The sequence below is a fragment of the Paenibacillus sp. 1SOY10 genome (assembly GCF_056836745.1).
Genome location: NZ_JBXENK010000010.1, coordinates 1 through 57671 on the forward strand (window position 1 = coordinate 1; position 57671 = coordinate 57671).

51 protein-coding genes and 1 riboswitch (1 of these 52 running past the window's edge) are annotated in these 57671 nt (G+C 49.5%); of the genes, 26 read left to right on the forward strand and 25 right to left on the reverse strand.

The window, feature by feature from the left end; translation table 11 throughout:
• Positions 1-298 precede the first annotated feature (298 nt).
• The 3 genes from AC1VOR_RS18950 to AC1VOR_RS18960 are packed head-to-tail and all read left to right on the forward strand — an operon-like array spanning position 299 to position 1863.
• Positions 299-784 (forward strand): DUF2975 domain-containing protein, encoded by a 486-nt coding sequence (locus tag AC1VOR_RS18950; protein ID WP_482620125.1) that lies wholly within the window; start codon positions 299-301, stop codon positions 782-784.
• 10 nt (positions 785-794) lie between these two features.
• On the forward strand, positions 795-1016 hold the full coding sequence (locus tag AC1VOR_RS18955) for a helix-turn-helix domain-containing protein (RefSeq protein WP_482620127.1): 222 nt from the start codon (positions 795-797) through the stop codon (positions 1014-1016).
• Positions 1017-1029: 13 nt separating this feature from the next.
• The gene (locus tag AC1VOR_RS18960) at positions 1030-1863 is read left to right on the forward strand and encodes a DUF817 domain-containing protein (RefSeq protein ID WP_482620129.1); all 834 of its coding nucleotides are present in this window, start codon (positions 1030-1032) and stop codon (positions 1861-1863) included.
• Positions 1864-2037: 174 nt separating this feature from the next.
• On the opposite strand, the gene araA is transcribed toward AC1VOR_RS18960, so the two are convergent.
• The 3 genes from araA to AC1VOR_RS18975 form a co-directional block, all read right to left on the reverse strand.
• Positions 2038-3462, reverse strand: coding sequence for an L-arabinose isomerase (gene araA / locus AC1VOR_RS18965; protein ID WP_482620131.1), 1425 nt, complete (start codon positions 3460-3462; stop codon positions 2038-2040).
• A gap of 65 nt (positions 3463-3527) precedes the next feature.
• Entirely contained in the window at positions 3528-4223 is a 696-nt protein-coding gene (locus tag AC1VOR_RS18970; RefSeq protein WP_482620133.1) for an L-ribulose-5-phosphate 4-epimerase, read from the reverse strand.
• Position 4224: 1 nt separating this feature from the next.
• Positions 4225-5838 (reverse strand): xylulokinase, encoded by a 1614-nt coding sequence (locus AC1VOR_RS18975; RefSeq protein WP_482620134.1) that lies wholly within the window; start codon positions 5836-5838, stop codon positions 4225-4227.
• 232 nt (positions 5839-6070) lie between these two features.
• Between AC1VOR_RS18975 and AC1VOR_RS18980 the strand changes: the two genes are divergently transcribed.
• On the forward strand, positions 6071-7156 hold the full coding sequence (locus AC1VOR_RS18980; RefSeq protein WP_482620136.1) for a substrate-binding domain-containing protein: 1086 nt from the start codon (positions 6071-6073) through the stop codon (positions 7154-7156).
• A gap of 120 nt (positions 7157-7276) precedes the next feature.
• Here AC1VOR_RS18980 and AC1VOR_RS18985 read toward each other — a convergent pair whose 3' ends face one another.
• The 3 genes from AC1VOR_RS18985 to AC1VOR_RS18995 form a co-directional block, all read right to left on the reverse strand.
• Positions 7277-8002: a 3-ketoacyl-ACP reductase gene (locus tag AC1VOR_RS18985; RefSeq protein ID WP_482620138.1), complete on the reverse strand. Its 726-nt coding sequence runs from the start codon at positions 8000-8002 to the stop codon at positions 7277-7279.
• 69 nt (positions 8003-8071) lie between these two features.
• Positions 8072-9406, reverse strand: coding sequence for an amino acid permease (locus tag AC1VOR_RS18990; RefSeq protein WP_482620140.1), 1335 nt, complete (start codon positions 9404-9406; stop codon positions 8072-8074).
• A gap of 132 nt (positions 9407-9538) precedes the next feature.
• Positions 9539-9618, reverse strand: a riboswitch (glycine riboswitch).
• A 117-nt stretch (positions 9619-9735) separates the two neighbouring features.
• The gene (locus AC1VOR_RS18995; protein ID WP_482620142.1) at positions 9736-10623 is read right to left on the reverse strand and encodes a LysR family transcriptional regulator; all 888 of its coding nucleotides are present in this window, start codon (positions 10621-10623) and stop codon (positions 9736-9738) included.
• A gap of 175 nt (positions 10624-10798) precedes the next feature.
• Between AC1VOR_RS18995 and AC1VOR_RS19000 the strand changes: the two genes are divergently transcribed.
• Positions 10799-11677 (forward strand): DMT family transporter, encoded by an 879-nt coding sequence (locus tag AC1VOR_RS19000; RefSeq protein ID WP_482620143.1) that lies wholly within the window; start codon positions 10799-10801, stop codon positions 11675-11677.
• A 94-nt stretch (positions 11678-11771) separates the two neighbouring features.
• The gene (locus tag AC1VOR_RS19005) at positions 11772-14426 is read left to right on the forward strand and encodes a family 16 glycosylhydrolase (RefSeq protein WP_482620145.1); all 2655 of its coding nucleotides are present in this window, start codon (positions 11772-11774) and stop codon (positions 14424-14426) included.
• A 71-nt stretch (positions 14427-14497) separates the two neighbouring features.
• Here the strand turns inward: AC1VOR_RS19005 and AC1VOR_RS19010 are convergent, their stop codons facing one another.
• On the reverse strand, positions 14498-15292 hold the full coding sequence (locus AC1VOR_RS19010) for an AAC(3) family N-acetyltransferase (protein WP_482620147.1): 795 nt from the start codon (positions 15290-15292) through the stop codon (positions 14498-14500).
• Between the two features lie 200 nt (positions 15293-15492).
• Between AC1VOR_RS19010 and AC1VOR_RS19015 the strand changes: the two genes are divergently transcribed.
• Positions 15493-16521 carry a CdaR family transcriptional regulator gene (locus AC1VOR_RS19015; protein WP_482620149.1) on the forward strand — a complete coding sequence of 343 codons (1029 nt, stop codon included), beginning with the start codon at positions 15493-15495 and terminating at the stop codon, positions 16519-16521.
• Positions 16522-16598: 77 nt separating this feature from the next.
• Here the strand turns inward: AC1VOR_RS19015 and AC1VOR_RS19020 are convergent, their stop codons facing one another.
• From AC1VOR_RS19020 to AC1VOR_RS19090, 15 genes are all read right to left on the reverse strand, one after another.
• Positions 16599-17735 carry a glycerate kinase family protein gene (locus AC1VOR_RS19020; protein WP_482620151.1) on the reverse strand — a complete coding sequence of 379 codons (1137 nt, stop codon included), beginning with the start codon at positions 17733-17735 and terminating at the stop codon, positions 16599-16601.
• A gap of 67 nt (positions 17736-17802) precedes the next feature.
• Positions 17803-19101: a GntP family permease gene (locus tag AC1VOR_RS19025; protein ID WP_059050333.1), complete on the reverse strand. Its 1299-nt coding sequence runs from the start codon at positions 19099-19101 to the stop codon at positions 17803-17805.
• A 448-nt stretch (positions 19102-19549) separates the two neighbouring features.
• Positions 19550-19696 carry a lmo0937 family membrane protein gene (locus AC1VOR_RS19030; RefSeq protein ID WP_482620153.1) on the reverse strand — a complete coding sequence of 49 codons (147 nt, stop codon included), beginning with the start codon at positions 19694-19696 and terminating at the stop codon, positions 19550-19552.
• Positions 19697-19803: 107 nt separating this feature from the next.
• Entirely contained in the window at positions 19804-21030 is a 1227-nt protein-coding gene (locus tag AC1VOR_RS19035) for a Gfo/Idh/MocA family protein (protein WP_482620155.1), read from the reverse strand.
• Between the two features lie 38 nt (positions 21031-21068).
• Positions 21069-21890: a sugar phosphate isomerase/epimerase family protein gene (locus tag AC1VOR_RS19040; RefSeq protein ID WP_482620157.1), complete on the reverse strand. Its 822-nt coding sequence runs from the start codon at positions 21888-21890 to the stop codon at positions 21069-21071.
• Between the two features lie 39 nt (positions 21891-21929).
• On the reverse strand, positions 21930-23099 hold the full coding sequence (locus tag AC1VOR_RS19045; RefSeq protein WP_482620159.1) for a dihydrodipicolinate synthase family protein: 1170 nt from the start codon (positions 23097-23099) through the stop codon (positions 21930-21932).
• Positions 23100-23113: 14 nt separating this feature from the next.
• A complete protein-coding gene (locus tag AC1VOR_RS19050) occupies positions 23114-24265 on the reverse strand; it encodes a Gfo/Idh/MocA family protein (protein WP_482620161.1) in 1152 nt (383 codons plus the stop codon).
• A gap of 182 nt (positions 24266-24447) precedes the next feature.
• Entirely contained in the window at positions 24448-25800 is a 1353-nt protein-coding gene (locus tag AC1VOR_RS19055; protein WP_482620163.1) for a M24 family metallopeptidase, read from the reverse strand.
• A gap of 46 nt (positions 25801-25846) precedes the next feature.
• The gene (locus AC1VOR_RS19060) at positions 25847-26302 is read right to left on the reverse strand and encodes a D-lyxose/D-mannose family sugar isomerase (RefSeq protein ID WP_482620340.1); all 456 of its coding nucleotides are present in this window, start codon (positions 26300-26302) and stop codon (positions 25847-25849) included.
• Positions 26303-26378: 76 nt separating this feature from the next.
• A complete protein-coding gene (locus tag AC1VOR_RS19065) occupies positions 26379-27698 on the reverse strand; it encodes an ArgE/DapE family deacylase (RefSeq protein WP_482620165.1) in 1320 nt (439 codons plus the stop codon).
• Position 27699: 1 nt separating this feature from the next.
• A complete protein-coding gene (locus AC1VOR_RS19070; protein WP_482620167.1) occupies positions 27700-28530 on the reverse strand; it encodes an ABC transporter permease in 831 nt (276 codons plus the stop codon).
• A 157-nt stretch (positions 28531-28687) separates the two neighbouring features.
• Positions 28688-30172 carry a sugar ABC transporter ATP-binding protein gene (locus tag AC1VOR_RS19075; RefSeq protein ID WP_482620169.1) on the reverse strand — a complete coding sequence of 495 codons (1485 nt, stop codon included), beginning with the start codon at positions 30170-30172 and terminating at the stop codon, positions 28688-28690.
• An 86-nt stretch (positions 30173-30258) separates the two neighbouring features.
• Positions 30259-31236, reverse strand: a complete 978-nt coding sequence (locus AC1VOR_RS19080; RefSeq protein ID WP_482620171.1) for a sugar ABC transporter substrate-binding protein — start codon at positions 31234-31236, stop codon at positions 30259-30261.
• A 103-nt stretch (positions 31237-31339) separates the two neighbouring features.
• Positions 31340-32359, reverse strand: coding sequence for a LacI family DNA-binding transcriptional regulator (locus tag AC1VOR_RS19085; protein ID WP_482620172.1), 1020 nt, complete (start codon positions 32357-32359; stop codon positions 31340-31342).
• A gap of 132 nt (positions 32360-32491) precedes the next feature.
• Positions 32492-33322, reverse strand: coding sequence for a cupin domain-containing protein (locus AC1VOR_RS19090; RefSeq protein ID WP_482620174.1), 831 nt, complete (start codon positions 33320-33322; stop codon positions 32492-32494).
• A gap of 173 nt (positions 33323-33495) precedes the next feature.
• Between AC1VOR_RS19090 and AC1VOR_RS19095 the strand changes: the two genes are divergently transcribed.
• The 3 genes from AC1VOR_RS19095 (at position 33496) to AC1VOR_RS19105 (ending at position 37266) form a co-directional block, all read left to right on the forward strand.
• Entirely contained in the window at positions 33496-34662 is a 1167-nt protein-coding gene (locus AC1VOR_RS19095) for a hypothetical protein (protein WP_482620176.1), read from the forward strand.
• A 148-nt stretch (positions 34663-34810) separates the two neighbouring features.
• A complete protein-coding gene (locus AC1VOR_RS19100; protein WP_482620178.1) occupies positions 34811-36262 on the forward strand; it encodes a hypothetical protein in 1452 nt (483 codons plus the stop codon).
• Between the two features lie 149 nt (positions 36263-36411).
• Complete coding sequence (locus AC1VOR_RS19105; protein ID WP_482620180.1) at positions 36412-37266, forward strand: hypothetical protein; 855 nt, start codon at positions 36412-36414, stop codon at positions 37264-37266.
• A 1-nt stretch (position 37267) separates the two neighbouring features.
• Here AC1VOR_RS19105 and AC1VOR_RS19110 read toward each other — a convergent pair whose 3' ends face one another.
• The 3 genes from AC1VOR_RS19110 to AC1VOR_RS19120 all read right to left on the reverse strand — a co-directional run bounded on the left by AC1VOR_RS19110 (position 37268) and on the right by AC1VOR_RS19120 (position 40020).
• A complete protein-coding gene (locus tag AC1VOR_RS19110; RefSeq protein ID WP_482620182.1) occupies positions 37268-38041 on the reverse strand; it encodes an ABC transporter permease in 774 nt (257 codons plus the stop codon).
• Positions 38019-39002 carry an ABC transporter ATP-binding protein gene (locus AC1VOR_RS19115; protein WP_482620184.1) on the reverse strand — a complete coding sequence of 328 codons (984 nt, stop codon included), beginning with the start codon at positions 39000-39002 and terminating at the stop codon, positions 38019-38021. Before AC1VOR_RS19115 ends, AC1VOR_RS19110 begins: the two co-directional genes overlap by 23 nt.
• A 112-nt stretch (positions 39003-39114) precedes the next feature.
• Complete coding sequence (locus AC1VOR_RS19120; protein ID WP_482620186.1) at positions 39115-40020, reverse strand: class I SAM-dependent methyltransferase; 906 nt, start codon at positions 40018-40020, stop codon at positions 39115-39117.
• Between the two features lie 248 nt (positions 40021-40268).
• On the opposite strand from AC1VOR_RS19120, the gene AC1VOR_RS19125 reads away from it, so the two are divergent.
• From AC1VOR_RS19125 to AC1VOR_RS19200, 16 genes are all read left to right on the forward strand, one after another.
• The gene (locus AC1VOR_RS19125; protein WP_482620188.1) at positions 40269-40469 is read left to right on the forward strand and encodes a helix-turn-helix transcriptional regulator; all 201 of its coding nucleotides are present in this window, start codon (positions 40269-40271) and stop codon (positions 40467-40469) included.
• A gap of 6 nt (positions 40470-40475) precedes the next feature.
• Positions 40476-40880 (forward strand): hypothetical protein, encoded by a 405-nt coding sequence (locus AC1VOR_RS19130; protein WP_482620189.1) that lies wholly within the window; start codon positions 40476-40478, stop codon positions 40878-40880.
• Between the two features lie 264 nt (positions 40881-41144).
• Positions 41145-42302: an iron-containing alcohol dehydrogenase gene (locus AC1VOR_RS19135; RefSeq protein ID WP_482620191.1), complete on the forward strand. Its 1158-nt coding sequence runs from the start codon at positions 41145-41147 to the stop codon at positions 42300-42302.
• A gap of 81 nt (positions 42303-42383) precedes the next feature.
• The gene (locus AC1VOR_RS19140) at positions 42384-44135 is read left to right on the forward strand and encodes a PrpR N-terminal domain-containing protein (RefSeq protein ID WP_482620193.1); all 1752 of its coding nucleotides are present in this window, start codon (positions 42384-42386) and stop codon (positions 44133-44135) included.
• A 75-nt stretch (positions 44136-44210) separates the two neighbouring features.
• Positions 44211-45566, forward strand: a complete 1356-nt coding sequence (locus AC1VOR_RS19145) for a four-carbon acid sugar kinase family protein (RefSeq protein ID WP_482620194.1) — start codon at positions 44211-44213, stop codon at positions 45564-45566.
• Positions 45563-46561: a 4-hydroxythreonine-4-phosphate dehydrogenase PdxA gene (gene pdxA, locus AC1VOR_RS19150; protein ID WP_482620195.1), complete on the forward strand. Its 999-nt coding sequence runs from the start codon at positions 45563-45565 to the stop codon at positions 46559-46561. Before AC1VOR_RS19145 ends, pdxA begins: the two co-directional genes overlap by 4 nt.
• Before the next feature lie 31 nt (positions 46562-46592).
• Positions 46593-47483, forward strand: a complete 891-nt coding sequence (gene dapA / locus AC1VOR_RS19155) for a 4-hydroxy-tetrahydrodipicolinate synthase (RefSeq protein WP_482620196.1) — start codon at positions 46593-46595, stop codon at positions 47481-47483.
• 181 nt (positions 47484-47664) lie between these two features.
• The gene (locus AC1VOR_RS19160; protein ID WP_482620198.1) at positions 47665-49245 is read left to right on the forward strand and encodes a type 2 periplasmic-binding domain-containing protein; all 1581 of its coding nucleotides are present in this window, start codon (positions 47665-47667) and stop codon (positions 49243-49245) included.
• 82 nt (positions 49246-49327) lie between these two features.
• Complete coding sequence (locus AC1VOR_RS19165) at positions 49328-50287, forward strand: ABC transporter permease (protein WP_482620200.1); 960 nt, start codon at positions 49328-49330, stop codon at positions 50285-50287.
• A 15-nt stretch (positions 50288-50302) separates the two neighbouring features.
• Positions 50303-51178, forward strand: a complete 876-nt coding sequence (locus tag AC1VOR_RS19170; protein ID WP_482620202.1) for a carbohydrate ABC transporter permease — start codon at positions 50303-50305, stop codon at positions 51176-51178.
• Positions 51179-51213: 35 nt separating this feature from the next.
• A complete protein-coding gene (locus AC1VOR_RS19175; RefSeq protein WP_482620204.1) occupies positions 51214-52341 on the forward strand; it encodes a sialidase family protein in 1128 nt (375 codons plus the stop codon).
• Between the two features lie 81 nt (positions 52342-52422).
• Positions 52423-53271 carry an AraC family transcriptional regulator gene (locus AC1VOR_RS19180; protein WP_482620206.1) on the forward strand — a complete coding sequence of 283 codons (849 nt, stop codon included), beginning with the start codon at positions 52423-52425 and terminating at the stop codon, positions 53269-53271.
• A 16-nt stretch (positions 53272-53287) separates the two neighbouring features.
• On the forward strand, positions 53288-54244 hold the full coding sequence (locus AC1VOR_RS19185) for a carbohydrate kinase family protein (protein WP_482620207.1): 957 nt from the start codon (positions 53288-53290) through the stop codon (positions 54242-54244).
• A gap of 13 nt (positions 54245-54257) precedes the next feature.
• Complete coding sequence (gene gtfA / locus AC1VOR_RS19190) at positions 54258-55727, forward strand: sucrose phosphorylase (RefSeq protein ID WP_482620208.1); 1470 nt, start codon at positions 54258-54260, stop codon at positions 55725-55727.
• A gap of 373 nt (positions 55728-56100) precedes the next feature.
• Positions 56101-57018 (forward strand): ribokinase, encoded by a 918-nt coding sequence (gene rbsK / locus AC1VOR_RS19195; protein WP_482620209.1) that lies wholly within the window; start codon positions 56101-56103, stop codon positions 57016-57018.
• Between the two features lie 14 nt (positions 57019-57032).
• Positions 57033-57671 carry the start of an aldehyde dehydrogenase gene (locus AC1VOR_RS19200; protein WP_482620211.1) on the forward strand. Its footprint extends 753 nt past the window's final position, so only the first 639 of its 1392 coding nucleotides appear in the window; it begins with the start codon at positions 57033-57035; its stop codon lies off the right edge, out of view.

Sequence of the window (57671 nt, forward strand, 5' to 3'; positions counted from 1 at the left end):
AATTCCATATAAATGTCTATTTTGGACGATAAATCAAGTTTTAGATGGAGGATTTCCTGCTAAATGTGGAATGTGTCGTATACGATTTGCAACGTGCGAGGTGTAGTGTGCAATGTGTTAGGTAGGTTGCTCTCTAAATCCAACGTTCAAGTCAATCGCCCTCTCCAAGTCCAGTAATTTGATGCGGAAAACTGTGCTTAACAATATTTTTATCATTAAAAATGATAAATATTTATTGTAAAACGATAAAAATCATGCTAAATTAATTCCATACTAATTGTCGTGAGGTGCTTGTGTGATGAAATCGAAACAAGGTTCAACGCTTTTTCTGCGAGTCGTAGTCTTCCTGATGGGGTTGGCTGTACTTGCTTTAGCTATATACGCGTTACCCCGCATTGGCGGCGATCTGATGGGATATTACCCGCCATATATAACGCTGCTCGTCATGGTTGGCATGTACGGGGCTGCGCTACCATTTTTTTTCGCGTTGTACCAGACGCTTAAGCTGCTGGGCTTGATTGACCGGAACACGGCCTTCTCCGAAGGCTCGGTGAACGCCCTGAGACAGATTAGAAATTGCGGGGTGGCGATCAGCCTCATTTATGCTGCGCTTATTCCTCTACTGCTGATCATTGCTGACCAGGAATATACCATCCCGGGAATTCCGGCGCTTGGACTGATTATTGCGTTTGCCTCCGCTGTCATTGCTGTGTTTGCGGCGGTGCTAGAGCGGCTCTTGACCAGCGCGATCCAGATAAAAACAGAAAATGATCTGACGATCTGAGGTGAATGCTTTGGCGATTATAGTAAATGTTGATGTCATGTTGGCTAAACGGAAGATGAGTGTCACGGAGCTTTCGGAACGGGTGGGAATTACAATGGCCAATCTATCCATACTGAAGAACGGCAAGGCCAAGGCCATTCGTTTTTCTACACTAGAGGCGATCTGTGAGGCCTTAAATTGCCAGCCCGGAGATATTCTTGAATACAGAAGCGGTGGCGAAACAGAGGGATAAGGGGGGAAAGATCATGAAAAACCGCTTATGGCATGCTATACAACAGTTGGTGCGCTTCGGGTGGCAACAAGCTTTATCCTGCGTGTTTCCAGTTGTGATTTTTGCTTCACTCGCCCTGACCCAGTTCCTTCCCCTGCCCTGGCTTCCCCGCTACGACTGGCTGCTCATCATCTGTCTGGCAATGCAGGTCTGGATGGTGCGCTCGGGACTTGAGACCAGCGATGAGCTTAAGGTCATTAGCGTCTTTCACTTGATTGGCTTAGCCCTGGAAATGTTCAAGGTGCATATGGGCTCGTGGTCTTACCCGGAGGAGGGTTGGGCCAAGGTGAACGGGGTCCCGCTCTACAGCGGATTTATGTATGCCAGTGTAGCCAGCTACCTATGCCAAGCCTGGCGGCGGCTTAGTATCAAGCTTGAACACTTCCCGCCACTCTGGCTTAGCGTACCGCTGGCAGCCATGGTCTACCTGAACTTTTTTACCCATCATTTCTGGATCGATATACGCTGGTGGCTGTTTGCCCTCGTAGTGGTCGTATTCTGGCGAACCCGCGTGTATTATGAAGTGGGCGTTAGGCGCTACCATATGCCGCTCGTCCTGTCCTTCGGGCTAATTGGCTTCTTCATCTGGGTAGCCGAAAATATCGCCACCTTCTTCAGCGCGTGGAAATATCCTAACCAGACAGGAGGCTGGCACCTTGTCCATATCGGCAAAATCAGCTCCTGGCTGCTGCTTGTCATCATCAGCTTCCTGATCGTGGCCGCATTGAAGCAGGTTAAGAGCAAGGGCAAGGATGCGAGACCGGTATTGGGGGGCTCTCAGCAGGCTGTACCTGCCCGTAAGTCCTAACGCTAGAAGAGAGCGCAAGACAGCACAGCCCCTCAAACCAACCGTTAGCTAAAATAACTGACTCTTGGAGCCTGCTAGGAGATTTGAAAGGACGTTCGCAGTGGGGTTGTTATAGAAAAAAGGGAGCCTTTCAAACCACGATAGTGTGGCTTGAAAGGCTCCTTTGCCTTATTATTATTTAATTACGACGTACTCCAGATTTACCAGCTTCGCATACGTAATGATTTGATCTGTGGTCAGGTTCAGGGACACGACCGTATGATGTCCGCCCCCGTTCTCGATCCAGGCCTTCACCCCGTCCTGGAAGTTCGGCTTCACTTGCCACAGTACACGAGCTACCGGCAAATGAGGGGCTGGAACTGTAGGTTCAAAGGCCGTCACTTCGTTGATCAGCAGCTTGTAATGGGTACCGAAGTCCGCCATCGATACCACGACGCCTTCGCCAGCCTTACCGTCAAACACCAGGCGCGCCGGGTCTTCACGATCACCAATACCGAGTGGCGATACCAGAATCTTAGGCTTGTTGCTAGCCAGGCTTGGGTCGACCTCCAGCATATGAGATTGCAGGATCGCCTCTTGGCCTGCGGCCATCTCGTACGTGTAATCCTCCATGAAGCCGGTGTTTTGGTTGTGGCTCATCACCTTCAGCAAGCGATCCAATGCCGCTGTCTTCCAGTCCCCTTCCCCGGCGAAGCCGTAGCCTTGGGCCATCAGACGTTGTACGGCCAGGCCTGGAAGCTGCTTCATTCCATGCAGGTCCTCGAAGTTCGAGGTAAACGCATTGTATTCTCCCTGATCCAGGAATCGCTTCAAGGCAATTTCATAGCTCGCTTGCACCTTGACGCTGGCTTCCCAAGCTTCCTTACTATAGTTACCGTAGTCGAAATCATACAGCTTCTCATACTCCGCAAATAATGCAGCAATATCCTCTTCCGTAACGGCATTCACGTACGCTACCAGATCACCAATGCCGAAATAGTCCACCGTCCAGCCGAACTGAATTTGAGCTTCGACCTTGTCACCCTCGGTAACCCCCACATTACGCATGTTGTCGCCAAAACGCGCAACCTTGATGTTGAAGCTCTCATTATAAGCTACGGCCACATCCATCCAATCGGCAATCTGCTGCTGTACCTCTGGACGCTCCCAATAGCCAACGACCACTTTGTTCTGTTTTTGCAACCTGGCATTAATAAATCCATATTCACGATCACCGTGTGCCGCCTGATTCAGGTTCATAAAGTCCATATCAATCGTCGCCCAAGGAATGCTCTCGTTATATTGCGTGGCTAAATGAAGCAGGGGCTTCTGCAGCAGCTTCGTGCCGCGGATCCACATCTTGGCCGGGGAGAACGTGTGCATCCAGGTAATCACACCCGCTACTTCGTCACGATAGTTAACTTCCTTCATAATGGAGGTAATCTTATCTGCGCTAACAGCTAGATCTTGCAATACCAATGGATAGGGCAAAACACCACTTTTGTTCAATGCATCGGTCATTGTCTGCGCATGGGCTTTCACCTCGGCAAGCGCCTCTTCCCCGTACAAATGCTGAGATCCCACGACGAACCAGAATTGCTTGGCAATGGCTGTTGACATGATATTCATCCTCTTCCCTTTTGGATTTAGTTAGATAAGTTCGGCTTATGATTCAGGCTAAAATGTCACTTCTGTCCGTAATAAGCGTCCTTGCCATGCTTGCGCAAATAGTGCTTATCGAGAATGTACTGCGGCAGATCCTCCGCAGATGAATTCACTTGCCGCGCTAACAGGTTCATCTTCGCGACTTCCTCTAATATCACGGTGTTCACCACGGCGGAGTGTGCATCCTTGCCCCAGGTGAAGGGTGCGTGTCCCTTGAGTAGAACCCCAGGCACCGCCATAACATCCAGGCCTCGCTGCTCGAAGGTTTCAATGATAAGCCGTCCTGTTTCGGCCTCGTAGCCCCCCTCAACCTCCTCCTGGGTTAAAAAGCGGGTGCAAGGCACCGCTCCATAGAAGGTATCAGCATGGGTAGTTCCCATGACGGAGAGATCCACTCCCGCTTGAGCCCAGGCGGTCGCCCAGGTGGAGTGCGTATGCACGATGCCGCCGATTGCCTCATAATGTTTGTAAAGAACGGCATGGGTCGCTGTATCCGAAGAGGGTCTAAGCTCCCCTTCCACCACATTGCCGTCGAAATCAACGACCACCATGTCGCTAGGCTTCATGGTCTCGTAGCTCACACCGCTGGGTTTGATCACAAACAAACGACTCGCGCGGTCAACGGCACTCACATTACCCCAGGTGAATTTCACCAGGCCCTGCTTGGGCAGCTCCAAATTGGCTTCGTATACCTGTTCCTTCAATTGTTCTAACACGTCAAGCCCTCCCGTTCTCCACCAGATGATCTACAGCCGCTTGTTCGATGGCCAGCCCCCGGGTATAGCGCTCCAGAAAGAGTTCAAAGCCTTTCACATCGGCTGCTTCCGGCTGTATTTGCTGTCCCACCACGTCCTTGAATACCTCACTTGCCAGAAAATGATCCAGATTCTCCGCTCGCCCCCGGTTAAGCATATAGGACGCCAGAATCGCCATCCCCCATGCCCCGCCTTCCCCGGCATTGTCCATCACAGAGACCGGCACATTGAGAGCAGCGGCCACCATTCTTTGCCCGACAACCGGCGTCTTGAACAATCCGCCATGGGCCAAAATGCTGTCGATAGCCACATGCTCCTTCTTGGTCAGAATATCCATGCCGATCTTGAGCGCCCCGAAGGCGGTGAACAGGTGCACCCGCATAAAGTTAGCCAAGTTGAACCGGCTCTCTGGGGAACGGACGAACAACGGTCTGCCTTTTGACATGCCCGTAATATTCTCACCCGAGTAATAGCCGTAGCTTAACAACCCACCCCCATCGGAGTCGGCCTCTAGTGCCTTGTTGAACAAGACGCCAAACAGTTCATCCGGATTGGCCTTCTGGCCCATCGCTTCATAGAACTCACGAAACAGGCCCATCCAGGCATTGATGTCACTGGAGCAGTTATTGGCATGCACCATGCCCACCGGACTTCCGTCCGGCGTAGTCACCATGTCGATCTCGGGATAAACGTCCGTCAGATCCTTCTCTAACACGATCATGGCAAATACTGATGTACCTACCGAAATATTACCTGTCCGCTTCCTTACGCTATTCGTAGCTACCATCCCTGTCCCGGCATCGCCCTCCGGAGCACATAGCGGTATGCCTGCCTGCAAATCTCCCGCCGGGTCCAGCAGCTTCGCTCCGGCAGCAGTGAGTTCCCCAGCCCGTTCCCCGGCAAGACGAACCTGGGGTAGAATCTGCTCCAGCTTCCAAGGGTAATTCTGGTCTGCCACAAGCTCATTAAATTGCCGGACCATCCCGGCATGGTAATTCCGCGCACCTTCATCGATAGGGAACATACCGGATGCGTCGCCAATGCCCAGCGACTTTTCTCCAGTCAACAGCCAATGAATGTAACCGGCTAGCGTAGTAATAAAGTCCACTTCCGGTACATGATCCTCTTGGTTCAAAATGGCCTGATAGAGATGGGCAATGCTCCACCGTTCAGGAATGTTGAACTGGAACAGTTCCGTTAACGCCTTGGCTGCATCGCCGGTGTTGGCATTGCGCCACGTCCGGAAAGGCACCAGCAGTTCTCCCTTGCGATCAAAGGCCATATATCCATGCATCATAGCGGAGAAACCAATGGAGCCCACCGTTTGCAGCTTGATGCTGTATTTTCGCTCAATTTCCTGCTTCATTTCCTGATAAGCCGCAGGCAGCCCCTTCAAAATATCCTCCAGGCTGTACGTCCAATATCCGTCTACCAATTGATTCTCCCATTCATAGCTGCCTGATGCGATCGTCTCAAAACGGCGGTTAATCAGCACCGCCTTGATTCGCGTAGACCCCAGTTCTATCCCAAGCGAAGTCTCACCTTGTTCAATCGCTTGCCTGATGGCCTGATCCATATTTATCCGCTCCCCTTTCAAGAAGGCGCTTTCTTCTTTTTCAGCCCTAGTATAGTTTTTTGTTCGTACATTTGTCAATAATATATAGTATTTATACATACAACTATTGCACTGGAAAAATCTTTTTATTTCTATATAATGTTTATACATATGAAATCTACTTGAGGGTTATCCCCGTAATGCCTATAAATTTGTACATACAACTATCCACCCTGGAAAGAAGTGAAGATGGATGAAACCGAAATACCAGGTCATCCTGGAGGAAATTCGTAGCGAAATCCTCTCCGGCACCTACAATGTGGGGGAGCAGATTCCTACCGAATCCGCACTGCAGGACAAATATAATGTAAGCCGACAAACGGTGCGTAAAGCGATATTGGAGCTGGCTAACGAAGGTTTTCTGAGAAGCGAGAAGGGGTCCGGCACCTATGTCAGCAATCAATACCGTACCAAAACTGGGGGAAATACCAACAATCGAACCATCGGTGTAATTACCACGTATATTTCCGACTATATCTTCCCTTCCATTATTCGCGGGATTGAGGGGCGGCTTAATAAAGACAATTATTCCTTGCTGCTAGCCAGCACCAATAATGACGTGGCTCAGGAGAAGAAGGCGTTGGAGATGATGTTGTCTTATGGTGTGGACGGCTTGATTGTAGAGCCCACCAAGAGCAATCTGTACAACCCTAACATTGCTTACTATTTATCCTTTAAGGAACAGAACGTTCCCTTCATTATGATTAATGCTTATTATGAGGAGCTTGAGGTGCCCTTCTTCTGTCTGGATGATGTTCAGTCCAGCTATCTGGCAACCCAGGAACTCATCGCAATGGGCCATACCCAAATTGGCATCATTGCCAAGATGGACGATTTACAAGGGAAATACCGGTTGAAGGGATACATCAAAGCACTTGGAGAGGCCAAGCTGCGCTTTCACCCGGAACAGGTCTTGTCCTTCAACACGGAGACGAAGCAGGAGTTGCCCGCAAATCTGGAGCAATTCCTCACCGTAAATCGCGAGAGCTTGACCGCCATCGTGTGCTACAACGACGAAGTGGGGCTTGAAGTGGTCCAGGCCTGCAAACGGATGAATATTTCCATTCCTAATGAACTGTCTTTAATTGGACAGGACAACTCCTATATTGCCAAGAATGCTGGAATCAAGCTCACGACCCTGACACACCCCCAGGAACAAATGGGCCGGGACGCCGCGGATTGGGTCATTAAGAACCTGCAAGGGAAAAAGGATCTGCGCAACTCCAACTATTATCAGCCGGTGCTAATCGCAGGGGAAACGGTGAAGGAGCTAAACTAGTCCATTAACTGGCGTCAAGCGAACGTACATGACTTGAGGGCATTGGAAGTATTGAGAGCATGACAAAGAAGGGCCACCTTGAAGAGTGGCCCTTCTTCAAGTATATGAGACTAACTCATATTAAAAAGGATTGGTCGCGATAAAAGAGGCCGACTTCACATACACGCGCGGATGGAGCTTAAGCTGATCGACAATAAACTCGGCCAAGTCCTCCGGTTGGATGAATTTGGAGTCGCTGTTCTCTTTGATAAGGTTGAGGTCCAAAGCCAGATCGGTCGCCACCGTACTTGGCGTTAACGCCGACACGCGAATATTGTTGCGACGCACTTCCTGCGCCAAAGATTCAGTAAATCCCATAACGGCAAATTTGGACGCACTATAAGCACTGGCAGTAGCTGCCCCATTCAGTCCGTTGGTGGAAGAGATGTTGATGATATCGCCACCATTCTTGGCGATTAGTTGAGGCAGAACGGCCCGAGTGACATAGTATGTACCCATCAGATTTGTATCGATCATGCCTTTCCATACTTCCGGGTCCATCTCCAGCAGTGTGCCGAAGGTAGCAATCCCTGCGTTGTTAATCAAGATATCCGCAGGTCCCAGCTTCTCCTTCAAGGCTTCAATCGCCGTATCTACCTGTTCCTTGACAGCCACGTCTACCGCAGCATAAGCAACCTTTACGCCCAAGCCCTCGATTTCCACCGCAACTTCCTTCAACGATGCTTCGGTTCTTGAGATCAGGCCGACGTGTACGCCTTCCTTCGCCAATGCGATCGCCGTCGCCTTGCCGATTCCGCGGGCTCCACCGGTTATGATTGCCACTTTGTCTGTTAACGTTTGTGCCATCTCCACTGGCTCCTCTCTATACTATGCATGGTTTACAGTCCCCATTATACTACAGCGGAGTCAGCAGGACTAAATCCGGCGCAGACTTAGCAGATAGAGCAGCACGAACCAGAGCGGCGTGAGCAGAAGAGCGGGGCGAGTAGCCTCGGCAAATAACATAATGATGAGAATGACCGCAAACAACGCGAGAACAGCATAGTTGATGGCTGGCGTGAATGGCGCTTTAAACTGCGATTTGGCATGAAGCTCCGGCTTGGTTTTCTTATACTTGATATGACAAATAAGAATCACACCCCAAACCCAGATGAAGCAGATCGCACTAATCGTCGTAACGATGCCGAAGGCCTGCTCGGGAATCAGCTTGCTAAGCAGAGCGCCCACGGACAAGACCAGTGTAGAGATAAACAGTGCGTTGCTGGGCACATGGTTACGGTTCAGCTTCGCCAGCTTGGCGGGGGCCTGTTGATTCCGGCCCAGGTTATACAGAATGCGGCTGGTCGAGAACATCCCGCTGTTACAGGCCGAGGCCGCCGAGGTCAATACAACAAAGTTGATTACACCAGCGGCCAGCGGAATGCCAACCAGGGTGAAGGTTTTAACGAACGGGCTTTCCGAAGCGCTAAGCTGTGTCCAGGGATTAATCGCCAGCAAGGCGATGAGCGCACCCACGTAGAAGAACAAAATTCTTAAAGGAATTTTATTGATAGCCGACGGAATATTCTTCTCGGGATTAGAGGTTTCAGCAGCAGATACCCCTACGAGCTCCACACCGACATAAGCGAATACCACCATTTGGAAAGACATCAGAAATCCAGTAATCCCGTTAGGAAATACGCCGCCGTGGCCCCATATATTCGTGAGGCTGACCGTGCCTGTGTCCGTCTTGAAGCCGATGATGATCAACACAGCCCCGATGGCAATCAAGGCCAAGATGGTGACCACCTTGATTAAGGCGAACCAAAACTCCAGTTCACCGAAGTTCTTCACCGTTAACAAATTCAGAACGAGTAAAACAAGCAGACAGATGAGGGCCGGAATCCACTGCGGAATATCAAACCAATATTTGACGTAAACTCCTACGGCAATGACATCGGCCATTGCGGTCATGATCCAGCAGAACCAATACGTCCAGCCAGTGATAAACGCGGCGCGCGGCCCAAGATAATCCTGGGCAATGTCCGTGAAGGACTGGTAACCCGCCTTGGACAGCAAGAGCTCTCCTAACGCTCGCATGACGAAGAAGATGGCAATCCCCACGATTAGATAAGCAAAAATAATAGACGGTCCTGCTAATTGTATGGCCTTGCCTGACCCCAGAAACAATCCCGTCCCGATCGTGCCACCGATCGCGATGAGCTGAACATGCCGATTCTCTAGATTTCTCTGCAATTCTTGTTGTGCCACAGTTGACTCCCCCTTGAGATCAATAATAAAATGTCCATAAAAAAAGAGATTGGAGGGACTCCAATCTCAAGTTCATAAGAATAATAAATAAAGGCTGATATGTGAAATAAAACACATAGTACGTCGTTTATTTAGTACCCTTCTGTCCTTTTGCCTGAGATTATGAACCCTTCGGCGCTGCGGTTCCCCGCAGTCTCTCCAGAAGCTGCTCCTGCTATAGTGTGATCCATAGCGATCATAGCTTACGAATTATTCAATTTTTATCTACCAATACCTGTTAAGTATTTCAATACTAGTCCCGGGCGGCAATTCTGTCAATAACATAGATTTCACTGATCTGAATCCAGCTCAGCTACGACCTGTATAAACTGCTGAACGAGGGAAGACGTGTCGTCGGTTCTCCACGCAATGCTCATATCTATACGAGGGGCATCTCCAGCAATGTCCAGATAGGCAACGTCCCGGGCATGCAAATTGGAGGTGGAACTAGGTACAATGCTTACGCCTAGCCCCGCCGCCACAAGGCTGATCGCGGTTTGTATTTCCTTCACGCTCTGACGAATGATCGGGCTGAAGTCGGCCTGATGGCATTTTGCCACAATATCGTCATGCCAGCTTGGCCAAATTCCTCTCTCTAGCAAAATGAATTGTTCGGCTTTTAAGTCTTCCAGCGACACGGAACTATGCTGCGCCAAGGGATGCAATTTGGGTACAACCGCGACACACCACTCTTGATGGACAGACAAGAACGATAGCAGAGGATCATCAACTGGCGTCCTGACAAAGCCGATATCGATATCTTTCCGACGAAAAGCTTCGATTTGCACAGGCGTAGGCATTTCATGAAGAACCAGATCGACATGCGGACACTGCTCCTGGAAAGCCCGCACAACGACAGGAAGAATATCGTACGATGCTGATCCGACAAACCCCAGCACCAGTCTGCCTTCCATTCCCATATGCGCTCTTTGTGCCGCCGCTTTGGCTTGTTCAAGCTGGACAAGCGCGTGACGGGCCTCCTGCAAGAAGACCTTCCCTGCAACCGTTAGCTCCACATGCCGCTTCGAGCGCTCCAATAACAGCACTCCAAGTTCTTTCTCTAGCTGTATAATCTGTTGGCTCAAGGGCGGCTGGGTCATCTGCAGGCGCTTGGCTGCACGGCCAAAATGCAGTTCCTCCGCCACGGCAATGAAATATTCAATCTGGCGCAATTCCACAAGGCGGTCTCCTTCCGGTTCAAAAGATAACATTAAAAAAACTTTAATAAGTCGAAATTCGACCTAATGATACGACACTTATATATTAGACGACAATAACATTCCGTTGTAAAGTATCGATAGCGTACTAAGCAAAACAGAAAAACACGGGGCATCCAAGAAAGGAATATTTAATATGAGAATGGCTATGGCTTTATTATGCCTTGTCTGGGGATTTAATTTTGTCATCATGAAATTAGGGAATGGGGCTTTCCCGCCGGTGATGTTCGCGGCACTGCGATTCTTGACCGGAGCCATCGTGCTATTTGCCGTGAGCTTGATTCGAAAAACCCCGAAGCCTGGGCGTTCAGATATGAAATGGTACATCATCTGCGGACTGCTACAGACGACGTTCTTCAATATTGCGATTCAAATCTCGCTCAACTATGTTAGTGCGGGCTTGACCTCCGTCTTGACCTACAGCATGCCACTGTTTCTGTCGATTATGGCACATCGCTGGATTCCAGGAGAACGCCTGACGATTCAGAAGACGACGGGAATTGCCGTAGGATTGGCCGGGTTATTCATAGCTATGAATATTCAAGCGGGAGGCTCCTTATGGGCGGTATTACTAGCACTCAGTTCAGCCATTTCATGGGCAGCCGCTAATCTACTATTCAAAATAAAATTAAAGCACGCTGACCCTCTTCAATACACCACCTGGCAAATGGCTATTGGAGCCGCAGGGTTATGGGCATTTTCGCTTTCTTTTGAGAGAGGAAGCGTACAATGGGGCTTGATGCCGATCATTTATATTCTGTTCTCTGGTATTATTGCCTCCGCCTTGGCCTTTGTGATGTGGAACCTAATTCTGAGCCGCACCGAAGCCAGCAAGGCATCGGTATCGTTACTGCTTGTTCCGGTCGTAGGCATCCTCTCCGGATATGTATTCCTGAATGAAAGTCTCCATTTTGTCACATTAGTAGGAATTCTACTGGTTCTGGCTGGCATCTGGATTGTAAATATGAAGCAGATTGGTATAAAGAAAGCGTTAAACCAGCAAGATCTTTTGTAAAATATATATTTATCCCTTTCATCCAATTATTTCATTTGATAGAATATAAATGTAAGCGATTACTCAGGTTACATCTATCAAAGGAGGATCAAGGATGAAGCAACTTCGCCAGGTGAACAACAGGTTCAATCGAAGAGTTTGGAGTATGCTGCTGGCTGTAGTCATGATTGCCGGCGTCAGTTTATCGCCCTTCATGGGGACTTCGGCGTCAGCCGCAGAAAGCACCATTACCTCAATGGGTTATTTCTCGGCTAATGACGGTCCGGTGATTTCTAAGTCTGGAGTTGGACAAGCCAGTTACGGCTTTGTAATGCCAATTTTCAACGGAGGCTCCGCCACATGGAGCGATGTCGTAGATGATTTGGGTGTTAAGGTGAAGGTGAATGGCAGTTGGGTGGATATCGACAGCGTCAGCACCTTCGTATATAACCAGAACTGGGGGCACTGGAACGATGGAGGCTTTACCGGATACTGGTTCATTCTCTCGGCAACGACAGAAGTGCAACTGTATTCCAAGGCTAACGGAGTGACTCTGGACTATACGCTGCAATTCCAGAACATTAACAAAACAACGATTACAGCGATGACGCCAACCCAAGGTCCTGATTTGACGGCCAGCTTCACGGGTGGCTCAGGCTTCACTTATCCTACCTTTAACAATGATCCTGCTGTTACGTATGAAGCGGTGGCGGACGATCTCAAGTTGTTCGTTAAGCCGGTAACTAGCAGCACATGGATCGATATCGACAACAATGCAGCAAGCGGATGGATTTACGACCATAACTTCGGACAATTTACCGATGGTGGTGGCGGATACTGGTTCACGGTAACGGAATCCATCAACGTGAAGCTGGAATCGAAGAGCTCGGCGACAAGTCTGATCTATACGATTACCTTCAATCAACCTGTGCGGAATTCATACATTCTAACTCCTTATGAAGGTACCTCCTTCACGGCGGATACCAACGGGGCTATTGGGATTCCTCTGCCAAAAATTGATGGAGGCGCAGCAATCGCGTCAGAGTTAGACAAATTTGTCTATCAGATCAATGTAAATGGTCAATGGGTTAATATGGACAACTCGGCCTTGAGTGGGTTCTCGTATCAAGCCAATGGCTACAATAATATGTCCCCTGCCAACCAATGGGGCTATTGGGCCGATTACATTTACGGACTGTGGTTCCAACCGATTCAAGAAGATATGCAATTCCGTGTTGGCTATCCGCTAAATGGACAAGCTGGCGGGGATGTGGGTAGCAATTATGTTCAATATACTTTTATTGGTAATCCAAACGCACCACGCCCGGATATTGAGGACCAGGTAGATATTCCGGTTGGTACACCAGGCAATCCGAATATTGAAGGCTACAGCCTAATCTTCCAGGATGAATTCAATCAATCCACCCTGGATACGAACAAATGGAACTACGAGCAAGGCTACTATCTGAATGACGACCCAGGCACTTGGGGCTGGGGTAACAACGAGTTGCAGCATTATACAAACAGTTCGCAGAATGTATTCTTGCAGGATGGCAACTTGAATCTGCGGGCCATCAACGATCCTAAATCATTCCCGCAAGATCCAAATCGTTACGCTCAATATTCATCCGGTAAGGTGAATACGAAGGATCACTTCACTCTCACCTATGGCCGAGTGGATATGAGAGCCAAGCTGCCAACAGGCAACGGAATCTGGCCAGCGTTCTGGATGCTTCCGCAGAATTCTCCTTATGGGACCTGGGCGGCATCAGGTGAGATTGACATTATGGAAGCAAGAGGCCGCCTGCCAGGCATGACGAGTGGGGCCATCCACTTTGGTGGACAATGGCCAGCTAACCAGTACATTGGTGGGGAATATCATTTCCCAAGTGGGCAAACCTACGCTAACGATTACCATGTGTATTCGGTCGTTTGGGAAGAAGATAATATCAAGTGGTATGTAGACGGCAAGTTCTTCTATAAAGCCACTCGTGAGCAATGGTTCTCTACAGCGGCTCCTAATAATCCGAACGCACCGTTCGATGAGCCATTCTACCTGATTCTGAACCTGGCCATCGGCGGCAACTTCGATGGTGGCCTGACGCCTGGACCTGGCGATATTCCTGCAACCATGCAGGTAGACTACGTTCGGGTATACAAGGACGGCAACCAAGGGGGAGGAACCAATCCCGGTAACCCGGGAGAGCCTGGCAATGTTGCGGTTAGCGGCGTTACGGTGACTCCCGCATCCACGGGGGTGGAGGTTGGACAAAGTGTTCAACTATCCGCGAATGTGGCTCCGTCTAACGCCACCAACAAGCAAGTGTCCTGGTCTGTAGCTGATTCCGAGATCGCATCGGTTAATGCGAGCGGGACCGTCACCGGCATTGCGCCAGGCACGACAACCGTTACAGCCACGACCGCTGATGGCGGCAAAACAGCAGTAAGCACCATCACAGTAACTCCGCCGCCCTCCACGGTGATCATCATCGGTGACGAGGTTCGCGGCTTGAAGAAGACCGGCAATGACTTGCTCTTCTATGTGAACGGCGCGACCTTCGCCGATCTGCATTATAAGATCAATAACGGGGGTCAGCTTAATGTAGCCATGCATACGGACGGTAATGGAAATTACACTTACCCTGTTCCAGGTCTGCAGCAAGGAGATACGGTGGAGTATTTCTTCACCTACAACCCAGGGCAAGGTGCTCTGGATACGCCTTGGCAAACTTATGTTCATGGTGTAACCCAAGGAACACCCGCTTCGTAACTATTTAAACAGGACAAACCGCAGAAGCCTCTGAATGAGCGCTTTCTGCGGTTTGTTTTTTTGGCGTCCAACTACGACTGGCCTGCTCCTGCCATCCAGCGCTCTTGATCCTTCAATGGCTCATTATCCGAGAATAAATCCGGGTCGTCTTCCAGCATTTCTGTCAGGATAGCCGTTATGGCGGCAGCATCACATACTCTGACGACAGCATCACCCAGTTGCCCCATACGCATGGCCCCTCGGCTGATTAATACCTCATCTACCTTCCAGAAGTGTTCAGACCACGGCAATCCACAATGCCTGCGCGAAGGCACCTCAATTTCCGTTCCGTCCGGGGTAATGGTATAAAGCATCTCCGGCTCATCCGTTAATCGACCGGGAATATCCACCCACTCTTCAATCCCATGAATAAACGTGTTCCGCTTCAAGTCAACGCCGACGAGCAAAATAGTCGCCTGACGATCCAGCAGCTTGCCCCATGCCGATCCCCTTGCGCAAGGCGTATCAAAATGGTGATCGTCCCCTGTGAACTCAACAGCATCGCGGCCCAAGGCTGCCACGGAATGTGTTGGATGCCAGGAACGAACAACGCCAGGTCTCTGGCGGAATAACTCGGGTAGAATGCCTACGCAAACCTTGGATTGCTGCACGTCAAACCTCGGATTTTCCGCATTGATATAAGACCAGGTATGGGTCGGTAATACCAACAGCCCATCCTTCATATATGAAGTAAACGCATCCAAAACCGTGTCGGCACCACCCTCCACCTCGCCAAGGCTCTTCATGGAAGAATGGATCAATACCGTTCCTTCTCTATGAATACCTAATGCTCCTAACTGTTTGATTAAGCTCTCTTTTGTATGCAAGTCTTCTCCTCCATTACTTCTTCCCTCCGACCATTCGACTACCACTTCTGGGCATCGGAGTGTTTATTCAACGTTAATACGAGTACAGAATAAAGTCAAAGATAGTTCCTTTGTTCTTTTGCACAAATTTTGTGCATTGACCAAAATTTTGATTGCGCTTACAATTAGATGATATGCCATGTTAAGGAGAGCGCTCAACTATGTTTGAACTGACACGTCATCAAGCTCAGAACATCGTGGATAAAATGATGAAGGATATTCCTTATAATATTAACATTATGGACCGGACCGGCATCATTATCGGAAGCGGCAATCGAGCCCGGGTCGGAACGTTACATTATGGTGCGGCGGAAGCCATCAAGCAACAGAAAACTGTGGAAATCCATACCGACGAAGAATTTGTGAAGAAGGGAATTAATCTTCCCATTGAGCTGGGCGGCATTATTGTTGGTGTTGTGGGAATCAGCGGCGAAATCGAAGAAACACGCCCCTTCGGCAATCTGGTCAAGACAACCGTTATCTTGCTGATTGAGCAAAGTAGGGCCTTGGAAAAAGAAAAGCTGGAGGAGCACCTGAAGCTGGAGTTCTTCAATACGATCGTGCAGCCGGATACGGTGTATTCCAAAGAAATGACCGATCAGGCAGCGGCCTATGGGATACAATTGGCCAACCCGTCACAATTGATATACGCCGAGTTCCCTCAGGAGATTAGCGAGAGGTTGATCAAGAATATTCCTTCTTTTAATGGGCCAGGTTATTCGCTATATTTTGTCGTGCAGAAATCTAGTGGAACGGAAACAGTGCTTGCCTCCATCCGAAAACAATACCCGACGGCTCATATTGTCGTCAGCAAATGGAATCCCACAATTTCGGAGGGGTATGTGCAGACCAAGGCTGCGTTACGCGTATTAAAAGGCGTTTATTCTACCGAAAAAACGATTTATTATGCGCAATGTGAGTTTATCGCCGATACATCCAAGCTGTTGAAGAATGATCCCAGGGCAGAGCGGCTCGCTCATTTGCTTGAGCAAAATGAAGAGCTGGTCAAAACGCTGCAAGCTTATGTGAACTGCAATCTCAACGCCAATGAAACGGCTAATCTGCTGATGCTCCATCGAAATACGCTGCAATATCGGTTGAATAAAATCCAGGCCATTACAGGCAAAGATCCCAAAAACGTAATGGATCTCGTCGAGCTTATCTTCATGTTAGTCTACCGGATTCCCTAAAAAAGTACCTCTATGAAGAAAGGATGCCCCTCCTGATTTGACCTCAGGCTACGGGACATCCTTTTTTTTCAATAGTGTTAGCTTAACAGGCGAGCCACACTCTCCGAAGTACGGGCCACATTCTCTTTGCCTTGAGCAAGCAAGGTTTCAAGCTGTGCTGCACCAGGTACGATACCAAAGATAGCGTCAAACCCTTCTTCATAAAGAGTCTCGACATCCTGGCCCACATAGCCAGCAAGAGCAACGACTTTCATTTCCTTATTCACTCTCTTTGCCGCTTGAGCCACGCCATAAGGAGCTTTGCCGAACTTCGTTTGGAAGTCAATTCCGCCTTCTCCCGTTATGCAGTAATCGGCTTGTTTAAGCTGCTCTTCAAGTCCCGTGTACTCGATGACAATCTCGATGCCTCTTCTCATGGTCGCATTGGTGAAGGCAAGCAATCCGCCGCCAAGTCCACCTGCGCCACCCGCACCGGGCACATCCACTACTTCGATACCAAGCTGCTTCTTGATAATGCCGCCATAGTGGCGCAAATTGTTATCAAGTGTTGCCACCATCTCAGGCGTAGCGCCTTTCTGCGGGCCAAATACCGCCGACGCACCACGTTCTCCGCACAACGGGTTCGTGACATCCGAAGCAACCAGAATGCTCACGTCTTTTAATTGCGGCAATACGGCGCTCGTATCAATGCGATCCAACTGATTCAGGAATCCCCCGCCGAGTGGCAGTTCCTTTCCGTCCTGATCAAGGAAGCTGTAGCCCAAGGCTCGGGCCATTCCGGCTCCGCCGTCGTTCGTCGCGCTGCCGCCAATACCGAGAATAATGTTAGTAATGCCTCGCTCTATACAATCTCTCATTAATTCGCCTGTTCCCAGCGTCGTTGTAATTAATGGATTCTTAGTGTCCTTCGTCACATGATGGATTCCGCTGGCGGATGCCATCTCAATAACGCCTGTTTTCCCGTCGCCCAAAATACCGTATTTGGCGAGTACCGGCGTGCCAAGTGGACCCGTCACTTCTTTCTCAATCAAGCTGCCGCCAGTAGCGTCAACCAATGATTGGACAGTGCCCTCTCCCCCGTCAGCCATAGGGACATGAATGCATTTGGCATCCGGAATGGCCCGTTTGATACCGAGTTCCATGGCTTCGCATACTTCCTTCGCCGTCATGCTCTCTTTGAATGAATCGGGTGCCAACACAAACACTTTGCTCATATCGAATTCCTCGTTTCTTTTTTTATAACTAGATACGCTTCGTGAAGATGACTTTTTGAACTACCGCTTATAAAATGAAGCCGTAAAGAATGATTGCCACTATCGTCATCGTAAGCCCAACCACGCTCTCAAAGAGAGCCACTCTCATTCTATCCTTCATGGTCATCGCCATCGCATTACGAGTAACGTGGAAGTACGTACCGTGTGGCAAGTGGTCAATCACCGTAGCCCCACTATGAACCATAACCGCTGCTGCGAGTGGAGCAACACCTGTATTGATAATAGCATCCGAGAAGGAGCCCGTCGCCAAAATAACGCCTGTCGATGTCGAAGCTGTAGCTCCGGCCATCAAGATACCCGCGATTGGAGCCAGGAACGTACCGGAAAGACCCGAGGATTCAACCAGGGCAACCACTTCTGCCGGTAGCGTTGAGGCTGTAATCAAGCCGCCAATAGCACCTGCACCGATAATGATCAGAATCGTTGGTGTCATCCGGTTGAGGCCCGCGGCACAATATTCGATCATTTTGTTCTTCCGGCCCAGCGCCAGAGAGCCTACGATCCCGGCAAACGGCAAGATGAACAAGGAGTCAATCTTCAGCGAAGCCAGGAAATCAATACCGAGCATGGCGCCGAGTGGGCTGATCATCAAGAGAACAACAGCGATAACGGGTGTAACCAACGCTTTGGACAGAGGTGGAAGGTTTGTAGAATTGGTCTTCTCCAATTCAGCAGCTTCCGCATCCGTCACTTTAGTTCCCTTGTACTTCATAAATGATGCGATAACTACGGCTACAGCCAGTCCAATCAACGCCGGGACCAGTCCGCCAATCATCACCTGGTTCACATCCAGACCAAATCCGCCTGCGGCTGCAATCGTGTTTGGATTCGGGGAAATGATATTACCCGCTTTACCGCCGCCGGATAAGGCGATCAACAAAGCAACTTTGGAATAACCCATCTTGTTACCAACAGACAAAGCAATTGGAGCCACGATCAGTACGGCAACCGGGATAAACACCCCGACCGCAGTGATAATCATCGTCGCCAGAGCGAGGGACAGCATAGCCTTGGTTCCGCCTAGCTTGTCTACAATGACCTTCGCAATCGTCTCCGCCGCTCCCGACTCCATCATGACTCCGGCAAATACCCCCGCAGCAATAATCCGTATGACGGTTCCTTGAACGCTTTGCGTCCCCGAAATGAGAATCTGAATGACTTCTGTAAAATTGGCCCCGCCAATGAAACCACCCACGATAGCCCCCAAGATCAAGGCATAGGTTGGTGCCAATCTCAATAATATCAACACAATGGCTATTGCCAGACCTGATAAAGCGCCAAACCAGCTTATATCTAGTGCGTTCATTGTTGAAAATCCTCCTCAAGATAGACTCTTTTCTGGCTTACAAATCATGTTCAATTATTCACATAATAGGCTTCTTTGATCCGCCGTTTGGCGTCGCATAGTTGGAACTCCTCCTTACACCTCTTGTATGCCTATTGATGAATACGGTTTCATTATATTTGGATTGCAAGACTTAAACAATTGAAATTCCGATGAATCTTATTGTGCATTTGCACTAATATATCAAGAATAAGGTGCTCCAATCAGCACAATTGATGCAAAAATAGACAACAAAAAAAGAGCACCACCACGTATGCCCTTTCTTTCAATTATCTATTTGTACCATGTATTTCTTAACCTGACTTAAATTAGTAGTACAAAGCCCTGGAGACCGGAAATTCGGAAATCCTCCGAATACCTGGTTTCCAGGGCTTTTTTGGAGTTATGACATACATACGACGAGGTCAGACTATACACGTCCGCGCCCGCGAATGAGGTTAATAACTAGCGTAATTGCCGCTAGCACGAGAACGATATGAATAAAACCACCCATGAAGTCCAGTACGAAGCCTAGCAACCAAAACGTTAACAAGATACCAAATATAGTCCATAACATAATCAATCCCGCCTTTCTGCGTAATCGTGTACATCCTTCCATTACCCCATCGACAGAAGGATTAAACTTGCAGAAGGTGGTAGTTACTGGTCAAGAACCAAATACCTTCAGGTTCGAGCCATATCAGTAGGGAGCTTGAACTGGTTGTAGCCCTTCATCTGAAATGGATCGGACGGCACCGCCCAAGGGAACGGATATTCGCTGTATAGTTGCCGTCTGGCCGCCACATCCTCCATCTTCTCCGACAAGTCTGGCAGCAAACGTACCGTAGATTTACCAGCCGTCTGCTCAGTCACGAACTGGCTGGGGATTGCATGAACAGCACGGGCCGATTCATACGTACCGTTGGAGACTAATACGAAGCTTCGACATGCCTCCAGTGATGAGAAGAGAGGCTCGCCCGGGCTCTCGATGGCTTCTATCAGGTTCACATACATGTTGTGAATCAAATTGGCGGGACCAAACGCCAATTCTTCTTGACCCGCCCGTGTGTATATAGTCAGCTTGTTCTCGTAATCCCACCGGGCCTTCCCTTGTGTTCCAGTTACAGTAATAAAAGGCTCTCCGCCCCCCTCAAAGCAAAGCATCGCGTAAAAATGGACAGCTACGCCATTAGCCATAATAGTCCGAATACAAGAGACGTCGTCTCCTTCGATGTCGTTGACATGGTAAAGCTCGGCTTGCACGGATTGCGGATACAAATCCGGGGTGCCCTCGCATCCCGCCGCGAGCAAGCAATTATGCAGCAAGTGGGCAAATGGATTGTTGAATGTCCCATCCAGCACATATTGGCCGTCGCTTACCAGCTTGCCCGCCCAGCGGGTCCGGTCATAATACGCGCGGGACCGCTTCCACCTGCCGATGCCAACCACATGCTCCACCTGCCCGAGCACGCCGGAGCCAAGCTTCTTCAGCAGCGTCCGGAACGCCTGACCCGACGTATTCTGGAAGTTCACCTGGCACAGGCGCCCTGTCTCCCGCTGCACGGCGATCATCTCGTCAAGGTCTTGAATCGTAATTGCTGGCGGCTTCTCTACCAAAACATGGAAGCCCATCCGCATTACCTGGATACACATCGGCTTATGAGTGGCGATGGGGGTAACCAGAGCCACAAAATCGATATCCGGGTGGAGCGTGAGCATCTCTACATGATTGGTGTAATGGACAGCCCCCAGCGCGGTCAGCTTGTGATAAGACTCCTGATGAGCGTCAACGTTCGGCTCCGTAAAAGCAACCACCTGCACGCGGCCTTCTCCGACCAGCTTCTGCATGATATTTACATGCTCAACGCCAAATCCTCCGATCCCAATCAGCGCAGCGCGACAAATCTTCACATTTCTTCCCTCCACTAGTCAAGGCTATATATGAACTATTAAACGTGCTCCAGGTAACGTTCCTTAATTAACGCAAGCGCCTCATCTCCTTGCATATCCCATACTTGCTGGTTGAAGATCTCCACCTCAATCGCTCCTCTGTAACCTGCGGCCTCAACCGCATGGCGCATCCGCCGCAGTTCAATGACTCCGTCTCCCATCATCGCTCTCCCCATAAGCATATCGGGGATCGGCACCTTCCAATCGGAGACGTGAAATCCGAGTATTCGCCCCCTGGCGCGCTCAATTTGCTCATATAGCTGGGGGTCCCACCAGACGTGGAATGCGTCTACAACCACCCCGACATCCTGTGGGTCGTGTTGCTCCGCAAGCGTATTGGCCTGCGCCAACGTGTTGATAACGGAGCGCTCAGCCGCATACATCGGGTGCAACGGCTCAATGCCAAGCTTGACCCCGTGCGAGCGGGCAAACGGCACCAGCTCCGCAATGGCCTCCTCGACGGTCTGGCGCGCATAATCTATATCCCGGTCAGGCGCCGGTCCACATACCAACACGAGCACGTTGGTACCGAGTTCAGCGGCTTCCTCGATGGCACGACGATTGTCGTCCATCCGCTCTTTGCGCGCTATGGCGGTGGCCGCCGGGAAGTAACCGCCACGGCACAGGCTGGAGATGCGTAAACCTGCGTCCTGCACTAGTCGCTTGCTCTCGACCAGGCCAGTCTCGGCTACCTTATGCCGCCACAGGGCGATCCACGGCACATCCGCGCGAACGCAAGCCTCCACGGCTGCACCCATATCTAATCGGTCGGTGGTAATCTGGTTCAAGCTGAGTCTATCTATGACACGAAGTGGTTCCATGCTAATCCCTCCCGAATGGTGAATATCGCTACGGACAATTTACGCCTGTATACCAGCCAGGGCCAGAACCGGCTTCATCCGCTGGACGGCAAGCTCGGGATCGCTCAATAGCCCGGCCCGGTCGGCAAGTACAAACAACTCAGACAGATGAACGATGGAACGCGAGCCCTCCGCTCCCCCAATCATGCGGAAATGCGGCTGGTGACCATTCAAGTAAGCCATAAAGACAATACCTGTCTTGTAGGCGTAGGTCGGCTGCTGAAAAATATGACGTGACAAGGCGACGGTTGGCTCCATAATCGAATCATAACGGGCCAGATCACCCGCATCAAGGGCATGAAGGGCCTGGGCAGCCGCTGGCGCGATAGCATCGAATATACCGAGCAGCGCATGGCTATACCCTTGTTCATCCCCCTTGATCAACTCGGGATAGTTGAAGTCATCACCGGTGTACATCTTGACACCTTCTGGTAGCCGTCGGCGCAGCTTGATTTCTTGACTGGCATCAAGCAGCGATATCTTAATTCCATCTACCTTGTTTGCGTTAGCTCTGATAACACGCAAACAGACCTCCATAGCCGCGTCCACATCATCCTTGCAGCCCCAATAACCGGCCAACGCCGGATCGAACATATCCCCAAGCCAGTGCAGGATAACAGGCTGCTGCACTTGTCGCAGGATGCGACCGTATACCCGCTCGTAATCCTCCGGCCCGGTGGCGCAAGCGGCAAGCGCACGGCTTGCCATCAGAATCACTTGCCCGCCCTCACCCTCAATAAAGCCCACTTGCTCCTCATAAGCAGCCTCCACATCAGCGATGGTGTTTGACGGCCCCGGAAGCAAATGATCGGTGCCAGCACCACAAGCAATCTTGCCACCGACCGAGCGTGCTTCCTTGATTGAAGCGCGAATAAGCTCCTTGGAGCGGTTCCAGTCCAGACCCATGCCGCGCTGTGCGGTATCCATCGCTTCCGCCACTCCCAGGCCCAACGACCACAGATGGTGCCGATAGGCGAGCGTCGAGCTCCAGTCCATCGGCGCTTGATGCAGCGGATCGGCATCGGCAAAGGGATCGCAGACCACATGGGCAGCGGAGAAGGCGATACGACCCGTAAACGGCTGGGATGGCGAGGTGTACAAGGCCGCCTTGCCCGTAGTGTATTCATATAATGCTCCCCCTCTACGTGGGAGCAGCAGCGATTTAGCCATCTTGATCTCCTCCTCTACAAGCTCAGCTTCGGCACGTCAACCCAGCGACGCTCCTGCCACGACTGCAAGCTAAGATCGGCAAGCTGGGTGCCCTTCGCCCCTTCAAGCAAATCCCAGGGGAACGGCGTATCGATGACAACATGCTTCAGGAACATCTCCCATTGCACTTTGAAGGCATTATCGAACGTTGCATTGTCAGGCACCTCAACCCATTGGTCGCGGAACTGGAACGGATTAGGGATATCCGGATTCCATACCGGCTTCGGCGTATTGACCCGATGCTGCGTCTTGCAGTCCCGCAAGCCAGCCACCGCACTACCTTCAGTGCCGTCAACGGTCACCGTAAGCAAGTCGTCCCGGTCGACGCGCACCGCCCAGGAGGAGTTGGCCTGCACGATAATCCCGCCTTTGATCTCAAACATGGCGTAGGCAGCGTCGTCTGCCGTACAATCATACGGGGTACCTTGTTCATCCAGCCGCTTCGGAATGTGCGTAGCGGCAAGGCAAGACACAGCCTCCACTTCCCCGAACAAGTTCTCCAACACATACCGCCAATGGGCAAACATATCTACGATAATTCCGCCGCCATCTTCCTTACGGTAGTTCCACGAAGGACGTTGACCTGCTTGCCAATCCCCTTCAAACACCCAATAGCCGAACTCCATTCGCACGGACAGGATACGTCCGAAGAAGCCGGAATCGATCAGACGCTTCAGCTTGAGCAAGCCGGGAAGAAATAGCTTATCCTGCACAACCCCGTTCTTCACGCCCGCCTTGGTGGCGATGCTCGCCAGTTCAAGCGCCCCATCCAAATCCACGGCTGTCGGCTTCTCGCAATAAATATGCTTGCCCGCGGCGATGGCCTGCTTAATGCTCTCTGCACGGCGTACCGTCGTCTGGCTATCGAAATAGATCTCATAGTATGGATCGGCAAGGCAGGCGTCCAGATTCGTGCCCCAACGCTGGATGCCATGAGCATCTGCCAGTGCTTGCAGCTTATTCTCTTGCCGACCGACCAGAATAGGGTCGGGCATGACGACGTCACCCCCTGGAAGCGTAACGCCCCCCTGCTCTCGAATGGCCAGAATGGAACGAATCAAATGCTGATTGGTTCCCATTCGTCCGGTCACGCCGTTCATAATAATTCCTATATTGCGAACTGCCATTGTGAATTGCCCCCTTCGCTTCGTATACTTCGTATTGTAGCTGAGTCATATATGCTTTTTCTTACAACTCCGGGAACAGCATTCTCAATTTCGGAAGCGATTTCATTGATTTCATGGAGACAAGAAAAATCCCCCACCAGCAATGAGCCGATAGGGGATGAAGGGAATAAATATAAGACGAATTAGAACGCCTCGCCAACCAGATGTTGCAAATTGACCGGTAGATCGTTTAGAATGCGAACCTCTTTACCGTATTTACCTAATGTTTTCTCAATGACAAGATAGTCAATATCTTTGATTACCGTATCATTCCAGTTGCTTCTATAGCCTTTGATGCCTGTATCCATCATCATGACCATTCGATTAGCCAGCGGCTTGTTGAAGTCAAGTGAGAGGGCACCATAGAATTCCTGACATTCCGTGTATCCGGAGTTATGGGTGGTGACATAGCCCTTAAGCTCAGCAAAATCCTTGAAGACAATGCCTGTCTTCTGGCTCATTTCCTCGGCCTTGCTGTTATAATAGTCAATCATGGCCTGTTCATGAGTATTGCCGAGCAGGTCCTGTTCAGCAATCTTGCGGAACTGCGCAACTCCTGCGTGGAACGCCCCCTCCAGAAAATCAAACCATACCTTCTGTTCAGCAGGAACCAGCGATGGGTCCTTCACACAGACGACCGATGCTCGCTCCGCCGCACACAGACCATCCCGCTTCGGAGACACGCCGATATGAACGATATCTCCTTCCTTAATGATATTGTTCGATGCCCGACCTACCATCGTTTTGTTGGAGTCTCCCGCGGTGACCATCACCTTGAACCCCATCTCTTCGGCACCAAGCTCATAAGCAATAGCGTATCCCCACTGGGCTACCTGGGTCTCATACATCCCCGGGCGCAGGACTCTAAGCATGCCCTCCATCATCACGTCACAAATTCTACTGCCTTCTTCAATCAGACGCATCTCCCGCTCTGACTTTTCATATTTGATTTCGTAATATTTCTCCGAGATATCTTCAATATTCTCTTCACCCACATAGTTACGTAACACGTTATACAGGCTGACGGGGAAGACGTACCGAGTGGTAAGCAGCCCGATTTTCTTTGGCTTCCTGCCACAGGCCGCTTCAATGATCTGCTCAGGCCGGATCAAGCCCTCAGGATATTGAGGATCGTCGATCTTTAGGATATCCACTCGATTCATCTTGGCCCCTGAACGGCGATACAACTGCTCCGCTACCGTTCCACTCTCCAGACCAGCGATAAAATGGAATCCGCTCTCCGTAATCACGCCTGCAATCGGCTCCACAATAATATTGTTATTCCCCCCAAGGTAAGGGACATCTCCACAATAATGCTCGTCCGAGTATACGATACCGCAGTCAAAACCAGCCGCCTTCACAGCTTCCCATACTTTTTGTTGCCGATCCGCAAATTCTTCCAAGGGCAGCCGGTATTCCTTATCAAATTTTGGAGCTTTCTCAAGTACCTGAGCAACAATATCCGCCTGCTTCTTCCACAACGCACTACTAAACATAGATAAATCCTCCTATAAGTCGTACTGTATTTTTAAAGAGTGAATGTTACTCCACCACAGGAATTCTCTTGATTTCAGGGTTCGTAAAAATATCATAATCATCGTAACTCGTTGTACTGAACTCTGTAATGACCGCGCCCTCTTCTCCAGCCTTAAACCAATGAAGCGTGTCAACAGGGATGGTGAATTGATCTCCCGGGTGCAAAATAATTTCATGTTGGACCGTGAAATATTTTTTGCCATTCTCGGGTGGTTGTGCCTGCGGACGAATGGTGGCCGCGCCCTCTACAAACAGATGAACTCGACCGAATCTGCATCTGAACGTTTCCTCTTTGCCCATGTAATTCCCAAAAGGGGGATGACGATGCTCCGGACAAGCTTGACCGGGCAGCATCACGAGTTCCTTCGCGCATACTCGGCTGGTGTTGACGTACTCCAAGAGCTGCAAACCGTTGTTATAAATATCGTTAAGTCCGAAATCGGCCACTTCGATCCGATCCATTTCTTCCTTGGTCACGGCGATATTCGCCTGGGCTAAGTATCCCAGCACTTGTTCTTTGATTTCTTCATACTGCTGTTTACTGATCAATTTCAACGCCTCCTGCAATTCCTACCCAATCGATAATAAAGTTGGCTGTCGCTTTGATATGGTCAATATACTGCTTGATTTCGAGATATTCGTTGATGGTATGGGCTTGATGAATGCGGCCTGGGCCGAAAATAATAACGGGCATGTGGCCGATATTGGCCAGATAAACACCGTCACAGCCTGCTGGAAATCCCGATAAGGTTACTTGGCCGAGTGAACGCTTGATAGAATCCATTGCGGTGGTCACCAAGGGGTGATCCAAATCCGTCTGGAATGCCGAAGTATCCTGATACCAGTGGATGTGGACGGGATGCTCACGCAGCCATTCGTCACCCTCGCATGCTCTTGTCAACCAGTCCTGTACCTCTTGCTTTACCTGGTTCTTATCAACCACTGATTCTTGGCCCTCAACATCATACTCACGCGGGAAGAACTCCACATCGAACCGTACGGTACACTCGCCTGCTACAATTGACGCGCCATCTCCGCCAATAATCTGGCCCACATTAATCGTGGGATTTGATAATAACGGATGTTTCTTGGTCAGTAGCCAGGATTTCTCCAGCTCATACAACGCATTAATCAGCTTGTACGCCTTGTCGATGGCATTAACCCCGAACCCCTTCAGACTGGCGTGAACTGGTCTTCCGACTACCTTGAATTCCGCGAGGAAGGCGCCACGATTCGCGGCATGAACCTCCAGGCCGGTCGGCTCCATAATAATCGCCCCGTCAGCGCGATAGCCCTTCTCCACACAGGCCAATGTGCCATTTCCCCCTGCCTCTTCGTCAACGACGGAGGTGAAGATAACATCTCCCGCAAGCTTGATGCCCAGCTTATGAATCGCTTCAAGTGCCAGGATGGCTGCTCCCAGGCCGCCCTTCATATCGGCTGTGCCTCTTCCGAACAAATATCCGTCTCTCTCCTCGCAGGAGAATGGCTCGCTAGTCCAAAGACTCTCATTGCCCGTATCGACTACGTCGCAATGGCCGTTAATGAGGAGAGATCTCCCGCCTCCACTTCCTTTGAAAGTAGCGACAACATTGGGTCTGTCCGTGTAATCATGGTTCGGGTTGAACCCCGGCAGGTCCTTGATTCGTTCATTTTCCGGTTCAAATATATCGAGCTCATCCGCACCTATTTCGGATAGCTTATTGGCAATAAACTTTTGAATCTCCCCTTCCTTGCCTGTCAGGCCATCATTCACGATACGACTGTCAAAGCTGACTAATTGCTTTAAAAAAGCGACATGCTCCTCTTTGTTGTCCGCTAGGTATTGGTTTATTTGTTGTCTGACACTTACACCCATCTTATCTTCCTCTTTTCTGCTTCTTGCTTTGTGAGGCTACGGCAAGAGCCAAGATGATCCCCGTGAAGATCATTTGATAATAAGAGTTGATATTCATGAGATCCAATCCGTTGTTCAATACACTCATAATCAGCGCACCGATCAGACTTCCGATCACTCCGCCTACGCCCCCAGCTACACTGGCTCCGCCGATGACAACAGCAGCGATGGCGTTAAGCTCCATACCTTGTCCGGCAAGGGGTTGTCCCGAGCCTAGTCTTGAGGCCAGAATCAGACCGCTGACTGCAGCCGTAATCCCGCTGACAACATACACCCAAATCTTGATCTTGTTGACGTTCAACCCGGCAAGTCTTGTTGCTTCCTCATTGCCACCCAGTCCAAAGACATAAGCGCCAAACTTTGTGTGATTAAGAATGATATGGGCAGCAATATACATGAGCAGCAATATGATGACTGGAATCGGTACCACGCCGACAAACCCTCTCCCTAACCAGGCAAAGGAGGCGGGCAAGCCCGAAACGGGATATCCACCGGTGACAGCGAGCGCCAAACCTTGAGATACGCTCATTAATGCCAACGTGGCAATAATCGGAGGGACTTTAAATTTCGAGATAATCAATCCATTGACGAAACCCACGGCTATCCCTACGCCTAATCCGGTTAACACCCCAATGAACACTCCACCGCCGGAGGATATCATAACCTGGGCGGCCAAGGTTCCCGATATGGAAGCGATTGCACCAACGGATAAGTCAATCCCGCCCGCAATGATGACGAAGGTCATCCCAATAGCCAAGAGCGCAATAATCGAGGCCTGTCTCATGATGTTCATCAAATTGTATGTCGTAAAGAAGTCTGGACTCGCCACGCTAAATCCAACAATTAATACAAGCAAGCCGACAAAAGCAGCAAATTCACGTTGTTTGGTCAGTTGAAGCCAAGCTGACTTGCTGCCAGGCTCCAGCTTCCGCTCTTCTTTGCCATCGCGTTTAATGTTGATCTCCTCCCGTTATCAAATGCATCATTGTGTTCATCGTCACGTTCTCGCGGTCAAGCTCACCCGTGATTCGACCTTTATACATTGTATAAATTCGGTCGCTGACTCGCAGGATTTCGTCCAGCTCAGAGGAAATGAATATGATTGACTTGCCACTTTTCACGAGATTATTGATTTCCTGGAATATTTCCTCTTTGGCTGGCACATCGACCCCACGAGTTGGCTCGTCCAGAATCAGAATGTTGCATTCATTACAAAGCCATTTGGCCAGAACTATTTTCTGTTGATTCCCACCACTCAAATTGACCACCATGAACTCCGTATCCGGGGTTTTAATCTTCAGCCTGGAGATATAGTCCCTGACTCGCTCCTTCTCCTGTTGCTTCGAGATAAACGGCCCCCGCGAAAACTTCTTGAGTGTGGCGAACGTGGTGTTCCTGCGGACATTCAAATTCATCAGCAAGCCTTGCTCTTTCCTACTTTCCGGTAGCAATCCGATTCTGTGTTGTATGGCTTGCCGCGGGCTCGATATAGTTACGGACTTGCCATTGATAATAATTTGGCCTTCTCGAATCGGATCTGCTCCAAATAAAGCGCGTACAAGTTCGGTTCTACCGGCTCCTACTAATCCGGCTAATCCTATGACCTCGCCTTTTCGAACATTCAGATGGATATCCTTGACGTTCTCATTGCTTAGTCCTTTAATTTCAAGCGCCGTTTCGTCTTGCACATAATAGCCGGGCTTTTCCGGCTTCTGCATCGCGTTGCCAATCATCATGCTGATGATATTGTCCTTCGTGGCATCCTTAATATCCATGCCGCCCACCATGGTACCGCTTCGCAATACGGTCAGCTTGTCACAGATTTCTAAAATTTCTTCCAGTCTGTGAGAAATATAAATGATGGATACGCCTCTGGATTTCAGATCCTTGATAATTTCAAACAACCTCTCCACCTCGTGGACGGTCAGGGTTGCGGTTGGCTCATCCATGACCAACACCTCGGCATTCAGAGACAGGGCCTTAGCGATTTCTACCATTTGTTGTGCAGCCGTACTCAGCGAAGATACCTTGGCGGTCACATCCAGATTCAGACCGAATTTATCTATCAGCTTCCTGGCATCCTCGTAAACCTTTTTCCAATTTACGAATAAGCCAGCTCCATAAGTAGGTTCCGATGCGTAAAAGATATTTTTGGCAACATCCAGCTCCGGAAGCAGGGTGAACTCTTGATAGATTACACCGATCCCTCTTTTTTTGGCATCCGATGGACTCTCGAACCGCACCTGTTCTCCGTTTAATTCAATGGTGCCTTCTTCGGGGCGATGGGCTCCCGCCAGCACTTTAATCAAGGTCGATTTGCCAGCACCGTTGGCCCCTACCAGAGCGTGAACTTCCCCTTTGCCTAGTTGAAAATTGACGTTTGACAATGCCGTTACTCCAGGGAATTTTTTGGTTACGCCCGTCATTTTGAGCATATGGCCTTTCACCTTGGTCACCTCAGTTCATCTCGGGAATAAGTTATGCGGCAGCCTAGACAGCCGCATAACCTGCAAAGCAATCATTACCATGCAAAGAATTGCGCGTTCTCCTTGGTCAGCAGCTTAACAGGAACATCAATGACGGATGGCGGAGTTTCGCCGTTCAAATAATCAAGTGCGGTATCGATACCAATTTTGCCCATTTCAGCAGGCTGCTGGGCTACTGAACCTCCAACGACCTCACCTTCCATAATCGCTTTGACAGCATCAGGCATGCCATCCACACCAATGGAGAACACTTTGAACTCCTTCTTGGAGGAAGCTAAGATACTGTCGACGGCAATAGCGCCAAAATCATTGACCGCAAATATGGCATCGAGATCCGGAACAGATGTGAGCATATTGTCCGCTGCCTCCATGAACTTATCGGTACTGTTCTCAACCACATTTTTCTCGCGGACGATTTCAATGTCGGGGTGCTTGGCCAGCTCTTCTTTAAATCCGGCAATCCGGTCTGTGAACGAACTGATTGGAGGTCCGCCAAGGATCGCCACTTTACCTTTGCCACCCAGTCTTCCAGCGACATAAGTTCCTGCCGTGGCACCCGCCGTCTTGTTATTTGAGGCGACCAGCGACACAATTTCACCCGAGGAGGGAGCTACATCCAGTGCGATAATCGGGATATTCGCATTGTTGGCCGCTTCTACTGCCGGTGCAACTGCCGCGGAGTCAACCGCATTGAGCAAAATAACGTCAACCTTCTGAGCGATGAGGTTCTCGACGGTGGAGACCTGATCGGCTACTTTAAGCTGTGCATCGGTAACGAGAAGCTTGACATTTTGGGCTGCCGCTTGTTCTTCCAAACCACGCTTCATCGCTTCAAAATAGGGGCTATTGAGTGTCATGAGCGATACACCAATGACAATTTGCTTGGGCGAATCCGACCCGCCCGCCTCGTTGCTGTTTGGATTAGATGCTTTGTTGCCACAGGCGGATAAACTGACAGTAACCAGTGCGATAATGACGACAGCTACAAGCGACATGAACCTTTTTTTCTGCATTTTGAACTCTCCCTTTTGATGTATTTATATAAATGAAATCGATACCATTTTATTGTTTAAAAATGACAGCGGTTTCATTGATATACAAAAAAAGTGCATTGTATTAAACAATGCTATGATTCTGTTTTCTGGACGATTCTCTTTGAATTAAGCTTACTGGGAGTACAATTTCCTTGGGTGCTTCTTCATTTTTGTTCAAAATCCGATCCATAAGTACGGTCATGGCGGTCAAGCCAATCTGATAGGTAGGTTGAGCCACAGCGGTGAAGCTCGGCTGAATATATTGCATCCACTCCACATCATCGAAGACAACCAAGCCTACATCATTCGGAATTTTCATGCCTAACTTGTTCACGGCCTCAAGAACACCCAGCATAATCATGTTGTTGGTTACAAAGATAGAGTCACAATTCGCCTCCAGCAATTCTTTGGTAAGCTGGGCAGCCATATTGCCAAGAAAGTTGCCATACTTGATCAAGCTTTCATCCTCCGGGATGCCTCTATTTTTAAGGGCTTTCTTATATCCCAGAAAACGTTCATAACCGGTCGTCGATTCATTAGAGCCTGCAATGACCCCAATTCTCTTGTAACCAGAGTCAATCAGATGTTCAACTGCTTCAGCACTGCCATTAATGTTGTCGACCAACACGGTGTCGAAGCGATTCTTGTACTTGTCATCCGGTCTACGGTCAACAAATACCGTTGGAAAGCCATTCTCCAGGCGCGTATAGTCATTCATTCCGCCTGTACCTGCGATAATTAGTCCATCTACATTTTTGCTCAATAGCATGTCCAGACATTTTCTTTCTTTCTCCGGTTGTTCATCGGTATTACACAAAACAATATTATAATTGTAATTTTGCGAGACATCTTCAATCCCTCTAACCATACGGGTGAAGAATGGATTAAGAATATTGGATACGATCACTCCAATGGTCTTCGTTTCATTAATTCTCAAGCCTCTAGCCAAGTCGCTACGTTTGTAGTTAAGAGTTTCTATCGCCTCTTGGACCTTAACTCTTGTCTTAGGACTTACTGAAGCGCTTTCATTAAGCACTCTAGAAACCGTTGTTACGGAAACCTTTGCCAATGCGGCAACATCACTAATATTTGCGTTCGCCATCTCTTATTCCCCATTACAATTTGGTATCGATACCATTCAAATCTAGCTCACATTTTGTATCTTGTCAATACTTCTTTGTCGAATTGTGTAGAACAAGTAAAGAATCGGACCCTGCCATACAGAGTTGAACCCCTAATTAAGATGAGCATTCCGTTCCCGGTACGTCTTCGGGGACAGCTTGGCCACAGCTTTGAAGGATCGGTAAAACGTCGATACGGAGTCGTATCCCACCTCGAAGCAGATGGAGATGATGTCCTTATTCGTCTCCTCCAGTAGCTTCTGAGCCACGCGAATCCGTACCTCGGTTAGATATTGCATGGGTGTCATGTCGTACCGTTCTTTGAAAATATTATTGACGTATCGCGTGCTGATGCCAAGCCTGGAGGCAATATCTCCCGCGGTCAGTGGATCAAAATAGTTAGAATCAATATAGCTGCGAATCTTCTCCGCGCGCAGCCTGTTAGAACTGGAGCCTATAGCAGCGGCCTCCGTGTCAACCGAACCCACCAGCAAGAGCAGCAACTGAGACAGTTGTACCTTGAGTGATATGCGAACCAGGGGCGATCCCTCTCTGGATTGCTCAAACAGCATTTTCCTCAGCCATTGACGTAACTCGCTCGCGGCGAACATACCTGGCTTCAATAGACAAGAGGTCGGGAAATAAGCATGCAGCAACTGTTCTCTTAGATCAGCATCGATTACCTTATCATCGAATGCCAATACTAGTAAAGTTAGCCTGGAGTCGGACATGACCGAATGGACCGAATACGGCACAATCAGCACCGTATCATCAACCGTGAGCTTATGTACTTCCCCGTCCAGCCGAATGGCTCCTTCGCCCTCCAGCACAAACAATAGTTGGTGCGCCCCGTGGTAATGCTCGGACACGAGATGCCCATTCATATGCTTCTGCTCGTAGATGTCAATCGCATTTTGGGATAAATCGATCCATTTGATCGTCACGGCACAACCTCCGTCTTTGAAGCGTTTATTTGTTAAGACTATTTTATCGCGCTCGGCAGCTTGGGCACAACATAGGATCCCATTACGCTATTCCAGCCAGATGGTCAGGAAGTATAATAGTCTATACCGAGAAAAGTACGAACACCCATCCCTATCAAAAGGAGTTCCTGCAAATGCCACTACTTCCACTAACTCTCCCGCCGCTTGCTCCTGAGGCGGGACATCTCACCGCGATTCATTCGCTAATAGAGCATTCTTCTAACCCTCATGCTGGTAATACTACGCAATTAAGTGAATCTGCTTCGTCTATCAAGCTACTTGCCGTCAATCATCTTGCCCAACTGCTTACCGTGGAGCTTGTCTCGGGCGAGGTTCATGTTTTGCTAGATTTGGACATTCCTCATTTTGATCCTTCTCTGCCGATCCAGATAGTCGTGAGTCCTAAAGGAGACTGTGCCGCTGTCTCCAATCGCTTTGGTCGTTATGCCGGGGTATACTCCCTTTCCACCTCTGCAGAAATTTTGCAATTGGATCGGGGTCATTATCATGAGGACAAGAGTATGTTTCCTCTCGCCTTTGCTCCCTGTGACGGCAAGCTGCTGCTCGTCCATGGCACAGCCTGGAATCGTCTGGACATGACAGAGATTCCTACGGGGCGGACTTTAGCAAGCAGACCCGTTGAAGCAGCACAAGAGGGCAGAGAAGCACAGAAGCTAGAGGACATTCCTGACTTGAATTATTTTCACGGCAAGCTGTTGGTTTCTCCCGATGGGGCTTGGCTGGCGGATGGAGGCTGGGTATGGGCGCCGGAAGGCTTGGTGCGAACCTATTCCTTGCAGCAGTGGCTGACAAACCCTTGGGAATCAGAGAATGGCGATTCGGTCCGCTATTTCTTCCAGACAGAAGATTGGGATCTTCCGATCGCGTGGCTAAATCATAACAGGCTCGCCGTTTGGGGCCAAGTTGATGTCGATCTGCTGGATGAGGAAGATTGGGCAGACATTGGTGATCGACCTGCCATTGCCGTCTTCGATGTCCGCACGGGGCAATTGACTCAGGCAATTCGCTCCGTACCAGCCTATGCGCTGGCCTCAAAACTCACCGATCCTCCGGCGCCTTTTCCCTATCCCTTGGCAGAGTTGGCTATCTCGGGAGACCGCGCTTTCCTCTGGGGCAACGGCGTTCCGCTGCAAGCCTGGCGCTTCTCTACCTCAGCTCTGGAGGAAATATTGCGAGAAACAGGTCATTACCCTACGATTTATCATCCGGAAGCGGGGGTATTTATTGAGCTTACTCGCGAAGGGAATTGCGCGGTATTTCGCTATGTAGAACAAAGCTAGAAATAGACTGCGGCAGCTATTTTCGGGCCTCTTTCGCCTTCTATACTATGATTCTAGAAAATGTTACAAGTAATCTTAACAAAAACCTATAATTGGTATATTCTAGAATAGAAGTAAAAATATATTGTGTGAAAGAGGTGTTCCGTACATGAGAAAATCGTTATCCGTAGTAATGGTCATGAGTTTATTCTTCAGCCTCTTCTTTACTCTAGGTGCGTCGGCAGCGCCAGACGTAACCCAGTCAGGGATTGCTCCTGAAGCGCTCGTCTCCGAGCCATTGCAACTGCCGGACAGTGAGGTCGTCACTGAGCTTACCCGATCAGAATCTGATCTGGACACAGCCAAGTTAAAGTCTCACCCGGTAAAAGCCGCGCTGAACCTCGATTCAGCCAGAATTGCTTCCACCGTGCAGGAAGGATTGACAGCAGATCTGCAAGCACTCAATAGCGTGACGGCGACAGCATCGACTTATACATACACAGGCTATATTGAGCAAGCAGGCAATTCTTCTTTTCTATATCCTATTTACGTAGACCCGGGTAGCATTCTTCAAGCGCAACTAGATGCCCCAGCCTCAGCCCAATTAGACTACGATCTGTACCTCTATGAATTCGATATGTCCACTGGGGATTTGAACCCGACCCCTATTGATTACTCCATTTACGGAACTTATCTGAATAACAATAAGACTTTATCGGAGAATGTCGGGACGCGAAATGCCGTTTCGTATGCTAAGGCATATTTACTTGAAGTGCACGGTGCAGTCGGAGCGAGCATCAACGAGCCGTTCTATCTGACGGTCTCCACAAGCTCAACCTATGATGCTTACGAGACGGACGAGAATGCTCTGCATGCTTATCCGTTCACAGTAGCCCTGGGAGGCTCTACGCTGGCCAGCCGCTCTATCAATTCCGAGATTGATCAGGATTGGTATGCCATTACGGTTCCTGAGAGCAGAAATTATGATGCCATGCATATCAGTCTGGATCAGGCTTCCGTTGGCTACGGCTACAAGGCCGAATTATATGGTGCCTTAAGTGGCAACCGGATGGCACTTGTTCCTGCTCAGAACGGTAATGTATCACTTGGAACCGGCACTTACTATTTGCGCGTATACACGACTAACACCTACTCTGATGCCAACTATTCTCTGAATCTGCGCCCTGTCTTGCGGGCAGATAAAATCGTGATCACTGGCTACAATTCAGATGGCGGACCTAACGCTTATCCTAGCTATATGTACGGCAAGTATTACCGCATTACGGGCAGAACCTTCACTGTAACCGGTGTGGCTACCACCGCGGACAACTATGCCGTGGCCAATACCGAAGTTGATGTTACTTGGGTCAATGATTATTGGTCTGAGTCAAGCAACAACAGATACCGGAGTGCACGAGCCATTACTAATAGCAATGGTCAGTTCTCGGTTACATTGTCCTTACCGCCTTCCACAGGAAGTATTAGCGAGTATATTCCTGGTGCCATAAGCTTTACGCACTATTACGATCTTTGCGGTGTGGTAGCAGGTGTCACCAGCCGTTCAAATGTGTATACTACCGATGTTGTCTATCACTTTGCGTACAGTATATACGGAGGTTAAGAGAACACCTTCAAAAGAAGCAACCATCAGTTCATGTGAACTGATGGTTGTTTTCTTTTCGTCTATCTGTAAAAAACAAGGAGACAAATGCCGATAATGTGGATAAAAGAGGATATATTTAATAAATAATGGGAGATGATCTTTTTATCATGAAAATTCAAAGCTCAAGCCCACAGGATATCTACCTGTACACTCACGGCAAAAAACAGAGCGGTCAGCCCGCCTTGCAGTCAGGTACCATCTCTGGCTTGTCCCATGATACCGACACGATTGAGATTAGCACCACAGCCAGAACGCTGGCTGCTTCCGATGTTACCCATCACGCACCTGTCTATTTTGGCAACGCACAAATTCATGAATCGTTATCCCGGCTTCTCCAGGATCAACCTGATGAGGTTAAAGACGCCGTTTATGGCCTTATCTCCTCTAATCTGAACACCGACACCCCTAGTGGAGAGGATCACGCAGCCCTACTAGAGCTGGGCTTGGCACAAGGGGAATATATCGCTAACAATTACATGGAAGGCAGCCATGCGACAGAATTGATGAACACCCTCCAGCAAATTGCCGACTTCTCCCAGGCTCGGACTGTAGATCCCGAGACAGGTAAATTCCAAGCTGCCGCTCTTCCCTCGCGACCTGTCGGAGCCCCTGAGGATTACGTGGATCTGACCTATATGATGAAGAAATACGAGCCAGAGACTTTGGCTAAGCTAGAAGAAGCCATTACCAGCGGCAAGGACTGGGCCAGCATCTTGCTTGGCTTTGCGAAGAAGGTACCTACGCAAAAAGAGTGGGTGCAGCCCCAGCAGGCAGCAACCACCCAAAATAAACAATCTATTGAGGACATCATGAGTAATAATAGATTCGGCCAGGCCGGGGCAGACAGCTTGGCTGTGTTTGCCGAGGACATCAGAAGCGTGCTCGCCAAGGGCAGTCTGTCAAATACAGATCTGCTTACAAGTAACTTAGATGCCTTTATCCGTACGCTAGGTAGAGCTTGAGTTAATATTGGCCCAGCAGGCCTTTCTTCATGGCTACTCGCTCACACGAATGGAACACAAGGAGCCCCAGAGTTAAATACACCACGGAATTGACTAACAGCACGCCATAATCGGACAAAGGTAACTCCATCAGTGTCAGGTCCTGGAGCATAACGTTTCTGACCATATCAACCCCCTTCACGAAGGGAGCAAAGGCCAGAAATGGAGCGACGGACAGCGGGACAAACACCAGTGCCATCAAAACGAACTGGAAGATTTGCAGGAAAGCCTGGATTTGCTTCACGATGATGGCCAGACCTGCGATCATAAAGCTGACTCCGAGCATGCTTACCATCGTAACAAGAATGATAGGAATCGTTGTCATTGGGTTAAGACTTAGCCACTGACCAGAGGTCACCATCGCCCCATAGAGCAAGAGGACCATGATGACAGATTGTAAGCCGAATTGGCTGATGATGCGAGTGAGCATGATTTTCCATACGCCCATAGGTGACATGTAAATCTGCTCCAGGGTACCCCGCGTGGCTTCGGTGATGACCGAAAAGCCAATAAAGTTCATGGTCATCATCGTTAAGCTCCAGAAGACGACACTGACAATCGAATACTGGACATTCATTTCAAAGCTGGCCGGATCGCCGATGAACATAATGCCAAAGAAGGCCGCCAGGAAAATAATATAGAAGGTACATACCAAGGCAAGTGTATTCGGTAGGTACCGTTTCATTTCGATGTATTCCTTGCGGAAGTTGGCATTAAATAGATGGAGCCATCTCATGAGCCATACCTCCTTTTACGATCTGGATAAATACCTGTTCAAAGTCAATGGTCGTACGGTCGATGCTCTCCACCATGGTTCCGTCCTCTTTCAGCAAATCAAACAGTTCATAAATCTCCTGGCCTTGCTCCAGATTAACCTCCAGAACAGACTCATGGGCATGGGCTGTATAGGTGCTCATTGGAAACCGGAACCGCAGCTTATTCTCCTGGCCCACACTGAGTGGCCCACCCAGCTTGATTGAATAGGCTCTTGTCTCGAACAGTCTCATGAGGTTATCCACCCTGTCGTCTACTACAACCTCACCCTTGTTGATGATAATGGCGCGCTCGCAAAGCTCCTGAACAACGGGCATGTCATGGGAGCTAATAATAATGGTACGCTGTTCTTCCCTCACAATCGTTCGTAAGATTTTACGCAATTCATAGCTTACCTCGACATCCAGGCCCAATGTTGGCTCATCCAGTAAAATAACATCCGTGTTCGCCAGTAAGGCAATGGCGATGGCCAGCTTCTGTTGCATCCCCCGGGATAAACCGCTAACCAGTTCATGCTCCTTCTCCTTCAGGTTGAATTGCTGGAGCAATTTATCAGCCTGATTGGCGATTTGCTTGCGAGAGTATCCTCGATTGCCAGCAAAATACTCCAGGTTCTCCCGCACGGTCAGCCTCCAATACAGATTACGATTTCCTTCTAGCACGGCACTGATATTCTCCAGCGCTTTAAGTCTCTTCTTCCCCATATCCAGACCATTAATATGGATGGAACCACTATCCGCCTGCAGCAAGCCGCAGAGCATTTTAATGGTTGAGGTCTTCCCTGCGCCATTGGGGCCCAGCAAGCCCAGCACCTCACCTCGATGAACATCGAAAGAAACGTCGCGGACCGCATGTACCTTTTCTTTCGTATTCCTTTTCCCGTAAGCCTTGCTGATGCCCCTGACTTCAATAATTGTCTCCATCGCCCTTATCCCTCCCTCTCCCAAGCAAACTAAAGTAGCCTGCTTCCAGATTCCTACATTTATCTTACTTAGGAAGTCGGAGGTGTTAAACTGTCTGCAGACGGAACCTGCCTCAGTCTGCGGGAGGAGATTGGAGTGTGTACATACTCTGATCCTCTAGGCGAATCAGTACCTTCCCATAGCGCCCCTCCTCCCGGATGACGACCTGATCGGATGGATAGGCCTGTGCTAAATAATCGCTGACAATCTTACGTTTATGATCATCCATCGGTAGGCGGTGGTGGTGTTCCAACCAAGTCATCACTTCCTGTATAGCCACTTCGTTGGTGACTTCCTTCGACTTGCCTTCTCTCGTCACCAGCGATTCATAGGAATACCCTTTAAGGTACAATAGATGTAATAAATAACCCATTTCGGTAAGCTTCGATGGATAGGGCTGATCCGTGACCAGCGGCCAAACTTCCTTGACCAGGTTATGCTCAGAAGGAACGACCGGCATACTGAGATAACAGAACTTGCTGGCACACTGAAGCAACTTCTCTACACTTTCCCAATCATGAATGACTGGACACATCGAGACAAAAACCAGATCAAAGGACTTGTCCCAGCCCATCGCCGCGACGTCAATCTCTTCAAATGGGGAGGGTACAATTTGCACCTGTCCTTCGGCAAAATCTGAAGTATTCTGCTTCAACAAGTCAATTAACGGGGGCGAGGTCTCTATCGCCGTTATCTTGGCCCCTCGCTCTGCGAACGGCACCGAGAATACTCCGGATGCTGCGCCAATATCGAGTACAGAGACATTGTCCAGCATTACTCCCTGCCCCTCCAGCCAACCCATAATTCGCCGGGATCGCTCTTTGCCTTCTTTACTGAACGATTGCTGGTCAAAGGTCTGTGCCTTAGCGTCAAAGGATCTGGTAAAATCGATCCCATTCTTCTTCATTCTGGCACGCTTCACATCAGACTCTTCCTTCCACATGCGCTCCCACACTTCTGCATTAAAAAAATCACTCATCGAAATCCCACACTTTCTATAATAGAATTAAATAAAACATTTAAAGACCTTTAATATCCATTATTAAAATAAATAAAAAAATAGATCAAGCTTTTTAATTATGGATATATATTGTCTATAATATGGGATTGAACTATAGATTGCAATACCCATTTTATAACTAAATGTAAAGTTAACTTGACTTTTTCAACCTTTTGCTATATTTTTAATGTAAAGTTAGCTTTACAACACAGAGTGAGGTAATTGGTTTGAAAAACAAAATTGAATTCTTCCGGCGTGAGTACCAGATGACTCAGCAAGAGCTCGCTGAACGGGTTAACGTATCAAGGCAAACGATTATTTCGTTGGAAAGAGGACGATATAGTCCCTCGATCAGGCTGGCTTACAATATTGCCCGTGTGTTTAACACAACGATTGAGCAGGTTTTTATCTTTGAGGAAGAGGAGTGATGGGATTTGAGAACATGGAACCTGGCTTCCATCGGCATGGGTATCATCGGTGTGATTGTTTTTACAATAGCTCTCTATCAAGCCATAGTGCTAAATAACGACGAACTGTCAGTTGCTATGCCACTGGGGTTTGGCTTACTCCTTTGCTCCATCATCAATTTTATCGTGCTGTACTTGAATAAAAAGAAAGCAAACCAAGTCCCCCAGACGGAAAATGACGAGCGGATTATAGCACATGGAAAATCTGCTCTATCCGTTGGTTTTATGGTAATGACTTTGGTTAGTATCACGATCATGGTATTGTACCAGTTCAGGCTCGAATTAAATGGTTTCGATTCAGCCATTGTGATGCTGTTAAGTGGCATTCTATCCAGCTTGGTATATTTTGTCTATAAGCTTTCCAGGTATTGAAATGACACGCACATATCCTGATTGCAGCAACAACGGCCTTCACCCCATTTTTCAATGGGATGGAGGTCGTTTTGCTTTATTGGGCAATGCTATGAAGAGTCCATCCTATAGCCAAAAGTTCATTTCTAGATAATATTAGTTGCATAATACAACATTATTTTAATTTAACCTTTCAACAATGAACAAAGTGTTGTAATAAAGCAACGTTATGCTATACTTAGGGCGATAGTTGATGTATCAAGTCATCTAGAGGAGAAGATAAAGATGGAACAGTATTTCTTTCAAACGGCTCGTAGTATTATCGCGGGTTGCGGCTCCTTAGAGCGAATTGTGGAGCATCTGCAAAGGTTGGGTCCGTTGAAATCGGTACTTCTGGTATCCCAACCCTTCCTTCAAAGCAGCGGGACGCTGGATGAAGTGACAGCTCTCTTGAACCGTGGCGGCATCGCCGTGCACCCAAATACTGATGTTCAGCCTGAACCGACTATTGCTCAGCTCGATGAGCTCTATAGCGCCATTGCCGAAGTTCCTTGTGATGCCATTATTGGTATCGGCGGAGGCAGTGTACTCGATGTCGTGAAGCTGCTATCTGTGATGAAAACCAATCATCTGTCTGTACGAGAAATGCTGGGAACCGATCTGATCCCGAATCCGGGTATCCCGACGGTACTGATTCCTACCACTTCCGGCACTGGCTCAGAAGTAACGCCAAACGCCATTGTGACTTTACCGGAGGAAGAGTTGAAGATCGGTGTGGTCAGTCGCTATTTGCTGCCTGAACTCGTTATTTTGGACCCGCTATTGACGCTGGGCCTGCCACCTGAGATTACGGCTTCTACGGGTATGGACGCCTATACTCATGCGCTGGAATCGTTTATATCAAACAAGGCCAATCGGTTTAGCGATATGTTTGCCTTGGAATCCATCCGCAATATCTCCGGGAGCATATTGCAGGCTTATCATCACGGTGACGACAGACAAGCGCGGGAAGCGATGCTGATTGGCTCCATGTATGGAGGAATGGCGCTTACTTGTGCTGGAACGGCGGCTGTTCATGCGATGGCTTACCCCATCGGCGGAAAGTTCCATGTGCCGCATGGCGTAGCTAATTCCATGCTACTGCCCCATGTGATGGAGTTTAATCTCGACGCCATTGTGGAACGGCTAGCGATCGTTGCCGGAGCGATGGGCCTTCAGACAGGAGAAGGACAACAACGTGATGCGGAACGTGTGATTGAACAGATTCGATTGTGGACGCAGGAGATGAGTATTCCTCAGGATCTGACGCTCTTTGGAGCAGCACGTGAAGACATTCCTGAACTGTCGCTGGCCGCTTCTCAGGTTACCCGGCTAATGAACAATAATCCGAAATCGATGACACTTGACGATATTGGATCTGTGTACGCCAAGCTCTTCCATTAAGCCTCGGCAGGACTGTTTAATACTGCCTAAAGAGTAATGGTTGGGTTATAATGGCATAAAAAAACAAGGATGAGTCGTTGCATGAAAATTAAAACCATCGTCATTGCTCCTTACCCGGGGTTATCTGAATTAACGCTGAGTTTGCAGGATGATCTGCAGGAGTTCGAAGTTGTTGTAGAGCATGGAGATCTGTCCAGGGTGCTGCCGCTGATTAGTCGCATTCATATGGAAGGCTATGACGTCATTATCAGTAGAGGCGGTACCGCCAAGCTGCTGCAAGAGCACTCTTACCTGCCGGTTGTAGAGATTCCTGTTTCTGGATTCGACATACTACGAATTCTGACCCTCGTAAAAGGATATAATGCCAAATGTGAAATGATTGGATTTCCCAACATTATCGAAGGCTTCATGTCCGTGTCCAGCTTGATGGAGGTCAATATCTCTTACAAGGTGATCCATCAAGAGCAGGAAGTCGAAGCTGCGCTTGCAGATGCCAAGGCCAGAGGCATTCAGGTGGTCATTGGTGACAGCATCACGGTCAAAATGGCAGCGGAAAGCGGAATGCAGGGCGTGCTGATCACCTCCGGCAAAGAGTCATTAATGGAAGCGTTCTCGCGGGCAAGACAACTCCATAAATCGGCTGAGAAGCTACGGAACAAGAACGAGATGTACGAGTCCATGCTAGGCAAATTGCAAGGTGGGTATGCGGCTGTAGATCAGGGCGGCAAGCTGAAGTTCGCCAACTCCTGCTTCAAGCAACTGCTGAAGCTTCCTGACACTGCAGATACGTTGTATACCCTATATCCAGGTCTGCGTGAAATGCTGCGCGATGTTAGCCGGGGGGCAGAATTTGACCGGACAACAGCTGTATATGAACCGGAACAGGGCCTGGTTCTACAAGTACAATCACTACCCATCACCGATGAACGACAGCTCTATATGCTACTTGCGTCCAACGAGGAACCCGAACATATCGGTCTCACCGCCAGCTACCTTCTGGCCGATGCCCCTTACTTCTCCCATCAGGAAGAAGATCGGCAAGAGGCGGACTTCCTGGCCTATCCAGTAGCGGTATATGGTGAAAAGGGTAGCGGACGCAAGCGCTACATTATTAATGCCACGATCGCGGAATCCCGGGACGGTATCCTGTACCTCAAGATTCGCCAATCGTCGGAAGAAGTGCTGAAGGTCATGATGGAACTAATGCTGTACGGCGGCGGTCGCGTCACCGCTATTGAAGGAGTTGAGATCCTTTCGGCTAAGCAGCAAAGAGAGCTGGCAGAGTTCATCCTCAAGCGCAAGGTGAAGACGGTGTTCCTATTTGATAAAGACCCGGAGACACTAGCTACTGAGGAACAACTGGCTGGCAAGTTGCTTCGCAGCTTTCAAAGCCGCAACTTCTCCCTTCCCGCCTTACGAGATACATCCTGGCTGGAACGTAGCATCCGTGCCTGCCTGATCTGGACGAACGAACGTCAAGGCAAGCAGATTGTGGGCATTCGGGAAGAAGTGATGGAGGTGCTGCTGGCACACCCATGGCAGGGTAATTTTACCGAGCTACGCACAGTGATGGACCTGTTTGTCTCCGCAGCAGAAGGACCGTTCATTGAACAGGAAGCGTTGAACTTACTGGAAGAAGGAAGCCGAAAAGCTCAGAGCGTATTGGCTCCAGACCTGAGCAAAGATGGATTGAACCTGCGGCAACCGCTGGAGGACATTGAGCGAGATATTATCCGCACCGTGCTGGAGCAGGAGGATATGAACCAGTCCCTCGCCGCCAAGCGGCTTGGCATCAATCGCTCCACCCTATGGCGTAAATTAAAAAAAGACTAACTATAAATAAGTAACTGCCTCTGGAGCAGTATGGGACCGTACTTGTGTATTGGTTGTATGGAGGGGGGTAGAAAATTGAACATTGCCGTCATCGCAGATGACTTAACCGGAGCAAACGATACAGGCGTACAGATGGCCCGTCAAGGCTTGGCCACTTCTGTACTGCTTGAGCTAAAAACGGGCGGTGAACAAGAAGCCGTTGTATTTGATACCGACAGCCGCTCTCTCCCTCCCCTGGAGGCTTATCAGAGAGTCAAAGATGTATGTCTGTTCCTGGAGCGTGGTGGAGAAGCATCCGCTCCTGTCGTATACAAAAAGTTTGATTCCACGCTGCGTGGAAATATCGGAAGTGAATTGGATGCTGTCTATGAGACGCTGCAGCCTGACTTTATTGTCATCGCTCCTTCTTTTCCCAGGGCTGGTCGCACGTTAAAGAACGGGATTGTGTATGTGAACGGAAGGCCGCTGCATGAGACAGAGATGGCTTATGATCCCAAGCATCCCGCTACAGAATCCACCTTCTCGGCGATCCTTGAGCGGCAAAGCCGTCATCCGTCAGCCCTCATCTCATTGGAATGGCTTAGAGGAGAGCGCGCCAGGCTAAATGAAAGGATTGCTGGATATCGTAATTCAGGAATTCCCTATCTGGTGTTTGATGCAGACCGGGAGGAGGATTTGGCCTTAATTGCTTCCTTATTCCCCCAAGGGGCGGGGCGGCCGAAAGTGGTATGGGCCGGTTCAGCAGGCTTGGCTGGAGCCCTAACGGCGCAAATTCTCCGCACTATGAGAGAAGATCCGAAGCAAGCTAATATGATATTATTGGGCAAAAAAACAGCATTGCCTACCAGAAATTCCCTGTATAACGATGCGAACTGTGTGATTATTGTGGTCGGCAGCGTTAACCCGTGGTCACGCCGTCAGCTCACTGAACTGGTGAAGGAAGAAAATGTGTCGGCCATCGTGGTTGAATCAAGTAAGCTGCTCTTCCCTACCTCTTGTGAAATAGAATTAGACCGCGTTCGCAGGCTGGCCATAGACAGGATTTCGCGAGATGGCAAGCATGTAGCACTCTATACCTCGGGTGATCCGGAAGAAGTTGAACGAGTCCGCAAGCTCGGGGAGAGCAATGGGTTAAGCCCTACAGAGGTTGGTGAACGCATCAGTGCTGAACTCGGACGTGTGGCTGCTGAGATTATCGCCGAATGCGGAATTCGCCATATGGTACTGACCGGGGGAGATACCGCGAAGCAAGTCTGCCGCCATTTAAGCGATGTAGAGATCAAGCTGATTGATGAGGTGGAGAACGGGGTACCCCTGGGGCGGACGCCGGGTGAATCAGGCAGATATATTATAACGAAAGCAGGAGCTTTCGGTAGCGATCAGGTATTGGTCCGCTCCATGAAAGCCTTGCAGAGAGGTGTGAGCATATGAAGCCGATTATTGCCATTACGATGGGGGATGCAGCCGGTGTTGGGCCCGAGATTATCGTGAAAGCGCTATCTCATGCTGATGTCTACGACATCTGCCAGCCGATTGTCATCGGTGATGCCGATACGCTGAAGCGAGCGATTACGATCTCAGGACAGAAGAATCTGGAGATTCGCACGGTGGAGAGAGTAGCGGAAGCGCGCTTTGAGCAAGGGAGTATTGATTGCATCGACCTGCATCTTTTGCCGGAAGCCTTGCCTTTCGGGCAATTGTCTGCCGCAGCAGGAAATGCGGCATTCCATTATATCGCCAAGGCCGTGGAATTAGCCAAAGCGGGCGAAGTTCAGGCCATCTGTACTGCCCCCCTTAACAAGGAAGCCCTGCATAAGGGAGGCCATCTCTACCCGGGACATACTGAAATTTTGGCCAAGCTGACGGAGACCGAGGATTTCTCTATGATGTTGTCCACGGGGCAACTCAAGGTCATCCATCTGACGACTCATGTGGGACTAATCAAAGCAGTGGAGATGATTACCCCGGAACGCACCTATAATGTGCTTAAGCTAGCGGATCAGGTACTGCGAACAGCAGGCAATGAGCATCCACGCATTGCCCTGTGCGGAATCAATCCTCATGCCGGAGAGAATGGCTTGTTCGGGAACGGAGAGGAAGAAGAGAAGCTGGTTCCAGCCGTGGAAAAAGCGCGGGCAGAAGGCATGGATGTATTTGGTCCAGCACCGGCAGACACTCTCTTTTACCGAGCCATGCGCGGAGACTTCGATATCGTTGTAGCGTGCTATCATGACCAGGGCCATACGCCGATCAAGGTGCTTGGTATCGAAGAAGGCGTCAATATCACCATCGGCCTGAAGGGAGGTATTATCCGCACCTCCGTTGACCACGGCACAGCCTTTGATATTGCCGGTAAGGGCATTGCAGATGAACGAAGCATGCTGGCAGCCATCCGTTCTGCCGTCGAGTTGGCTCCGCAAGTCTAGAGACATGAACAACAAGGAAGGACTGAGGTCAATGCTGGAAGTAAAGGGAATTATACCTGCGATGGTCACCCCGTTCAATCCCCAGGAGGAGATCGACGAGAAGGCCTTGCGGGAGATGGTCAACCGTTATATTGAAGCCGGAGTACATGGACTCTTTTGCCTCGGAACCAATGGAGAATTCTTTAACCTGTCGTTTGAAGAGAAGCTGACCGTTGCGCAGATCGTAATTGATGAGACAGAAGGACGCGTGCCGGTGTATGCCGGGGCAGGCTGTCCGGGAACGAGCGAGACTCGCCGTCTTGCTCAGCGACTGGAGCAAGCTGGAGCCGATGCACTATCAGTCATTACGCCGTATTTTCTGACCTACACGCAGCCAGAATTGCAATATCACTTCGAGGCTGTGGCTGGAGACACATCGCTCCCTATCGTGCTCTACACCATTCCGGCGCGTACAGGCAACACGCTCACCGTGCAGACCGTAGCCAAGCTGGCTGAGTTACCCAACATAGTAGGCATCAAGGACAGCAGCGGCAGCTTCGATAACATCTTGCAACTGATTGATCGCACACCGGATTCGTTCTCTGTGCTTGCCGGAACCGATTCACTGATCTTGTCCGGGCTTATGTCAGGGGCTAAGGGGGCTATCGCGGCAACAGCCAATATTTTTCCTTCCACAGTGGTATCCATTTATGAGCATTGGAGCCGTGGTGAGTATGAGCAGGCAGAACAGGCACAACGCGTTCTTCGTGAATTGCGGGCAGCCTTCGCTCTCGGCACCTTACCTTCGGTGTTAAAAGCGGTACTCGATGAGATCGGTTTGTCGGCAGGACCGTCCCGCCGTCCCGTTGCTCCGTTAACACCACAGGCGCTCAAAGAAGTACGCCAGATGGTGGCTAATTACACGGAGAGAGGTTTACTATGAAATTCGTTAATATTATTGCAAAATGCAACTGATTTAAAAATTAAATAGCACAAAAAAGGTTTTGTGCGCAAAATTCCATGAGGTATAGCTATTTTTGCATTAATAATATAATTAGGTCGTGAGATACTAATTATAGAAATACCTTCAATGCTTCAAATTACACTAAGAGGGGGAACACAAGTTGAGAAAAAAGAAAGCGTTTTATTTAGTCTTCGCAACCTTGCTTATGGTAGGCAGCATATTAACTGCCTGCTCGCCAAATGCTAACACGAACAAAGGGAACAACGGGAATGGTGGCAACACAGGAGGGAACACCAGCAGCAGCTTCTCTTATCTGATGCATGACAAGTTCATTAATTGGTTGAAAGAGGACAAGTGGTATCCATATGTGGAAGAGGCAACTGGCACCACCGTGGAATTTGTTCCAGGCGGGTCCAATGACGATGAATACTATGCTTCCGTAGACCAGAAGATCATCAGCCGTACCTTCCCTGATTCCGGTATCGTGTCGATCTCGCAAGCTACCGTATACGGTGCGCAAGGTGCATTTGTCGACTTGGCTCCTTATATCGAGGAATTTGGTCCCAACATCAAAGCCTATATTGAAGCGAACCCAACCTACAAAACACTGATTACCAATGAAGATGGACAAATCTTCGGCTTAGTCTCCGAAGCACCACGATTTGCCGACTTCATCTTCTATCGTGCCGATCACTTCAACAAGGCTGGAATTACAAATGTGCCTCAGACGATCGACGAGTTGACTGACGCCATGCGCAAATTGAAAGCGCATTACGGAGCAACTGATAAGAACTACTATCCGATGGTCGGCCGTGAAGGCTACATCCGCTTCCAAAGTGCATTCAATGCCGCCGCCAACTATGATGATGGTGTATCCAGAGGTATATATGGTAACGGTAAAACAGGTACCGACCTCTACTCCGAAGGGTACAAGAAAATGGTTGAATGGTACAAAACACTTTATGAAGAAGGCTTGATCGATCCGGAATGGGTAGCTGGCTCCGGTACTGAAGAGAGCTGGGAATCGAAGATGCTGACCGGACAAGGCACCCTCAGTTATGACTATCTGACACGTCCATCATGGTTCCTGGATAACGGTGGACCCGAGAATGATCCGGACTATACGATTGCCATTCTGCCTTATCTGAAGGACCTGAACGGAAATCCATCCGTACAGAACACAGAAACTCAGTACAACATTTTAAGAGCTATGGTTGTTAACGCCGACAGTGAAGACAAGGCAGAAACCATTATCAAGTTCCTGGATTACCTCTATTCCGAAGAAGGACAAACACTGGTATCCTGGGGCGTTGAAGGGGAAAGCTATAAGGAAGAACGTGGAGAGAAGCAATACATCGTGGACTTCTCCGAACAGGAAGCAACACCTGCTGGCGAACCACGCTGGTCTTTCCTGAACGACCGTCTCACCTTTGCCAAACCTATGGATAACGATGCATTCTACTCCTGGAATACGGAGCTGGTACGCAAAGCAGCTCATGAGTTGTTCACAGATGAGAATCTGAAGACTGGCGTTCAAGTCACGTACACAGCAGATCAAGCTAAGAAATTAGCTGACCTGTCCTCCAAGGTAAATGAAGCTGTTAACGCTGGTGTGACTCAATTCGTAACTGGCAAACGTGCAATGACCGAATGGGATACATTCCTCGGTGAGATGGAAGCCGCAGGATACAAGGACATTGTAGCCATCCAACAAGAAGCTTACGACGCAATGTATAAATAAGCATCATCATCCGCGCCATCCTCTTCAGGGACGGCGCGGACCCTAATTAAGCTAATCTACAGATAAATGGGTGGTGGAGAAAGTGATAACAAGCGAAAGAATGACGAAGCTTCCTCGCAAATCATGGATGCAGCGTTTTCTCTCCTATATGAATACTAACAAGCTACTGCTGCTCATGCTGTTGCCTGGTCTGATCAGCTTGGTATTGTTCAAGCTAGCTCCGCTGGGTGGCATGATTATCGCTTTTCAAGATTTCAGCGCTTTCCGCGGTGTACTGGGCAGTCCTTTTGTGGGCCTTGAACACTTCATGCATATCTTCGAGGACCCTTATATTTGGACCCTCGTCAAAAACACGATTATTCTCGCGTTCTATTCCTTGCTATTCACGTTCCCCATTCCGATTCTGTTCGCTTTACTGCTGAACGAGGTACGGGTCCGCTGGATCAAGGGTAGCGTACAATCGCTAAGCTTCTTACCTTATTTCATCTCTTCGGCGGTTATGGTCAGCATTCTGTATACGCTGCTCTCGCCATCAACTGGTCTTGTGAACGATATTCTGGGCCGACTGGGCCTGGATACGATCTACTTTATGGCTGAACCCGGATGGTTCCGCAGCAACTATGTATTACTTCAGGTATGGCAAACCTTCGGCTATTCAGCAATTGTGTATATTGCTGGCATGGCAGCGATTGATCCAGCCGTCTATGAATCAGCTTCATTGGATGGCGCTAGCCGCTTCCAGCAAATGCTTCACATCACGTTGCCTTCCCTGAAGCCAACGATTGCTATCATGCTGATTATCAGCGTGGGTAACATTTTCACGGTCGATCTGGACCGAATCTTGCTGATGTACAACCAAAGTGTCTACGAGACGGCCGACGTCATTCAGACTTATGTATACCGCCTGGCCTTTGCCAGCACGGGATTCCCGGAATACAGTTACGGCACGGCAGTGAACTTGCTGAAATCCGTTGTCGCCTATGTTCTGGTTGTTGGCACCAACAAGTTGTCCACTAAATATTCCGATACGCGACTATTCTGAGAAAGGAGTGGGATGATGAGCACAAAAAAAATCAGCCTGTTCGACATCTTTAACAACCTATTTCTACTATTGATTGCTCTTATCTGCACGTACCCTTTCCTGTATATATTCTTTCTTTCCATCAGTGATGGAAGAAGCATCGCCGCAGGGGATGTAGTATTCTTCCCGAAGAACCCCAACCTGGAAGCCTATCAATATGTTCTGACGAATTCCAACCTCGGCATTTTCAAGGGGCTGCTGAATTCAGGAATTTATACGGCTCTCGGCACCGTGGTCGCCCTGCTGCTGACGTATATGACAGCTTATGTGTTATCCCGCAAACAGATTAAAGGCCGCTATATCATTATGAGCCTGTTCGTATTTACCTGGGTATTTGAAGCGGGGATTATCCCAGCCTACGTCGTTCTGAACAAACTGGGCTTTGTCGACAACTGGCTGGTGATGATTATTCCCAATGCGATTAACGTACAGTTCCTGATTATTACGAAAACCTTCTTGGATGGTCTTCCACCTGAGCTTGAGGAAGCAGCCAAAATTGACGGAGCTAACGATTTCCAGATTATGAGTCAGGTCTATCTGGCCATCTCCAAGCCGATCTTGGCTACCATCGGTGTCTTCTATGCCGTGTTCATCTGGAACCAATACTTGATGCCGCTTATTTACTTGCAAAATCCGGACTTGCAGACCATTCAGGTTATGCTGAAAAGGCTGGTTATCAGCTCGGGTGATTCCAATACCGCCTTCCGCACGATTATCCAGAACGGCATCATGCTGAATCCGGGCAACCTGAAGGCTGCGGCCATCTTCGTGGCCATGGTACCGATTGTGCTGATCTATCCGTTCGTACAGAAGTATTTCAAGAAGGGGATTCTACTTGGTTCTGTAAAGTAACATCCTACAAATATAGCTAACCGAAGGAGCGCGTTATGTTAAACAATCCAATGATCGAACTCAATGACCTTACTGAAGACGGCAAGCTGTATTTCAACCGCCGCCTTGGACTCGTGGAGTCCTTGCTGCCTTGCGATTTTGAAACAAGTCATGCCTGCGACCTGCAAGAGCTGCCTAATGGCGATTTGCTCTGTGTCTGGTTTGCCGGTTCCGATGAAGGCAACTCGGATGTCAGCATTGTGCTGTCCCGCCTCGCCGCCGGCTCCGATGCCTGGACTCCTGCAGTGAGAATCTCCGACGATAACGGCTTCAGTGAGCAGAACCCGTCCTTGTTCCTCCATCCGAACGGTGAACTGTGGGTGATGTACACGGCTCAGCGGGCCCGTACGGCGGATGAGCATCCCGAGTTCAACCTGCAATATACCTCCAAGATTTACCGCAAGGTATCCAAGGATAATGGACATACGTGGGGGCAGGCAGAAGTTATGTTCTCACGCGAGGGTTCGTTCTGCCGTCAGAAAATTCAAATTTTGTCCAGCGGAAGATGGATCTTCGAGAACTGGATTTGCTTCAACGATAATACTCGCAACGGCAGTGATATCACGGTTATGAATATCTCTGATGACGAAGGGGCCACTTGGCGAAGCGTCGAGGTGCCTGAGAGTCGTGGCCGCGTTCACTGTAATGTGATTGAGATGGAACCGGGCAAGCTGATCGGACTGTTCCGCAGCCGGGCAGCAGACAATATTTATTTTGCCAAATCTGATGATAATGGAGATACTTGGACAGAGCCGGTGCGCACCGAGCTACCGAACAACAACTCCAGCATTTCGGCCATTAAGCTTGCGAGCGGGAATCTCGCCATCATCTATAACGATTTACGCTTCAACGACAAGCCGGATATTACCGTCTGGCCGTTCGAACGCTGTCCGGTTACTGTGGCCATCTCCGAGGATGAGGGCAGAACCTGGCCATACCGCCGCCATGTCGAGACAGGCGAAGGCTTCAGCGGCCACAAGAACCTGATTCGCAACCGCCGATACGAATACCCTTGCATTATGCAAGCTGCGGACGGAAGCATTCATGCGGCTTATTCCTTCGGCAACCGTCGCACGATGAAATTTCTCTCCTTCACAGAGCAATGGGTGACTGGCGCCGAATAGGCCAGGCCCTTGCTCCGCCCCTTATGGGGCTTTCTTTGAAATCATTAACATTACGGCAACTCTCTGGGGGGTGAAGCAGGGATGGAAGAGCATATCGTACAGCATTTTCACTCACCAACCAAAACACAAATGGAACAGTCTCCCTACATTACTTGGGCAGGACACCGAAAATGCGGCAAAGATCATGTCGTAGGTCCACGCGTCCTGGAGAATTACAAGATGGTGTTTGTCATCAGCGGCAAAGGCTATTTAACGCAGGGTGATCATGTTAACAAAATAATGAGCCAGGGAGACATGTTCATGCTGATTCCCCGGGAGAAGCACTTCTACTATGCCGATCCCGAGGACCCTTGGGAGATCATGTGGGTCTCCTTCAACGGGAAGCATATTCCCTATTATTTGAGCCTGATGGGACTGGATATAAATCACTGTTGCCTAACAGGAATTACTACGCATACTATCATCAATAAAATGCTGCTGCTGATTCAGGAGCTTCCCGAGTCGCAAGACGGGCAACTGCTGTGCATCAGCTATTTACTGCATATCTTCCACCTGGTGGAGCAAGGTACCAAGCATTATGGCGAAGCTGGCATGCGGACCGGGTCTGAAAGTGTGGTGCAGCAAGCCGTTCTGTTCATTGAGCAAAATTATTACATGCATATTGATGTCGATATGCTGTGCAAGCACGTTAACTACAGCCGCTCCTACCTGTCCCGTTACTTCAAGCGAATTACCGGGATGTCTATCCCGGAATATATCGGGAAGATTCGCATTCAGAACGCCAAGGTGCTGCTGCAGGAGACAGACCTTAACATTCAGGAGATTTCGGCTTCCGTGGGCATATCGGATTCCCTCTACTTCTCCAAGCTATTTAAGAATGTGACGGGAATCTCTCCTATGTCTTATAAGAAAAACAATCAGGGGCTTTGACTAAGGAGGAATACCCATGTTTGATTTTGAACATAGTGTGGAATTTAAAGAGAAGGATCTCGATCTGCTAACGGTTGGTGAATTGCTGGTGGACATGATATCCGGCGATTACGGGGATACCTTGGAGAACGGAACGTATCATCGATATTTCGGCGGATCACCCGCGAATATTGCCATGAATACTAAGAAGTTGGGCATCCGTCCGCTTGTAGCCTCTGCCGTAGGTGAAGATGGGCTGGGACAATTTCTGGTCGAGCATTTGAATAGAGCCGAGATGGATACAAGCTGTGTGCAACGGGTGAGTGAATCCACTAGCCTGGTCGTCGTGAATAAGAGCCAATCTACGCCCATCCCGATCTTCTACCGGGGAGCCGACTACCGCTTGGGCTTCACCGAGGAACTACGTGCTGCGCTGCATCGGACGAAGATCGTTCACTTCTCCTGCTGGCCCTTATCCAGACAGCCCGTAAGGTCGGCCGTAGAGCAAGTGATTCAGGAAGCACGTCAGAACGGAACGCTCGTCTGCTTCGATCCCAATTATCATCCTGCCCTATGGGAAGAGGGTGAAGATGGGGTACAATATTTGAAGACCATTCTTCCCCTTGTCGATATTGCCAAGCCTTCGGAAGATGATGCCGAGCGGTTGTTCGGGAAGGACACCCCGGAGAATCAGCTTCAGAAGTTCCTCGACCTGGGCGTGAAGCTGGTCATTCTGACCTTGGGCAAGGACGGCGCGCTTGTCTCCAATGGACAAGAGACCTTGCAATTCGATACGCTGGCTACAGAGGTCACCGATACAACAGGGGCTGGGGATGCCTACTGGTCCGGATTCTATGCCGCTCTCGTGAAGGGGTATCCGGTAGGTAAAGCCCTTGAATTCGGGCTGGCCGTCAGCGCGTACAAGCTGCAATATACAGGGGCCGTCGTCGATTTACCGCTACTTGAGACGTTCAAGACGAAGTACCAACTCTAGGAGGACAAGCAGCATGACGATTCACAATCAAGTGCAACTGATTACGTATCCCGATTCACTGGGTGGAAGCTTGCAAACCTTAAACCAGGTGCTGAATGAGCATTTTTCAGATATTTTCAAGGGCGGCATTCATATCCTCCCTCCATTTCCTTCTTCGGGAGACCGGGGATTTGCCCCACTTACGTATTTTGAGATTGAGCCTACCTTCGGCTCCTGGGAAGATGTAAGAGCCATTGGTGAGAAGCATGATATCCTGCTGGATGTGATGGTCAATCATATTTCGCGGCAGTCCGCGTATTTTCAGGATTTTCTGAAACAAGGCAGACGTTCACCTTATGCGGATTTGTTCCTCACGCTAGACAAAGTCTGGGCCGATGGACAACCCGTTCAAGCGGATATTGATAAAATGTTCCTGCGTCGCCCTCGTCCCTACTCCACCTTCACCATTGAAGAGACGGGCGAAGAAGAAAAAGTATGGACGACGTTCGGCAAAACCGATCCATCCGAACAAATTGACCTTGATATTCATTCAGAGCAGGTCAAGCGTCTGCTAACCGATATCTTCGAGAACTTCCGCAAGAATCACGTGAAGATTGTGCGGCTGGATGCGGTAGGCTATATCATTAAGAAGCTTGGGACAAGCTGCTTCTTCGTGGAGCCCGACATCTATGAGTTCCTGGACTGGATCAAGGAACTCGCCGATTCACTGGACATTGAACTATTGCCAGAGGTTCATTCCCACTACAGCATCCAATATAAGCTGGCTGAGCATGGCTTCTGGATTTATGACTTCATTCTGCCCTACCGTATTCTGGATACGCTCCTGAATAAAAATGCGGATGCGCTGAAGGATTACCTAACCACGCGCCCAGCCAAGCAGTTCACCATGCTGGATTGCCATGATGGCATTCCGGTGAAGCCCGACCTGGACGGAATGATCGACACCAAGGAAGCGCGTAAGCTGGTCGATACCTGCCTTGAGCGTGGGGCTAATCTCAGTCTTATCGTGTCTGACGAGCATAAGGATGAGGATGGATTTGATGTGCATCAGATTCGCTGTTCTTACTATTCTGTGCTGAATAACGATGACGACGCTTATCTGGCGGCCCGTGCGATCCAGTTCTTTACCCCAGGTATTCCGCAGGTCTATTATGTCGGACTGTTGTTCGGAGAGAACGATGAAGAGGAAGTACGCCGTACGGGCGAAGGCCGGGAGATCAACCGCCATAACTACAGTATGGACGAGATCAAGCAGGCCGTAGGCCACACTGCCGTTCAGCGCCTACTCGCGCTAATCCGTTTCCGCAATGAGTATGCGGCCTTTGGCGGCGAGTTCCGTGTATTGGAATCAGCCAGCCATGAGGTCCGGCTAGAATGGACCCAAGGTGAGCTACGCTGCACCCTGTATATTGACCTGAACACAGTCCGCACGGTCATTGATTATGTAGATACAGAAGGAAAAGTGGCTCAGTTCGAAGTGTAACGACACCGATGAATAGATAAGACCCCGGAAATGAATGTTGAACTACAACGTTCCCGGGGTCTTGCTTTTGTGAAAATGATCGAATGGCTTTCGAGAAAAATGATTCTGAAGAAGCTCAAAGCTTTCTGTAAGAAAGCTGCACCCTTAAGCATCAACTTGTTCGCCTTTGGGAATGGATTTCTACCTTATAAGAATTTATTGAATAAAAGAAATCCATGAGGGGCAGCGATCGTAAGAACATTTTCTCGTCTGCTTCTTTGCGTTAAACATAAGTTCAACTTATATAGTCCGCGTTTGCCTTAACTCTGCCACACAGTTATTATAATTATGATTCTAGACGTTTTTTCACCATACATGATGAGGAGTTCCCTTTATGAAAAGTCCACGTATTGCCGTTGTCGGTAGTTTAAATCAAGATCTCGTCGTATCTTCTGGCCGGATGCCTTTACCGGGCGAGACGCTTACTGGCGAGTCTATTCACTATATTCCCGGGGGCAAAGGCGCCAACCAAGCGGTCGCCTGTGCCAGACTGGGCGCCCAGGTTGATATGATCGGTGCTGTGGGGGACGATACCTTCGGCCGCTCCATGTTAGCTGAATTGGAGCGGTTTGGTGTCTCTACAAGCAACGTCTCCCAGCTTACGGATACGCACACCGGTGTGGCATCCATTGTGCACACCCCCGAGGATAACAGCATTATTATCGTTCCCGGTGCCAATGGACAGGTATCGGCTGAACGGGTTGAGCAGTCTGCAGAGGCCATTCGCCAAGCCGATGTTCTGCTGGTTCAATTGGAAATCCCGCTGGACGGCGTCGAAGCCGCTCTACGGATTGCACATGAGGCTGGTGTGCCTACCATCCTTAATCCCGCACCTGCCCGCGAGCTGACACCTCACATTTTAGCATTAGCTGACTACTTTACGCCCAACGAGACCGAGTTCGCCTTCTATAGCTATTCACTTCAACAGCAAGCATCCCATGTGGAATCGGATTGGCAAGCTGCGTTAAATGAATGGAGCCGTCACTACAGCCATAAAGTAATTTTGACCCGGGGGCGTGAAGGTGCTTCTTATCTTCAGGATGGCCAGCCCATGACAGTACCCGCACCAATCGTCAAGGCTGTCGATACCACCGGAGCTGGTGATTGCTTGAACGGAGCACTGGGCTTTGGCCTCGCCTCAGGGTGGAGCCTGGAGCAGTCTCTCGCCTTCGCCGTACGAGCCGCTTCGCTGTCCGTCATGAAATTTGGCGCTCAAGCGGGAATGCCTAGCCTTAAGGAAGTACAGTTGTAAGGGGGACGCAAGCAATGGAATCGTGGACACAAGCGCAGATTGAAGACATCCTTCGGGAGCATCGCCAGACCTTCCACAGCGGCTGCACACGTAGCGCAACATTTCGTCTGGAGCAGTTTGAGAAGCTGTCTGGGGCAATCCGGCAGCATGAGCAGGAACTATTATCGGCTCTGTATCAGGATCTCCATAAGAGCGAATTTGAGGCCTACGCTACAGAGATTGGCTACACCCTGGACAGCATACGCGGCGTAAGCAAGCATCTTAAGCGGTGGATGAAGCCAAAGAAAGTCAGAACACCCCTGTATCATGGACTTGCCAAGAGCTATATGCACAAGGAACCTTATGGCACCGTTCTAATTATTGGCCCCTTTAACTATCCGTTCCAGCTATTGATTGAACCGCTGATTGGAGCTATTGCGGCCGGGAACACCGCTGTTCTGAAGCCTTCGGAGAATACCCCGGCGGTCACAGCGGTCATCAAGAAGCTGATCGAGAGCACCTTCGATAAGTCGTATATCCGTGTCATTGAAGGCGAGAAGGAGACCACTTCGGCACTGATTCATTCTCCCTTTGACTACATTTTCTTCACAGGAAGTGTGCCTGTAGGCAAGATTGTGATGGAGGCGGCCGCCAAGAACCTCATCCCCGTCACG

What these genes read in the sequence shown, in the direction of transcription:
- AC1VOR_RS19050 (WP_482620161.1), bottom strand. Translation starts at nt 24,265, where the DNA reads ATGGCAGTTCGCAATATAGGAATTATTATGAACGGCGTGACCGGACGA.
- AC1VOR_RS19080 (WP_482620171.1), bottom strand. Translation starts at nt 31,236, where the DNA reads ATGCAGAAAAAAAGGTTCATGTCGCTTGTAGCTGTCGTCATTATCGCA.
- AC1VOR_RS19070 (WP_482620167.1), bottom strand. Translation starts at nt 28,530, where the DNA reads ATGAACATCATGAGACAGGCCTCGATTATTGCGCTCTTGGCTATTGGG.
- AC1VOR_RS19095 (WP_482620176.1), top strand. Translation starts at nt 33,496, where the DNA reads ATGCCACTACTTCCACTAACTCTCCCGCCGCTTGCTCCTGAGGCGGGA.
- AC1VOR_RS19055 (WP_482620163.1), bottom strand. Translation starts at nt 25,800, where the DNA reads ATGTTTAGTAGTGCGTTGTGGAAGAAGCAGGCGGATATTGTTGCTCAG.
- AC1VOR_RS19015 (WP_482620149.1), top strand. Translation starts at nt 15,493, where the DNA reads ATGTTTGAACTGACACGTCATCAAGCTCAGAACATCGTGGATAAAATG.
- AC1VOR_RS19175 (WP_482620204.1), top strand. Translation starts at nt 51,214, where the DNA reads ATGTTAAACAATCCAATGATCGAACTCAATGACCTTACTGAAGACGGC.
- AC1VOR_RS19075 (WP_482620169.1), bottom strand. Translation starts at nt 30,172, where the DNA reads ATGCTCAAAATGACGGGCGTAACCAAAAAATTCCCTGGAGTAACGGCA.
- AC1VOR_RS19115 (WP_482620184.1), bottom strand. Translation starts at nt 39,002, where the DNA reads ATGGAGACAATTATTGAAGTCAGGGGCATCAGCAAGGCTTACGGGAAA.
- AC1VOR_RS19025 (WP_059050333.1), bottom strand. Translation starts at nt 19,101, where the DNA reads ATGAACGCACTAGATATAAGCTGGTTTGGCGCTTTATCAGGTCTGGCA.
- AC1VOR_RS18975 (WP_482620134.1), bottom strand. Translation starts at nt 5,838, where the DNA reads ATGGATCAGGCCATCAGGCAAGCGATTGAACAAGGTGAGACTTCGCTT.
- AC1VOR_RS19100 (WP_482620178.1), top strand. Translation starts at nt 34,811, where the DNA reads ATGAGAAAATCGTTATCCGTAGTAATGGTCATGAGTTTATTCTTCAGC.
- AC1VOR_RS19170 (WP_482620202.1), top strand. Translation starts at nt 50,303, where the DNA reads ATGAGCACAAAAAAAATCAGCCTGTTCGACATCTTTAACAACCTATTT.
- araA (WP_482620131.1), bottom strand. Translation starts at nt 3,462, where the DNA reads ATGTCAACAGCCATTGCCAAGCAATTCTGGTTCGTCGTGGGATCTCAG.
- AC1VOR_RS18960 (WP_482620129.1), top strand. Translation starts at nt 1,030, where the DNA reads ATGAAAAACCGCTTATGGCATGCTATACAACAGTTGGTGCGCTTCGGG.
- AC1VOR_RS19120 (WP_482620186.1), bottom strand. Translation starts at nt 40,020, where the DNA reads ATGAGTGATTTTTTTAATGCAGAAGTGTGGGAGCGCATGTGGAAGGAA.
- pdxA (WP_482620195.1), top strand. Translation starts at nt 45,563, where the DNA reads ATGAAGCCGATTATTGCCATTACGATGGGGGATGCAGCCGGTGTTGGG.
- AC1VOR_RS18950 (WP_482620125.1), top strand. Translation starts at nt 299, where the DNA reads ATGAAATCGAAACAAGGTTCAACGCTTTTTCTGCGAGTCGTAGTCTTC.
- AC1VOR_RS19045 (WP_482620159.1), bottom strand. Translation starts at nt 23,099, where the DNA reads ATGGCTAAATCGCTGCTGCTCCCACGTAGAGGGGGAGCATTATATGAA.
- AC1VOR_RS19135 (WP_482620191.1), top strand. Translation starts at nt 41,145, where the DNA reads ATGGAACAGTATTTCTTTCAAACGGCTCGTAGTATTATCGCGGGTTGC.
- AC1VOR_RS18985 (WP_482620138.1), bottom strand. Translation starts at nt 8,002, where the DNA reads ATGGCACAAACGTTAACAGACAAAGTGGCAATCATAACCGGTGGAGCC.
- dapA (WP_482620196.1), top strand. Translation starts at nt 46,593, where the DNA reads ATGCTGGAAGTAAAGGGAATTATACCTGCGATGGTCACCCCGTTCAAT.
- AC1VOR_RS19000 (WP_482620143.1), top strand. Translation starts at nt 10,799, where the DNA reads ATGAGAATGGCTATGGCTTTATTATGCCTTGTCTGGGGATTTAATTTT.
- AC1VOR_RS19185 (WP_482620207.1), top strand. Translation starts at nt 53,288, where the DNA reads ATGTTTGATTTTGAACATAGTGTGGAATTTAAAGAGAAGGATCTCGAT.
- gtfA (WP_482620208.1), top strand. Translation starts at nt 54,258, where the DNA reads ATGACGATTCACAATCAAGTGCAACTGATTACGTATCCCGATTCACTG.
- AC1VOR_RS19065 (WP_482620165.1), bottom strand. Translation starts at nt 27,698, where the DNA reads ATGGGTGTAAGTGTCAGACAACAAATAAACCAATACCTAGCGGACAAC.
- rbsK (WP_482620209.1), top strand. Translation starts at nt 56,101, where the DNA reads ATGAAAAGTCCACGTATTGCCGTTGTCGGTAGTTTAAATCAAGATCTC.
- AC1VOR_RS18980 (WP_482620136.1), top strand. Translation starts at nt 6,071, where the DNA reads ATGAAACCGAAATACCAGGTCATCCTGGAGGAAATTCGTAGCGAAATC.
- AC1VOR_RS19030 (WP_482620153.1), bottom strand. Translation starts at nt 19,696, where the DNA reads ATGTTATGGACTATATTTGGTATCTTGTTAACGTTTTGGTTGCTAGGC.
- AC1VOR_RS19085 (WP_482620172.1), bottom strand. Translation starts at nt 32,359, where the DNA reads ATGGCGAACGCAAATATTAGTGATGTTGCCGCATTGGCAAAGGTTTCC.
- AC1VOR_RS19110 (WP_482620182.1), bottom strand. Translation starts at nt 38,041, where the DNA reads ATGAGATGGCTCCATCTATTTAATGCCAACTTCCGCAAGGAATACATC.
- AC1VOR_RS19140 (WP_482620193.1), top strand. Translation starts at nt 42,384, where the DNA reads ATGAAAATTAAAACCATCGTCATTGCTCCTTACCCGGGGTTATCTGAA.
- AC1VOR_RS19005 (WP_482620145.1), top strand. Translation starts at nt 11,772, where the DNA reads ATGAAGCAACTTCGCCAGGTGAACAACAGGTTCAATCGAAGAGTTTGG.
- AC1VOR_RS19020 (WP_482620151.1), bottom strand. Translation starts at nt 17,735, where the DNA reads ATGAGCAAAGTGTTTGTGTTGGCACCCGATTCATTCAAAGAGAGCATG.
- AC1VOR_RS19180 (WP_482620206.1), top strand. Translation starts at nt 52,423, where the DNA reads ATGGAAGAGCATATCGTACAGCATTTTCACTCACCAACCAAAACACAA.
- AC1VOR_RS19060 (WP_482620340.1), bottom strand. Translation starts at nt 26,302, where the DNA reads ATGGATCGGATCGAAGTGGCCGATTTCGGACTTAACGATATTTATAAC.
- AC1VOR_RS19040 (WP_482620157.1), bottom strand. Translation starts at nt 21,890, where the DNA reads ATGGAACCACTTCGTGTCATAGATAGACTCAGCTTGAACCAGATTACC.
- AC1VOR_RS19105 (WP_482620180.1), top strand. Translation starts at nt 36,412, where the DNA reads ATGAAAATTCAAAGCTCAAGCCCACAGGATATCTACCTGTACACTCAC.